The 56,832-nt window shown below is 61.1% G+C and carries 53 protein-coding genes (1 of these 53 only partly in view); 25 read left to right on the forward strand and 28 right to left on the reverse strand.

What is annotated here, in order from left to right; genetic code table 11:
• A protein-coding gene (locus tag AB8841_RS03575) for a calcium-binding protein (RefSeq protein WP_370434486.1) crosses the window boundary here: on the reverse strand, positions 1-1,925 show its 5' portion. It extends 400 nt beyond the left edge of the window; 1,925 of the gene's 2,325 nt are visible here — the first part of the coding sequence; the start codon lies at positions 1,923-1,925; its stop codon lies beyond the left edge, outside the window.
• 498 nt (positions 1,926-2,423) lie between these two features.
• Here AB8841_RS03575 and AB8841_RS03580 point away from each other — a divergent pair, with 498 nt between their 5' ends.
• Both AB8841_RS03580 and AB8841_RS03585 read left to right on the forward strand, forming a co-directional pair.
• Positions 2,424-3,431 carry an AraC family transcriptional regulator gene (locus AB8841_RS03580; RefSeq protein WP_370434487.1) on the forward strand — a complete coding sequence of 336 codons (1,008 nt, stop codon included), beginning with the start codon at positions 2,424-2,426 and terminating at the stop codon, positions 3,429-3,431.
• 426 nt (positions 3,432-3,857) lie between these two features.
• Entirely contained in the window at positions 3,858-4,202 is a 345-nt protein-coding gene (locus AB8841_RS03585) for a hypothetical protein (protein ID WP_370434488.1), read from the forward strand.
• A gap of 612 nt (positions 4,203-4,814) precedes the next feature.
• Here the strand turns inward: AB8841_RS03585 and AB8841_RS03590 are convergent.
• Positions 4,815-5,066, reverse strand: coding sequence for a hypothetical protein (locus AB8841_RS03590; RefSeq protein ID WP_370434489.1), 252 nt, complete (start codon positions 5,064-5,066; stop codon positions 4,815-4,817).
• A gap of 696 nt (positions 5,067-5,762) precedes the next feature.
• On the opposite strand from AB8841_RS03590, the gene AB8841_RS03595 reads away from it, so the two are divergent.
• Positions 5,763-6,626, forward strand: coding sequence for an IS110 family transposase (locus AB8841_RS03595; protein ID WP_370434490.1), 864 nt, complete (start codon positions 5,763-5,765; stop codon positions 6,624-6,626).
• A gap of 899 nt (positions 6,627-7,525) precedes the next feature.
• On the opposite strand, the gene AB8841_RS03600 is transcribed toward AB8841_RS03595, so the two are convergent.
• Positions 7,526-7,984 carry a DDE-type integrase/transposase/recombinase gene (locus AB8841_RS03600; protein ID WP_370434491.1) on the reverse strand — a complete coding sequence of 153 codons (459 nt, stop codon included), beginning with the start codon at positions 7,982-7,984 and terminating at the stop codon, positions 7,526-7,528.
• The gene (locus tag AB8841_RS03605) at positions 7,924-8,133 is read right to left on the reverse strand and encodes a hypothetical protein (protein WP_370435593.1); all 210 of its coding nucleotides are present in this window, start codon (positions 8,131-8,133) and stop codon (positions 7,924-7,926) included. Before AB8841_RS03605 ends, AB8841_RS03600 begins: the two co-directional genes overlap by 61 nt.
• Positions 8,134-8,314: 181 nt before the next feature.
• Between AB8841_RS03605 and AB8841_RS03610 the strand changes: the two genes are divergently transcribed.
• The gene (locus AB8841_RS03610) at positions 8,315-9,064 is read left to right on the forward strand and encodes an SDR family NAD(P)-dependent oxidoreductase (RefSeq protein ID WP_370434492.1); all 750 of its coding nucleotides are present in this window, start codon (positions 8,315-8,317) and stop codon (positions 9,062-9,064) included.
• Here AB8841_RS03610 and AB8841_RS03615 read toward each other — a convergent pair.
• From AB8841_RS03615 to AB8841_RS03635, 5 genes are all read right to left on the reverse strand, one after another.
• Positions 9,014-9,982, reverse strand: coding sequence for a DMT family transporter (locus tag AB8841_RS03615; protein WP_370434493.1), 969 nt, complete (start codon positions 9,980-9,982; stop codon positions 9,014-9,016). The genes AB8841_RS03610 and AB8841_RS03615 overlap by 51 nt on opposite strands.
• Positions 9,983-10,116: 134 nt before the next feature.
• On the reverse strand, positions 10,117-10,836 hold the full coding sequence (locus tag AB8841_RS03620) for an NAD(P)H-dependent oxidoreductase (protein ID WP_370434494.1): 720 nt from the start codon (positions 10,834-10,836) through the stop codon (positions 10,117-10,119).
• A gap of 158 nt (positions 10,837-10,994) precedes the next feature.
• On the reverse strand, positions 10,995-11,927 hold the full coding sequence (locus AB8841_RS03625; RefSeq protein ID WP_370434495.1) for a 3-keto-5-aminohexanoate cleavage protein: 933 nt from the start codon (positions 11,925-11,927) through the stop codon (positions 10,995-10,997).
• 103 nt (positions 11,928-12,030) lie between these two features.
• Complete coding sequence (locus AB8841_RS03630) at positions 12,031-12,975, reverse strand: DUF6282 family protein (RefSeq protein ID WP_370434496.1); 945 nt, start codon at positions 12,973-12,975, stop codon at positions 12,031-12,033.
• Positions 12,976-13,011: 36 nt separating this feature from the next.
• On the reverse strand, positions 13,012-13,800 hold the full coding sequence (locus AB8841_RS03635) for an HpcH/HpaI aldolase/citrate lyase family protein (protein WP_370434497.1): 789 nt from the start codon (positions 13,798-13,800) through the stop codon (positions 13,012-13,014).
• Positions 13,801-13,958: 158 nt separating this feature from the next.
• Between AB8841_RS03635 and AB8841_RS03640 the strand changes: the two genes are divergently transcribed.
• From AB8841_RS03640 to AB8841_RS03685, 10 genes are all read left to right on the forward strand, one after another.
• On the forward strand, positions 13,959-14,771 hold the full coding sequence (locus AB8841_RS03640; RefSeq protein WP_370434498.1) for an IclR family transcriptional regulator: 813 nt from the start codon (positions 13,959-13,961) through the stop codon (positions 14,769-14,771).
• A gap of 58 nt (positions 14,772-14,829) precedes the next feature.
• The gene (locus tag AB8841_RS03645) at positions 14,830-15,963 is read left to right on the forward strand and encodes an ABC transporter substrate-binding protein (RefSeq protein WP_370434499.1); all 1,134 of its coding nucleotides are present in this window, start codon (positions 14,830-14,832) and stop codon (positions 15,961-15,963) included.
• Positions 15,960-16,694, forward strand: a complete 735-nt coding sequence (locus AB8841_RS03650) for an ABC transporter ATP-binding protein (protein WP_370434500.1) — start codon at positions 15,960-15,962, stop codon at positions 16,692-16,694. Before AB8841_RS03645 ends, AB8841_RS03650 begins: the two co-directional genes overlap by 4 nt.
• Positions 16,666-17,658 (forward strand): branched-chain amino acid ABC transporter permease, encoded by a 993-nt coding sequence (locus tag AB8841_RS03655; protein ID WP_370434501.1) that lies wholly within the window; start codon positions 16,666-16,668, stop codon positions 17,656-17,658. The genes AB8841_RS03650 and AB8841_RS03655 overlap by 29 nt, the downstream gene beginning before the upstream one ends.
• A gap of 2 nt (positions 17,659-17,660) precedes the next feature.
• On the forward strand, positions 17,661-18,434 hold the full coding sequence (locus AB8841_RS03660) for an ABC transporter ATP-binding protein (RefSeq protein WP_370434502.1): 774 nt from the start codon (positions 17,661-17,663) through the stop codon (positions 18,432-18,434).
• Positions 18,427-19,323, forward strand: coding sequence for a branched-chain amino acid ABC transporter permease (locus AB8841_RS03665; RefSeq protein ID WP_370434503.1), 897 nt, complete (start codon positions 18,427-18,429; stop codon positions 19,321-19,323). The genes AB8841_RS03660 and AB8841_RS03665 overlap by 8 nt, the downstream gene beginning before the upstream one ends.
• Before the next feature lie 78 nt (positions 19,324-19,401).
• Entirely contained in the window at positions 19,402-20,301 is a 900-nt protein-coding gene (locus AB8841_RS03670) for a hypothetical protein (protein WP_370434504.1), read from the forward strand.
• A gap of 58 nt (positions 20,302-20,359) precedes the next feature.
• Positions 20,360-21,406 (forward strand): hypothetical protein, encoded by a 1,047-nt coding sequence (locus AB8841_RS03675; protein WP_370434505.1) that lies wholly within the window; start codon positions 20,360-20,362, stop codon positions 21,404-21,406.
• Positions 21,407-21,439: 33 nt separating this feature from the next.
• Complete coding sequence (locus tag AB8841_RS03680) at positions 21,440-22,408, forward strand: Bug family tripartite tricarboxylate transporter substrate binding protein (protein WP_370434506.1); 969 nt, start codon at positions 21,440-21,442, stop codon at positions 22,406-22,408.
• Positions 22,409-22,418: 10 nt separating this feature from the next.
• The gene (locus tag AB8841_RS03685) at positions 22,419-22,886 is read left to right on the forward strand and encodes a hypothetical protein (RefSeq protein WP_370434507.1); all 468 of its coding nucleotides are present in this window, start codon (positions 22,419-22,421) and stop codon (positions 22,884-22,886) included.
• A 15-nt stretch (positions 22,887-22,901) separates the two neighbouring features.
• Here the strand turns inward: AB8841_RS03685 and AB8841_RS03690 are convergent, their stop codons facing one another.
• The gene (locus AB8841_RS03690) at positions 22,902-23,774 is read right to left on the reverse strand and encodes an IclR family transcriptional regulator (protein WP_370434508.1); all 873 of its coding nucleotides are present in this window, start codon (positions 23,772-23,774) and stop codon (positions 22,902-22,904) included.
• A gap of 198 nt (positions 23,775-23,972) precedes the next feature.
• Here AB8841_RS03690 and AB8841_RS03695 point away from each other — a divergent pair, with 198 nt between their 5' ends.
• The 8 genes from AB8841_RS03695 to AB8841_RS03730 all read left to right on the forward strand — a co-directional run bounded on the left by AB8841_RS03695 (position 23,973) and on the right by AB8841_RS03730 (position 33,533).
• Complete coding sequence (locus AB8841_RS03695; protein WP_370434509.1) at positions 23,973-24,992, forward strand: TRAP transporter substrate-binding protein; 1,020 nt, start codon at positions 23,973-23,975, stop codon at positions 24,990-24,992.
• A 5-nt stretch (positions 24,993-24,997) separates the two neighbouring features.
• Positions 24,998-26,893, forward strand: coding sequence for a TRAP transporter large permease subunit (locus AB8841_RS03700; RefSeq protein WP_370434510.1), 1,896 nt, complete (start codon positions 24,998-25,000; stop codon positions 26,891-26,893).
• Positions 26,894-26,981: 88 nt separating this feature from the next.
• A complete protein-coding gene (locus tag AB8841_RS03705; protein WP_370434511.1) occupies positions 26,982-28,151 on the forward strand; it encodes an acetyl-CoA acetyltransferase in 1,170 nt (389 codons plus the stop codon).
• Positions 28,148-29,785: an acyl-CoA synthetase gene (locus AB8841_RS03710; protein ID WP_370434512.1), complete on the forward strand. Its 1,638-nt coding sequence runs from the start codon at positions 28,148-28,150 to the stop codon at positions 29,783-29,785. Before AB8841_RS03705 ends, AB8841_RS03710 begins: the two co-directional genes overlap by 4 nt.
• A 74-nt stretch (positions 29,786-29,859) precedes the next feature.
• Entirely contained in the window at positions 29,860-30,657 is a 798-nt protein-coding gene (locus AB8841_RS03715; RefSeq protein ID WP_370434513.1) for an SDR family NAD(P)-dependent oxidoreductase, read from the forward strand.
• Positions 30,658-30,670: 13 nt separating this feature from the next.
• A complete protein-coding gene (locus AB8841_RS03720) occupies positions 30,671-31,474 on the forward strand; it encodes an SDR family NAD(P)-dependent oxidoreductase (protein ID WP_370434514.1) in 804 nt (267 codons plus the stop codon).
• Positions 31,475-31,715: 241 nt separating this feature from the next.
• Entirely contained in the window at positions 31,716-32,597 is an 882-nt protein-coding gene (locus tag AB8841_RS03725) for an alpha/beta fold hydrolase (RefSeq protein WP_370434515.1), read from the forward strand.
• Positions 32,598-32,678: 81 nt separating this feature from the next.
• Entirely contained in the window at positions 32,679-33,533 is an 855-nt protein-coding gene (locus tag AB8841_RS03730) for a PCC domain-containing protein (RefSeq protein ID WP_370434516.1), read from the forward strand.
• Between the two features lie 389 nt (positions 33,534-33,922).
• Here the strand turns inward: AB8841_RS03730 and AB8841_RS03735 are convergent, their stop codons facing one another.
• From AB8841_RS03735 to AB8841_RS03745, 3 genes are all read right to left on the reverse strand, one after another.
• On the reverse strand, positions 33,923-35,155 hold the full coding sequence (locus AB8841_RS03735; protein ID WP_370434517.1) for a CaiB/BaiF CoA transferase family protein: 1,233 nt from the start codon (positions 35,153-35,155) through the stop codon (positions 33,923-33,925).
• Positions 35,156-35,205: 50 nt separating this feature from the next.
• Entirely contained in the window at positions 35,206-36,732 is a 1,527-nt protein-coding gene (locus tag AB8841_RS03740) for a malonyl-CoA synthase (protein WP_370434518.1), read from the reverse strand.
• A gap of 85 nt (positions 36,733-36,817) precedes the next feature.
• Positions 36,818-37,612, reverse strand: coding sequence for an enoyl-CoA hydratase/isomerase family protein (locus AB8841_RS03745; RefSeq protein ID WP_370434519.1), 795 nt, complete (start codon positions 37,610-37,612; stop codon positions 36,818-36,820).
• Between the two features lie 264 nt (positions 37,613-37,876).
• Here AB8841_RS03745 and AB8841_RS03750 point away from each other — a divergent pair, with 264 nt between their 5' ends.
• On the forward strand, positions 37,877-38,563 hold the full coding sequence (locus AB8841_RS03750; RefSeq protein ID WP_370434520.1) for a GntR family transcriptional regulator: 687 nt from the start codon (positions 37,877-37,879) through the stop codon (positions 38,561-38,563).
• A 63-nt stretch (positions 38,564-38,626) separates the two neighbouring features.
• Positions 38,627-39,157 (forward strand): gamma carbonic anhydrase family protein, encoded by a 531-nt coding sequence (locus tag AB8841_RS03755; RefSeq protein ID WP_370434521.1) that lies wholly within the window; start codon positions 38,627-38,629, stop codon positions 39,155-39,157.
• Positions 39,158-39,236: 79 nt separating this feature from the next.
• Here AB8841_RS03755 and AB8841_RS03760 read toward each other — a convergent pair whose 3' ends face one another.
• From AB8841_RS03760 to AB8841_RS03790, 7 genes are all read right to left on the reverse strand, one after another.
• Positions 39,237-40,457 (reverse strand): amidase, encoded by a 1,221-nt coding sequence (locus tag AB8841_RS03760; protein ID WP_370434522.1) that lies wholly within the window; start codon positions 40,455-40,457, stop codon positions 39,237-39,239.
• Between the two features lie 148 nt (positions 40,458-40,605).
• Complete coding sequence (locus tag AB8841_RS03765; protein ID WP_370434523.1) at positions 40,606-42,006, reverse strand: M20 family metallopeptidase; 1,401 nt, start codon at positions 42,004-42,006, stop codon at positions 40,606-40,608.
• 37 nt (positions 42,007-42,043) lie between these two features.
• Entirely contained in the window at positions 42,044-43,021 is a 978-nt protein-coding gene (locus AB8841_RS03770) for an ABC transporter ATP-binding protein (protein ID WP_370434524.1), read from the reverse strand.
• The gene (locus tag AB8841_RS03775) at positions 43,018-43,992 is read right to left on the reverse strand and encodes an ABC transporter ATP-binding protein (RefSeq protein ID WP_370434525.1); all 975 of its coding nucleotides are present in this window, start codon (positions 43,990-43,992) and stop codon (positions 43,018-43,020) included. The genes AB8841_RS03770 and AB8841_RS03775 overlap by 4 nt, the downstream gene beginning before the upstream one ends.
• A gap of 3 nt (positions 43,993-43,995) precedes the next feature.
• A complete protein-coding gene (locus AB8841_RS03780; RefSeq protein ID WP_370434526.1) occupies positions 43,996-44,892 on the reverse strand; it encodes an ABC transporter permease in 897 nt (298 codons plus the stop codon).
• Position 44,893: 1 nt separating this feature from the next.
• A complete protein-coding gene (locus AB8841_RS03785) occupies positions 44,894-45,811 on the reverse strand; it encodes an ABC transporter permease (protein WP_370434527.1) in 918 nt (305 codons plus the stop codon).
• 190 nt (positions 45,812-46,001) lie between these two features.
• Positions 46,002-47,534: an ABC transporter substrate-binding protein gene (locus AB8841_RS03790; RefSeq protein ID WP_370434528.1), complete on the reverse strand. Its 1,533-nt coding sequence runs from the start codon at positions 47,532-47,534 to the stop codon at positions 46,002-46,004.
• A gap of 173 nt (positions 47,535-47,707) precedes the next feature.
• Between AB8841_RS03790 and AB8841_RS03795 the strand changes: the two genes are divergently transcribed.
• Complete coding sequence (locus AB8841_RS03795) at positions 47,708-48,619, forward strand: LysR family transcriptional regulator (RefSeq protein WP_370434529.1); 912 nt, start codon at positions 47,708-47,710, stop codon at positions 48,617-48,619.
• A gap of 246 nt (positions 48,620-48,865) precedes the next feature.
• Here the strand turns inward: AB8841_RS03795 and AB8841_RS03800 are convergent, their stop codons facing one another.
• The 8 genes from AB8841_RS03800 to AB8841_RS03835 all read right to left on the reverse strand — a co-directional run bounded on the left by AB8841_RS03800 (position 48,866) and on the right by AB8841_RS03835 (position 56,559).
• Positions 48,866-49,981, reverse strand: coding sequence for an NADH:flavin oxidoreductase/NADH oxidase (locus tag AB8841_RS03800; RefSeq protein WP_370434530.1), 1,116 nt, complete (start codon positions 49,979-49,981; stop codon positions 48,866-48,868).
• 60 nt (positions 49,982-50,041) lie between these two features.
• Positions 50,042-51,211 carry a M20 family metallopeptidase gene (locus AB8841_RS03805; RefSeq protein WP_370434531.1) on the reverse strand — a complete coding sequence of 390 codons (1,170 nt, stop codon included), beginning with the start codon at positions 51,209-51,211 and terminating at the stop codon, positions 50,042-50,044.
• 62 nt (positions 51,212-51,273) lie between these two features.
• Positions 51,274-52,176, reverse strand: a complete 903-nt coding sequence (locus AB8841_RS03810; protein WP_370434532.1) for a polysaccharide deacetylase — start codon at positions 52,174-52,176, stop codon at positions 51,274-51,276.
• A gap of 32 nt (positions 52,177-52,208) precedes the next feature.
• A complete protein-coding gene (locus tag AB8841_RS03815; protein ID WP_370434533.1) occupies positions 52,209-52,952 on the reverse strand; it encodes an SDR family NAD(P)-dependent oxidoreductase in 744 nt (247 codons plus the stop codon).
• Entirely contained in the window at positions 52,949-53,968 is a 1,020-nt protein-coding gene (locus AB8841_RS03820; protein WP_370434534.1) for a ketopantoate reductase family protein, read from the reverse strand. The genes AB8841_RS03815 and AB8841_RS03820 overlap by 4 nt, the downstream gene beginning before the upstream one ends.
• A gap of 24 nt (positions 53,969-53,992) precedes the next feature.
• Positions 53,993-55,297, reverse strand: a complete 1,305-nt coding sequence (locus AB8841_RS03825) for an MFS transporter (RefSeq protein WP_370434535.1) — start codon at positions 55,295-55,297, stop codon at positions 53,993-53,995.
• A gap of 23 nt (positions 55,298-55,320) precedes the next feature.
• The gene (locus AB8841_RS03830; protein ID WP_370434536.1) at positions 55,321-56,088 is read right to left on the reverse strand and encodes an IclR family transcriptional regulator; all 768 of its coding nucleotides are present in this window, start codon (positions 56,086-56,088) and stop codon (positions 55,321-55,323) included.
• 237 nt (positions 56,089-56,325) lie between these two features.
• Positions 56,326-56,559: a DDE-type integrase/transposase/recombinase gene (locus AB8841_RS03835; protein WP_370434537.1), complete on the reverse strand. Its 234-nt coding sequence runs from the start codon at positions 56,557-56,559 to the stop codon at positions 56,326-56,328.
• Between the last annotated feature and the right edge of the window lie 273 nt (positions 56,560-56,832).

Raw genomic sequence — 56,832 nt, forward strand, 5'->3', positions numbered from 1 at the left:
ATCGTGTTGGCATATTTGTTGCCGGTGAGCGAGATCGAAGACTTGCCCGTGGCGATGATCTTCTCAATCTCGTAACTCGATCCGCTGATGAAGCTCACGCTGGTGTAGACGGTGTCTGTCCCACCTTTGGCGGTCTCCACCACCTTGTCGCCGGTATTGTCGACGTAAAAGGTGTCATTTCCCGCACCTCCGTACATCGTGTCTGCACCGGCCCCACCGTTGATCACGTCGTTCCCGCCTTCACCTTTCAGCGTGTTCCGGCCGGAATTGCCTGTGATCTTGTTGGCTACATTGCTGCCGGTCAGGCTGAGATTTGCCGTGCCTGCCGCTGCCGTGATGTTTTCCACATGCACATACGACATCAGCGAAAAATTCACGCTGGCAACGATGGTATCGGTTCCGTTTCCAGCGGTCTCGACAACTTTGTCGCCGCTCTCGGTAACGTAGTAGGTATCGTTGCCGCCTCCGCCATCCATGGTGTCGGCACCGGCGCCGCCGAAAAGCGCGTCGTCGCCGCTCAGGCCCCAGAGATAGTTGTCGCCAGCGTCGCCAATGAGCGTATCGTTGTGGGCCGAGCCCATGGCATTCTCGATGCTGTCGTAGACGTCGCCGGCCGCATGCCCTCCGGAACCCTGTTTGGTCGCGAGGTTCACGGTAACGGCGGTATTCGATTTCTCGTAGGACACCGTGTCGGTACCGATACCGCCATTCATCTGGTCGGTACCTTTCCCGCCGATGAGTTTGTCGTTGCCCGCAGCGCCGTTCAGGACGTTGCCGTTGTATTCAGTCCCGGCATAGACGTCGCGGCCAGCAGTGCCATTCACAGTGACGGCTGCCGTGCGCGGATCGACAATTGTCATCTTGACGTCGCTTTGACCCACGGTCGAGTCGACCCAGCTTACGGCAAGCCGACCATCGGCCATCTCCATGATCCGCGGCTCGCCCTGCCCACCTTTGCCGCTCAGGTTGAGGGTCTGAACATCGCCGTTCGGGCTGGCGACCTTCAAGACGGTCCAATCATACCACCCATTGCCTGACGTGTTGGGACCGGCGCCGGCATAGGCAACGGCAATCCGGCCGCCGCTCAGCGCCGTGACGCTCATGAAGTCGTCCTCGTTCCAGGCGCCGTCCGTGAGCATGACCGGCTGGGTGCCCGGAATGACATTTCCGTCCTGGTCGTAGAAGCTGGCGAAAAGGAACTTGCTGTTGACGATATGCCGGACGACGGCGAACTGGCCATTGAGATCCCCGCCTGCATTCTTCAGTCCTACCACCTCGGATACCGTGCCAGGCCCAGCCAACTTTGACGCTCCTACGATTGTTGGCTGAGCTTGGGACGTGTCGATGATCTGGTACATGACATTGTCGCCCTTCACATAAGAGACGACATACTTGCTCTGTCCGATCCGGGTGGTCTCCGGAGCTCTGACGTTAGACCCGTTATCAACGCTGTCGATCGTGGCAACCTTTGCGCCATTCGCATCCAATACGGCAAAGACGACATTCGTCCCTTGCATGTAAGTGGCGACGTATCCGTTGTCGTGCGATGTCATCGACGCGTTTGAGGCGCTGCTGGTCGAGAATGCTGATCCGACGGTGTGAACGGCCCCGCCAGTCAAGTTGCCATTGGAATCGGGCGTGAATACCCGCGTCTTGAGATCGTAATTGGGATGTGTGGCCGTGGCATTCCACGTGACGGCGAACCCCCCGTCGTTACCGACCGCCTGGATGTCAAGGTAGTTCTGCGCCGATACCGCGCCAGCCTGGTCAACATAATAGACGGTGCCGGTGGTATCCCCCGAGCCGTCGAAGACCTTGAGCTTGAGGGCACTGCCTTCACGCCATCCGATGACATAGCCCCCGTTCGGCAGCGTGGCCAGGGCAGGGCGGTATACGGAGTTTCCGCTATCCTCACCCAGCCGCACCGGTGTCTCGGTCTTCCAAATCGATAGTGTCACTCTTCTTCCTCCAAATATTCGATACGTTGCTTCGAAGCAAAGTCACGACTAGAGGCTCGGCGATCCGAGGCCTGTCTGTGACGTAAGGTGAAGTTGTAGTATTCCCTAAGGGAAGGCGGTGTGCTTTACCGCACACGGCCAAGCTTATATCCCTGGTCGCTCGCGGAAGTGCCTGCGCCCAAAAGTTGAGTTGGTCCGATGATCGGCATTTCGAGTTATCTCGGGGATGACTATAGAGATGCTAGACTCAACCTTGGCAGGTGGCGTCTAACAGCTTTGACTGTTATTACCTGTCGTTAGGGCAGTCTTGGTGTAGAACGAACTCGATACTGGACGGTGGCGAACTCACGCCTCCGGCAGGTCCAGAGGCAGTTCTGACTGCGACGGTCGGTGCGCTTCGTCACATAGGAAGACAGTCCGGGTAGGTTAAGTATATCTACGTGCACCATTGGGGATTGCAACAGAATGACGATCAGGGTCGAAACCGGCAATCTCCCAACCCCGGCGGAGCAGTTTTCCTATTGGCGAGAAGTCGTTTGCGAGACTTGGTTTGGGCTGTGGGCCGAAAGGCGGGATGTCAGTCCGTTTGATGCTATGGTCACAATGCACGATGTGGGTGGCGTGCAGATGGCATTCGCACAACTCCCGGAGCATCAATTGGGCCGCAGTTCTCTGGAGATCGCTCGCGCGCCGCAAGCTGCCTATTGTCTGCACCAGATTTGCGAAGGCCGGGTGCGTGGCTGCTATCACGGCACCGAGTACGAAGCAGGGCCCGGCGATCTGCTGCTGTTCGACACGACAGAAACATGCGACGGCTTTACGATCGAATCTCGTCTCAAAACGACCATCCTTCACCTCCCGCACGCATTCCTCGTCTCGCATTTGGACGCAGCCGTTCGGCTTCCCGTCCGGCTTGGTGGGAGCGAGGGGGGCGGCGCCCTTCTTGCTGGCTATATGAAGTCATTGTCACATGCGGCTCCTACTCTGCCACCGGGAACAGCCGATAAGGCCAGCAGCGTCTTATGCGATCTCATCGCAGTCGCATTCAAATGCTCCTCTGTCGCGGTAGAGAGCGGCCAAAGCAGTATCCGGCAAGCACGATTGGAGACCGCTCGGGCGTTCATGAGAACCAATCTGGCCGATCCAGTGCTGGGGATCGGCAAGGTTGCTCGACATCTCGGTGTATCGGAACGCTACGTCCAAAAGCTTTTCGAGGGGACAGGACGCACATTCAGCGAGACACTTCTTGATGCCCGTCTGGAGGCCTGCGCACGGGCCCTCCACAGCCGCGAGGAGAATCGCCAACCCATTTCTGATCTCGCCTTCAAGTACGGCTTCAATGATCTATCATGGTTCTACAGGCGCTATCGTGCCCGATGGGGTGAGACACCGGGCGATACGCGTGCCCGCGCTAGGAAGGGCGGGTTCGTGGCCCACCCAAGCCTCCGTGGCGAAACGAACCATAAAGAGTGAGCGGCGACGGAATGGCAAACTTGGCGTCGGGACATCCCAACGCAGGCCCAGCGGTCTGAATCCGCCGCCGATCAGCGACTACAGGATCGGACGCGAGATCGAACCCACTCCGGTGTTGGAAGCCCATGCTTTTGAGCATCTTTCCCCGCGAAACCGGCGTCCACTTTTGCGTTCGATGCTCTAGCATCGTTGCTCCCAATCAGAAATCATGGGCCACGCGATATGGCTGCGTTTCCAATTCCCATTGAGCTTGGACCGGTCGAACGGTGTTCTTGGACGGGGCCGACATTAACACCGGGACGATCCGTCTGTGCGGCCGTGGAATCGTCTTATCGGCGTCGGTGCAGCAATCTATTATTTCCGCGTCAACGAGGTCACATATAACAATGTACAAGCAACCGATCGAATGACCTGGGATGCGCTAAGATGACCGACCTTCATCAGCAGATTGCCGATATCGAGGCTGAGATCGACATCCTGTCTGACGCGGCGCAGCAGTGTCGGAAGAGCATGGTCGTGGCGAAGGCGGCTATCGGATTAGGCATCTTTCTGTTCGTGGCGGCTTCCCTGAGCCTAATCCGGTCGGATGCTATCATTCTCGTGCTCGGAATCGCAGCCACGCTGGCCGGAATAGTTTTCTACGGATCGAGCCGAAGCAGCCTTGAGGAAATCGCCGTGAAAGTGCGAGCCCATGAAGACCGTCGAGCCGCAATGATCGACAGGATGGATCTTCGGACGGTCTCTGACGAAATCCGGCCTCATGCCGACTAACCATGGCCTTGCAAACCGTTAGACGCCCACCCCATTTAAAAGGGTAGGAGATCCGCCATGCTGAAGCGTCTGTCCGCCCTTGCACTCCCGACAATCATGACATGGGACATTATCGGCTCCGCCAGCCTGGGTACCGCTGGCCCAGCGCTTGCGAGCAAGATCATCGGAAACGGTTAAGCTCCAACTGGTGTCGAGTTGGCGGCTTCGTAGGGCAGGGGGCTTGCTGTGCACCCGGGCAAACGCCGGTCAGCGGTGCTCTGATCGTTCTACCAAGACGAGTTACAGAGAGATGGGCTGGAAGAGACTAGTGGGAACCTGGAGAGGCCGCCTTACCGTCCCGGGATAAAGTCCATGACCTGAATACGATGAATCGAAGGACAGCGGGGATATGCGCTGTGTCTTTGGAGAAGTGTTGAAAGGCGCTTCCGCCAGATTCATCAGGGGCGCAAGCTGCCGGTCTCCACTGAGGTCGCCGGGGTCACGCGCATCCAGGTCAGGAGAAGGCAAGACAGATCGCAGTATGCAGTTTGCCGGAATGAATTCCTCCCTCTCCTAAGTCTGCTCGTTGCGCGCATCAGGAGCCCATGGGATCGAATGAATTCCGAGACCCGATTAGGCCCGTGCTCGTGCCGCCAATGTTCTACGCCACTGCAGGGCAGCATTGTTGCGCCAGGCAATGAAGGCCCGGAAAACATAAACTGCCATAGTCAATCCCGCAGCGGCTCGCCACCATCTCATTTCCCAGTACGGGTCAAGCTCCAGCCAGCCCATGAGATCGAGAAACGGCTCTTCAAGGAAAATGAGAAGGAGGTATGACGTGAAAAACACGGCAATCGCAGTCAGTCCTGCTGCAACGTATTTCATTTCGCCCTCATCTCTCTACGCCATGACAACATGTCTTACGTTGAGACGGCTGGGCTATGATCGCCTCTGCATGGTTAATGAACCCTTGCGGGGAGTCCTATTTACTTCATGAAAGGGTAGCCTCGATCACCGACCAGATTCCCGGTGCTCCATGCTGCCAACGAACGACACGATCACTGCCCAGGTAGGTGACCTCTGTCGGAATTGTAAGGCAGGCCATTGTCATGGTCTTTGCGAGTTTTTCACGGCCCAATCTGAGTTTTCCCACCCTGCCTGGTCCGGCAGGGCCGACCCGTGCCGCTGCATACAGGCCTGACGTTGGTCGGTCCGGACGCGGGCTCGTCAGGCAAGGCACTCCCAGCGCCTTACCTGAACATGGGCACTGTGGGGCGGGTTCGTGCAGAAATCGCCTTCCACGACTGAGCCGGCATCGGCCGAGGCCGACAACAGCCTGCTAGAGCAAATTGCATTCTGACGGGATCAGAATGCTTGCTCTTTCTCTTTGGCGAAGCATCGTTTTTCGCGAAGAACCGGTTCCCCCTTTTGGGATTGCATCCGATGCTCCCACGATAGGACGGCCCATCTACACGCCTCGCTCTCATACGCGGGTTAACGTGATGTCGTGGATGGCGCCCTCCACCAGCGTCAGAGGTGCCAAACGAGGCATGTTGAAGAACCGGAAAGGAGTCCCTCATCATGCCAGAGATTGCCACCATCGGCCTTGATATCGCAAAGAACGTTTTCCAGCTGCACGGCGTCGACCGGAGCGGAAAGATCGTCCTGCGCAAGGCACTGCGGCGCGGCCAAGTGCCGGGTTTCTTCAGCACTCTGCCGCCGTGCCTGATCGGGATGGAGGCCTGCGCGACCGCTCACCACTGGGCCCGCACGCTCCTGGCTTTCGGGCATGAGGTCCGCCTGATCCCGCCCGCATATGTGAAGCCGTATCTGCGCCGGCAGAAGAATGATGCCGCGGATGCGGCTGCGATTGGTGAGGCCGTCACGCGGCCATCCATGCGCTTCGTTCCGGTCAAGAGCCCGCGGCAGCAGAGCACCCTCATGCTGCACGGGGCCCGCGACCTTCGGATCGGGCAGCGGACGGCCCTGCTCAAGGCCCTGCGCGGTCACTTTGCAGAGTTGGGCATCGTGGGGGCGCAAGGGGCTCGCAACACGCGCCAACGGATTGCTCCTATCCATGATGACGCCAGTCCCGATCTCCCCGTCACAGCTCGGGTCGCACCCCAGCCTTTGGCCACGATGCTGCTCGGGATGGAGGCACAGATTGCCAAGCTCGACAAAGCCATTCTGGCCGCCCAGCGCAGCGATCCCCTCGGCGTGAGACTGGCTGCCATTCCCGGGATTGGGCCGATTGTCGCTTCCTGTCTCGCGGCCAGCGTCCCGGACGCCAGCCCGTTCCAGGGCAGTCGGGAGTTGGCCGCCTATCTCGGCCTCGTTCCGCGGTCTTGCGTCAGTCAAGCGCGAGAATGTGAGAGGGACCAGCTCCAGCGTAAAACATCAGGGCCTGCGGTCAGGAAGCACCGCGTTCAAAGGACGGAGACATGACCGCACCCGCCCCGCCAGGCACAAGCATCATCAACAATCACGGTGCCAAACGGGCGCCATCCAGACATGACATCCCTCGACCGAGAGCCCGTCGCCCAAGGCGATCAATGGCTATCCCTTCCGGCTATCGAAACAATCCGCATCCGTATCAATGGTCCAGCACAAAACTTCTTTTCGATTAATAGCTCGTATTGGGCAATAAAACGGCCCGCCATCTTCCCAGCTAATATTCGACCAAAGAGCGACGCCAACGTAAAGGCGCATCGTGTTAGATTACTTTGAGCAAAGGAGAGATCATAGCCTTGCGGGCCTATATGGAGAGCGCATCTATATGCCAGCAGTGTCTGAGAGCTACTGACATGTCCAGCCGAGATGATGGTCTTGAATCTCCCAAGAGCTGGGCGCGGCTATTTCCTCGTTGGACCCGTGTGGCATGGTTCGATATAGCCCCGCATGCCAGCGCGGACATGAACAAGGGACATCCTCAAGCGGATGACAAACTTCGACCTATATTTTTGCTTTTGGCAGTGATTGGTATTTGCTTCGTCTACCTTTTTGCTAACAGGTAGAGCTGTATCAAGGAAATTCAGCGCCGTTGCAGCAACTTGATAGGGCAGTGTGAACGCGGTCCACTGGAGCATCGGAGGTGAAAAGTGGAATCCACGTTTGGGATCGGATCCGATGCTTGCTCCCAGCGCATCGAACGCGGGAAGTGGGAACCGATTTTGGGTGAAAAGATGCTCAAAAACAGAGACTTGAGGAGCGCATCGCTTGAGCGGACCCGGAGAGCCACGTCCGTGAAAACCAGGTCCTCTGTTCTCGAGCGCGGCCTGCCGGGTCCGCACGATGCGCGAGCAGGCTGTTGAAAAAGTCCGTAGCGAATCCGGCTCTCATATGATTCACTCGGCGCAGCCAGCCGGAGGAGTCGAATTCCGATCCGCTCGCTGGCAGGGAGTGAGGACCGTACGTCCTCTCGCCAAGCCATGGTGGTCCCCAATCCAGTTCCTGCCGGGCACCACGTGGACAACGCCGGCTTCAGACCAACAAACGAAGGAGTAGACTCCCGCCGATGCGGACAACCGCTTGGCAAATACATCCGCCAAATATGTCAAGGTGTGGTGTTCGGCATCCTTCGACAGCAGGCCCTCTGTCTGCAGGCGCTGGACTGCCTTCGGGTACGAAGCCAGTTTGTCCATTGAGAACGTGGATGGCTGAGGATGCCCGACTGTCTTCAAGGCTTTGCGCGGGAAACGATAAGCCGCCCGGGTATTCCGGCGGTCTGCAAACATGAGGTCGATCAGTTGCCCATGTTTGTCGGCTGCGTGGAGGAGATGTATCCAGCAACCGCCGAGGCGCACATAGGCCTCATGCCCGCGCCACGAACCGGACTGATGCCCTGATACTGGCGCACCCTCTTCTCGATCTCATGGGCATAACGCCGAACCCAGCGCACGCACAGCAGGCTGACCTCAATGAAAAAGCGGCGGCGCTTGAAGAGAGACAACAAGACGGCTCCTCAGGTCGCAAAACCGCTAAGGTTGATGCAACAAAGCCGTCTCCGATGTCTGTCGGCGCTTGAGCGGTGAGATTCATCTTTCGGTCTTATGCTTGCTGCGCTTAGAATGCTGCTCAATCGAATTTGAGCCGATGAAAGGTCGAGTTCATCGTTTTCGATAGGAACTTCGTTCATGAGTGCATCGTCGTCTCTAAGCTCGAAAGTCGCGCTGGTGGTCGGTGGATCACGCGGAATCGGCGCTGCCGCTGCGCGGAAACTTGCCTCCATGGGGGCTCAGGTTGCCGTGACCTACAAAACTCGTCGGGACGCGGCGGATGAGGTCGTGTCAGATATCACGGAAGCTGGAGGAAAAGCTGCCGCGTTCGAGGCTGACATCGTACAGGCCCCTGCGATCGACAGCCTCTTGCAGGCCGTCTCCGCTCGGTTCGGCGGCATCGATATTCTGGTCAACAGCGCGGGCATCGCACCTTACCGGCCGCTTGGCTCGATGGATGCGGCTTTTGTCCGGGAGATCATGGATGCCAATGTGGTCGGGACGGTTCTGCTGACGCAGGCGGCCGTTCCCCTCATGACGTCGCCGGGTGGCCGCATCGTGCACTTCTCGTCACGTCTGGCTACGAGCCCAATCCCGACCAGTTCGGTCTACGCTGCATCAAAAGCGGCGGTATCGGCCTTGGTCCATGCCTTCAGCAAGGAGCTCGGACCAAAAGGAATCACAATTAACGCAGTGGCGCCCGGCGTCATCGAAACCGACATGACCGCTGCGATCATTCAGGAGCGGGGCAGAGCGATCCGTTCCACAACCCCTCTCGGACGAATTGGACAACCGGACGATATCGCCGGCATCGTCGCCTTCCTGGCCTCTCCGGATTCAGACTGGATCACCGGTCGCACGATCCTGGCTGATGGGGGCCTCAGCTGAGGCTCCCGCGCGACTGTGCTCGGCAAGGCCAATGCCTCCGAGCACGAGAGCGAGCGCAACGACATGGTAAGCCGCGAAGGGCTCATCCAGAATGAGAGTTGAGAGGACCGCGCCGAAAATCGGCACGAGGTTGTAGAACGTGCCTGCGCGTGCTGGGCCGATCAGCTCGATGCCGCGGATATAGAAGATCTGACACAGGAGCGAGGGCAGCAGCACAACATAAAGCAGGATCAGCCACCCCCAGGCCGTGGGCCATTTGAGTTGTCCCATCATGCTCTCGACCACCAGCAGAGGCACCGAGGTCAGGCAGGCCGCGGTGGACAGGGCGACGAAAAAGACAAGGGCAGAGGTTCGCGGACGCCTTCTCAAGGCGAGCGTATATCCAGCGTAGAAGATGCTGGCGATCAGAAGCCACGTGTCGCCTCGGTTGAAGGTAAGCTGGGATAATACGTGCCAGTCTCCGTGCGACGCCGTGATGACGACCCCGGCAATCGTTGCCAGCACGCCGAGACCCTGGAGCATGCGAAGGCTCGCACCGAGAAAGAGAGTGCCGATCAGAACCATAATCGGCGTCGAGCCCTGGATGATCGCGATGTTCACCGCGCTGGTGTAGTAAGCGGCGGTGAAGAAAAGCGCGTTGAACCCCGTGAAGCCGATAAATCCGATGATGAGAATGTAACGCCAGGCCGGAACGAGCTGGCGCCACTCGGCGGCGATGGCCGGACGGGCAAAAACACCTAGGATCGTAGCGGAAAGCAGCCAGCGCAGGAAGGTGACGGCCATGGGGGAGACCTCCCCGATGGCGAGCTTGCCGGCAACCACGTTCCCGCCCCAGAAGAGGGTTGTCACAACGAGCAGGAGATAGGGCTGTCCGTAGAGCCAGCGGCCTGCGGCCTGCATTTTGGAGTGGACAACCATGATCGGGAGGTTCCATCAGAGAGACCAGACATTTCACATCCCCACTCCGGCGGGCGAAGCGGGCACCTGGAGCGGTTGTAACGCTCAGACCTGCCATTGCAATGAGCAGGCCAGGGTGTTGCCGGTCTCCGGTTCTATCTCTGCGTCCCCCAAGCTCCGGACCCGACAGCAGCCAAAGCAGCCGAAAAATCGGGCTTTTCACGATTTGCCGGCATGGCCATGGCCTTGAGGACCGTGGCCTCCCAGTTGTCAAGATAGGCCTGACGCTCGGCGTCGCCGACACGCGGAGCCGCATAGGCGACGAACGGCGGCAGAACCTCGAAGCCCATATATTGCAGCAGCAATCTTTCGACCGGGTAGAGAACGGTTTCGATCTCGCCATACACGCCCTCTTTCGTGAAGCGCTGGGGTGTACCGCCAGTCGTCACAGAGAACAGGGCCCGGCGGCCTGTAAAGAGGCCGGTACCGAAACGCCGGCCATCCACATAGGCGAAACCATAGGCGAGAACCCGGTCAATCCATCCTTTCAGGATTGCGGGTGTACTGCCCCACCAGAGGGGAAATTGCAGGATCAGCACATCGGCGTCGCTCACGCGCTCCTGTTCGCGTTTGATGTCCGGGGCAAATGTGCCGCAGCGCGCCGCATGCTCCTGCTCGGACTGATAATGGAAGCGCTCCGGGTCGGCGACGGACGTGAAATCATGCCGGCCGGCCACGGGATTGAAGCATTCCGCATGAAGATCCGACACTTTGACCGTGTGGCCCGACCGAATGAGCGCCTCGACGGCCCTATCCTTCAAGGCTCCCGTGAAGGAGGTGGGCTCGGGATGGGCGTAGACGATCAGGGCATGCATGACATCGGGCTTTCTGCGCCGGCAGGCTGCGGGGAGGAAGGTAATCTGAGGGCCCTACAGCGTCGGACGTGAAATCGAACTCACGTCCGGTGCTTTAAGTTTATGTTTTCGAGAATCTTTTTACGCAAAACCGGTTCCCACTTTTCACGTCCGATGCTCTAGAAGGCGACGCGGTCACCGCCCTTGAGTTCGAGGATCTCGCGGGCTTCATCGGGGGTTGCGACCTCGAGGCCCAAGCCCTCGATGATGGTACGGGCCATGCGAACCTGCTGAGCATTGGATTCGGCGAGTTGGCCAGGTCCGGCCCAAAGGGAATCCTCCAGCCCCACGCGCACATTGCCGCCCATGGTGGCAGCCATGGTGATGAGCGGGATCTGGTTGCGTCCGGCAGCCAGGACCGACCAGCGATAGGCGTCTCCGAACAGGCGGTCCGCCGTGCGCTTCATGTGCATGACATCCTCGGGATGGGCTCCGATGCCGCCGAGGATGCCGAAGACGCTTTGGACGAAGAAGGGCGGCCGCACCAATCCCCGATCCACGAAGTGCGCGAGTGTATAGAGATGGCCGATATCGTAGCACTCAACCTCGAAGCGCGTGCCGTTCTCGGACCCTGTGGTCAGGATATGCTCGATATCAAAAAAGGTGTTCTTGAAGACCCGATCCTTGGAGCCTTCGAGGTAGGGACGCTCCCAATCGTGCTTGAACTCCTTGAAGCGGTTCAGCATCGGGTAGAGCCCGAAATTCATCGAGCCCATGTTGAGCGAGGCGACCTCCGGCATGAACGTGGCAGCCGGACGAAGCCTCTCCTCCACACTCATGGTCGGGGCGCCACCCGTGGTGATGTTGATGACGCAATTCGAGCGCTGCTTGATGACCTTGAGGAAAGGTTCGAACCCTTCCGGTGACTGATCGGGCTTTCCTGTCATCGGATCTCGGGCATGGAGATGTACGATGGCTGCGCCCGCCTCTGCTGCTTCAATGGCCGCTTCCGCAATTTGTTCTGGCGTCACCGGAAGGTGCGGCGACATGGATGGGGTGTGGATGGAGCCGGTGACGGCGCAGGTAATGATGACCTTGCGAGGCTTTGCCATGACGTGGATGTCTTTCTTCCCCGGAGCGAAGGCGGATTGACCGATTTCCCATGTCGGCGGGAGGTAGCGGGTATCTCCGCAGAGTGAGCGCGTGTTGCGGCCGTCAGCGGCTGGCGGATGCGGGAAGGCTGGCTTCGATGCCGAGCGTACGGGCCGCGTTGAGTGACACCATCTTGCGGATGTCGTCATCCGAGTATCCCAGGTCCATGCAGAGCTTGATACCCCGACGGATGCCCTCGATGGGATGGATGTTGCCGATCTGGCCGAGATCGGAGCACAGGATTGTGCTGTCGATGCCCGCCGCATCGATATGCTTCCTCAGATCCTCCGGCGCGCATGTCTGGAACTTGTTGCCTTCCAGGAACATGCAGAGAGAGTGCTCGACGGCAGCACCCATAGCGGCAATGCCGCGCACATCCTCAAGTGAGGCGCCGACGATATCCTCGGGATGGGTGAAGATCATGCGCTTCACGCCGCGCTTCTTCGCTTCCTCGAAGATGATCCATGTTTCGCTGGCATGGACATGGCCGCTTGCGAGCGTGAGATCGGTCCTGGCAATCACATCGAGGATTTCCTTCACGTCGTCGCGCACGGCCTTGTTCGCGTCCAACACGGGAATGGCGCTTGCCGGACGGATCTTCTGTGTCGATGCCGGGTGCACCCAGCCTGAGGTCTTCTCCCACTCGAAGTGGTTTTCCGCTGCAAGCGTTGGCAGCCAGACGATCTTGCCGCCCATGGCGGCCGTGTGCTCGACGGCATAGGGATTGAGGCCGCCCACCACGTTGTTGAGCGCGATGCCGGAATAGATCTTAGTGGTGAGTTCCGGATGATGTCTGCTGATCAGAGCTGCCGTCATCACGCCGGAATAGTCGTGATCCTTCGTGACGATCGCGGCAAAGCCCGCAGCCGAAGCATCGCGCGCGAGTTCGAGATGATCGACGCTGCGGGCCGCAATGGAGGGCCCGCTGTGAACGTGAGGGTCGATGGCGCCAACGAGCAGGTCGTCGATCCTTTGTTCAACCGTCTTCTGAGTTGTTGCCGAATCCATGATGAAAATCCTTTGCTTATTCCGGGCGGCTCCGGTTCAAGCCTTGGTGGCGGCGAACTCGGCCAGAACTTTGCTGGCAGCCTGGCGCATCAAGCCTTGATCCGATGAGATGATGAAGCTCGTGGCTCCATATTCCGCGAACGTGGCGGCTTCCGACGCATTGGCGGCCATCATGCAGATGGGCTTTCCCGCCTTCCTGCCGGCGGCGCAGATGCGCTTGACCACATCGAGAATCTCGGGGGAATCCATCGCTGGCGCGCCGAGGGCTACCGTCAGGTCCCCGCGCCCGATGAAGAGTCCGTGAATCCCGTCGACGGAAGCGATCGCCTCGATGTCGTCGAGGGCTTCCGGATCCTCGATCATGGCGATCACCGTGACCTCGGCATCCGCCGCGTCCACATGCTGCCAGATACCCCTGCCGCCGTAGCGGCCGGCGCGGGGTGAATTGGAGAAGCCCCGTTTGCCGCCGCGATACCGGCATGCGGCTGCGATCTCCTGGGCCTTCCGAACCGACGACACATGGGGAACGAGCACACCGGCAGCCCCATCGTCGAGCACGGAGAGAAGGCGCGAGGGGGTAGGTTCCGCAACCCGGACGATTCCGGCCGTGCCGCTGGCGCGGGCGGCAAGGAGCAGCATGTCGATGGTGACGCGATCGAACGGTGCATGCTCCTCGTCGATGACCACAAAGTCAAAGCCGAGATCGCCGAGGATTTCGGTCGTGTGCGTGGTCGGGGTCTTCACGAAGGTGCCGATGAGGCGTTCGCCCGATGAGAGACGCTGCCGGAAGGCAGCGGCGGCAGGGCGATCCTGTGGCGTTGACATGGGGGCGGCGTCTCCCTATGGTGTTTCGGTAGACAGAACGTGGTTTCAATAAACGTTCGCACCGTTGGGCTTGCCAGTCAAGCGCCAGCCGATCTGTTGGCTTGCCGCCTTTCGTGACAGCGTGGGCGGATCACGTAGAACCTCTTGGGAATAAGACGATGCCACGAATTGCGGGTGAGGCGGGTGACGGGGTTCAGGCCGTTGTCCTGACATTGCGGATCCTGGAGCGGTTGGCCGAGGAGGGGAGGCCCATGGGCGTCACCGCCCTTGCTCAGGCTCTCGGAACCACGAAGAGCCGGATCTACCGCCATTTGAGGACCCTGACGCAGGAGGGGTATATCCTGCAATCCTCCGATACGGAGCGTTATCAGGTTGGAGCAAGGCTCGCAGCGCTTGGGCGACTGGCCGGAGACACATTCGACCTCACGAGCGTGGCGGCGAGCACCCTCCGCGAATTGCGGGACACGCTCGGAAATTTCTCGGTCGTATCCCAGGTGGAACCGGAGGGGGTTCGCGTATTGGCGACCCTGCCGGGAAAATCCCCGATTGAGATCGGCGTGAAGCGTGGATCCGTGCTTTCATTCCATGGCTCGGCTCAAGGCAAGGTCGCTCTTGCTTTCGGGGACGAGAGCCTGCGTGCATCCGTGTTTCGGTCGCGCCTCGAGCTTCTGACGCCCAAGACCATCGTCAGTCACGCCGTCCTGCGCAAGGAAATCGAGAAGGTGCGGCGGCAGGGGTGGGCGGTCGCGGCCAACGAGGTGGTCATCGGCCTCAACGCCTTGGCGGCACCCATCTTCAGCGCAGGCGGGGTGCTTGTCGGCACTGTCAGCATCGTCGACTCCATTCAGTTCATCGAAGAGGAGCCGACCCGTGAGCAGACGGAACGTATCGTCGAGGCAGGGCGAAAGATCTCAGCGGCCCTTGGTTTCGTCGAAGGCGATATTCTGCCGGTTGACATGCCCCAGCGGTAACGGCATCGTAGAAAAAATAGAACGTTGTTTTGAACAACGAAACAGGGAGGAAACGCCTATGAACCGTCTCGGCCTTTTCACGGCCTCACTCCTGCTCTCGGCCCTGCCATTGACAGCGTCGGCGCAAGATACGTTCAAGATTGGCTCGTCCGTAGGGCTGACGGGCTACGCGGCGGTGAATGACCGCGCGTGGCGCGACAGCCTTCTGCTGGCCGCCGAGACGCTCAACGCTAAAGGGGGGCTTCTCGGCAAGAAGGTCGAAGTGGTCGTCGAGGACAATCGCTCGGAGCCCCAGGAGGCGGTGGTCGGATATCGCAAGATGATGTCCAACGACGAGGTGCATGTCTTCGACAGCGGCTGCGTCTCCGCAGGCAATTCCGCGGCGGCGGGCTCCGTGGTCCGCGCCAAGGTCCCGATGGTGCTGTGCTCGATCCTGCCCAACCGTCCCGAAGAGCAGAAATGGGCCTTCAGCGTGCTGCCGCCGCCCCGGTTCGAGGTGGAATCGCGCTATCAGTACCTCAAGGACAAGACCGACATCCGCAAGGTCGGCATCCTGCACGATCCCACGCCTTACGCTCTTCTTACGAAGGACCTCGGCGTGAAGATGGCGAAAGACTTCGGCCTCGAGGTGGTCGCCGTCGAGACCTACAACACCAACGATGCGGATCTCAGCGTTCAGATCGGCAAGATCAACGGTGCAGGCGCCGGTGCGATCATCAAGATGGGGCAGGGCGGCTCGACCGTCACCGTAGCCAAGAACATCAGGCAGCTCGGCCTCGACAAGATGCTTCTGATGGCGAGCCTGGATGACGGGGAGACCTTCACGCAGGCCGGTGACATCCTGGGTGAGCGCTTCATGTTCGTTGCGCCCGGCGTGCAGGTGCCGGAATCCATTCCGGAGGGCCCCGCTCGTCAGGCGGCGGAGAACTTCCTCAAGATTTGGCGGGAGAAGCACGGCAATCGCGACGCCAATGCCGCGGGCCGCGCCTGGGATTCGATGATGCTGATCGCGAAGGCGGTCGAGACGGCCAAGTCGACCGATGGCACTGCGATCCGCGGCGCCCTTGAGAAGATCTCCGGCTTCCAGGGAGCATTCGCGTCATTCAACTTCTCGCCCGAGCAGCATAACGGCATCACCGAGAATCCCTTCCGCATCGGTGTGGTGCGCGACAAGAAGCTGGTGGCCAGGTGAGCGGTCTCGCCATGATGCCGGATCGGCCACTGCTCGACGTGCATGACATCTCCGCTCATTACGGCCGTGTTCACGCGCTCAAACCCACCAATCTTCACGTCAAAGAGGGCGAACTCGTCACAATCCTCGGGCCTAACGGCGCAGGGAAATCAACCCTGCTCCGGGCTCTCACCAAGCTGACCGCATCCAAGGGACAGGTTCTGTTCAAGGGTCAGGATATCAGCTCTCTGCCCACTCATGCTCTGGCCCGACTCGGCATCATTATGGTGCAGGAAGGGCGCGGTCTCTTCGGGCAGATGTCCGTCATGGAGAACCTGATCCTGGGCGGCTATACCCTGACCGGGTCCGCGCGTGACGCGGAGCAGCGTCTGGATACGGTGTTCGGGCTTTTCCCGCGACTGCGGGAGCGAACCAGTCAAGTGGCGTCCTCCCTTTCCGGCGGCGAGCAGCAGATGCTCGCCATCGGGCGGGCCCTGATGGCAAACCCGAAGCTCCTCATGCTCGACGAGCCATCGCTCGGCCTTGCGCCCCGTGTCGCCGCCGAGATCATCGAAACCCTCGGGGAGCTCAACCGGCGCGGGCTCGGCATTCTGCTTGTCGAGCAGAAAGCGCCTCTCGCGCTCAAACTGGCCAAGCGCGTCTACGTGATCTCGCTCGGTGAGATCGTTGCGGAACTTTCAGCTCACGAGATTCAATCGCATCATGACCTCGCCCGCTATTACCTCCACTGAGCAAGCGCCTCCGCGCATTCGCGGCAGCTTCGGATTGGCGATGCCCGTCATCGTCGCGGTCGCTGCCATCCTCATTGCCTTCGGGTCCAGCGGCTATCTCGTCACGGTTTTCGGCTTCGCGGCCATTTACGGGATCTTCGTGACCGGCCTGAACTTCTTCATGGGCTACACGGGCCAGGCTTCCTTCGGTCAGAACGCCTTCGCGGCTCTGGGCGGATATACCTCCGCCGTTCTCACCGCCACGCATGGTTTCGAACCCATCGTCGCTCTCTTCCTGGCGATGATCCTGTCCGGCGTCGTGGCACTGGTCGTGGGTTATCCCACGCTGCGACTGCGTGGGCACTATCTCGCCATGGCGACCTTTGCCCTCGGCCTGATCGTGTACGAAATCGCCGTGGAATGGACGAGCCTGACGCAGGGCTATATGGGCTATTCGGGCATCCCGCCCATCGGCATCTTCGGCTACGAACTCACGACAGAGAAGACGCAGCTCATTGCTCTTGTGGCCATTCTTCTCCTGGGTGTGTGGATCTCAAGCCGCCTGCGCCATTCCCGTTTCGGCCGTGCCTTGAGGGCCATTGCGGGCAGCGAGCAAGCGGCAAGCGCTCTCGGAATCAAGGTATCGCGCTACAAGCTCGCGGCCTTCATGGTCGCGGCCCTTTACGCTTCGGTTGCGGGATCCCTGTTCGCCCATTTCGTCGGCTTCATCAGCCCCGAGGTGTTCGGCACGAACATGGTCGTGTTGAGCTTTACGATGCTCTATCTCGGCGGCATTGGAAGCACCTGGGGACCGGTGATTGGCGCCGTGATCGTCTCTCTGCTTCCGGAGGCCCTGCGCGGCCTGAAAGAGCTCCAGGACGTCTTCTACTGCGCCATCCTGATCGCCATCCTCATCTTCCTGCCCAAAGGCCTGACAGGCCTTGTCGGCCTCGTGCAGGATCGTACCGGATGGGGGAGGAAATAGGCATGTCCCTTCTCTCCATCCGCAATGTCACCAAGCGCTTCGGCGGCTTGGTGGCCAACGACTCGATCAGCATCGAGGTACCCGAAGGCATGCTGTTCGCGGTGATCGGCCCGAACGGCGCTGGAAAGACCACGTTGTTCAATATGGTTTCCGGGACCTTCCAACCGACCTCGGGCTCCATCCACTTCGACGGGGAGGAGATCAGCGGCCTTCCTCAGGATCAGGTCGCAGGGCGCGGCCTTATCCGCACCTATCAGCTCGTGCAGCTGTTCAAGGATCTGACAGTAGCCGAAAACGTGCACGTGGGTTCCCACAGGGTTACGAAGGGCGGGATCGTGTCCGCCCTGTTTCATCCAAGATGGATGCGAGAACAGGAGCGCGAGATCGCGCAGGAAGCGCGCAACATCCTCGCATTCGTCGGGCTCGGCGATCGTCATGACGTTCCCGCCGATCAGCTGCCATATGGCCAGCAGCGGCTTCTCGAGGTGGCGCGTGCGCTTGCCGCAAAGCCTCGCATGATCCTGCTCGACGAGCCCGCGGCGGGCCTTAACGTCCATGAGACCGAAGCGCTCGCTGAGGTGATCCGCGCCGTGCATGCTCGCGGCATCACGGTCGTGCTGATCGAGCACGATATGGGCCTCATCATGAAGGTCGCCCAGCGCATTGCCGTTCTCGACTTCGGCAGGAAGATCGCCGAAGGCACGCCGGAGGAGATCCGGTCCCATCCCGATGTGATCGCCGCCTATCTTGGTGGAACGGAGTACGCCAATGTCTGATGCCACCCAACTCATCCAAAGCCTCGTCAACGGCATTGGCGTCGGCCTGATCTACGGCCTCATCGGCATCGGATTCTGCGTCATCTACAACGCAAGCGGCATCGTGAACTTCGCGCAGGGCGTGTTCGTAATGTTGGGCGGCATGATCTGCCACACCCTGCTGACGCGCCTGGGCCTGCCGATTTACCTTGCTGCGTTACTGGCCATCCCGATCACGGCCGGCATCGGCATTCTGATCGAGATCCTCGTCGTGCGCCCCATGTGGAACCGGGGAGCGGCCTTGTTCGCCATCGTGCTTGCGACGCTAGCAACGCAGATCATGATCGAGCGCATCACCATTCTGACGCTCGGGGACCAGCCGCGCAGTTACGATGAGTTCACCTCCGGCGGGCCGCTGAAAATCGGTGACGTCGCAGTCGGATACCAGCTGTTCTGGATCCTGGGCGGCGGCGCCCTCATGGTGACGCTGCTCTGGCTGTTCTTTACCCGCACCCGTACCGGACGCGCCCTGCGGGCCTGTTCGCAAAACCGCGAAGCGGCCGCTCTCCTCGGCATTCCCGTGTCGCGCATGCTGCTGGTTTCCTTCGCCCTGAGCGCCGCGCTGGGTGCCGTGGCCGGCATTCTGGTGACGCCCACGCAGGTGACCGCCTTCAATGTTGGCACACCGTTCGGCGTGAGCGGCTTCATCGCCGCCATCATCGGGGGCTTCGGCAGTGCAACGGGCGCTCTCGCGGGGGGCATCCTGCTGGGTGTGCTCCAAGCAGTCGCCATCGTGCTGTTCGGGGCCGGCCTGAAGAACGTTGCCGCCCTCTCGACCCTGCTGGTGGTCCTGCTTTTCTTCCCGAGCGGAATTTTTGCCGGCCTGAAAAGTCTCAGGAAAGCTGCCTGATCCTATCGCCCACATCATAATCGGGCAGGCCGCGATGGCGTCGGCCCGCCCGCAGTTTCTTCCATGGAGAAGGAAACCATGTACGATAAATCCGACCCTCGCGCCGCGCTCGCGCCTGCACCTGCAGCCGGACCCGTATGGACCGAGTATTCGCCGGCCGATTACAGCCGGTTCTATGAAGTAGAGCCCCAGGAGAGCGGCTCCTGGGGGCGGACCTGGCTGATCCGTGGTCAGAACGGCATCGTGGCCTATTCCGAGGTCGAAGCGGGCGCCCGCTTCGAGCGCAAGGATCAGGCCGACGAGTGGGTGCTGATCCTGCCGGATGCCGGCGTCACGGCCACGATCACGGCCGGCGGCAGCACGAGGACGGTCGACGGCTTTTCGGTCACCTTCATTCCGCCGGGCGACAGCAGCATCGTCGTCAACGACAAGGGCCGCATCGTCCGTCTCTTCACCACGCAATCCCAGGATCTCGTGGCGAAGTGCCCCAACGCTTCGGCTCACAAGACCCGGCATGAGAATATGCCGCCCTTCCAGGCATGGCCCGTGCCACCGGACGGATACCGTATCAGGACCTACAGCCTCGACGTACCCGATGAGCCTGGACGCTTCGGTCGGATCTGGCGCTGCACCACATTCATGGTGAACTATCTCGCGCCTCAGAACGGGCCACGGGACGTCACCAAGCTCTCGCCTCACCACCATGACGAGTTCGAGCAATACTCTCTGGCCATGCAGGGTTCGTTCATTCACCACATGCGGTGGCCCTGGACTTCCAACATGAAGATGTGGCGCCAGGATGAGCATGAGTTCTGCGGAACGCCCTCCGTTGCGGTCATCCCGCCGCCGGCAATCCATACGACGCGCGGCATGGATCCGGGCATCAACCAGCTCGTCGACATCTTCTCGCCACCCCGCATGGATTTCTCCCTGAAGCCGGGTTGGGTGCTGAATGCAGACGATTATCCCATGCCGTAAGCAGTCCCCGCGGGGCGGATTGTCCTATCCGCCGTGCCCCCATTATCGAGGCCTTCGAATGTCTGAACTTCTTGCCACCCGCGTGGGATCCCTTACTCTGAAGAACCCCCTGATCGCGGCACCCGGCGAGCATCTCATTGAGAGCGAAGGTGTCAGGCGAGCCCTGCGTGCCGGCGCAGGTGCCGTCGTCGTCAAATCGACGAACGAGTCGCAAGCGGCCCGTGACCAGCTTCAGCGCGCCGAGTACATGGCTTTCGATGAGCAATGGCGCCCCACCCCATGGGGCCCCTCCGCCTCACCCTCCGCCACCATTGCCTGTCGCTCCGGCTTGTCGCCCAAGTCGTTCGAGCAGTGGCTCGAGGATGCGGCTGTACTCGATCGGGAGGCGAAGGAATACGACGCCTATGCCATTGCGAGCCTGGTGCTCGCCGGTCTCGAGCCTGCGGTCGCGATGGCGCGGCAGATCGAAGAGGCGGGACTTCGCGTGCTCGAATTGAACATCGGTACCCCCTATGCAAGCCAGGCTGCCCGCGGTGCCGTCTCGACCGAGCTCGATCCCGAGCGCGTGCGCATCATCGTGACTGGCGTGCGCGCGGCCGTTCGCATTCCGCTCTTTGTCAAGATTACCGGTCAGAGCGAGCGCGTGCCCGACCTTGCCCGCGCGGCTTTCGAGGCGGGAGCGGACTCCGTCGTCATGGCGGGGCGACTGCTCGGTTTCATCCCCGATCTCGACACCTTCGAGCCCATGCTTGGCACAAGCCTCGGCATAGGCGGATTTTGGAACCTGCCGCTGACCTGCCACTGGTTGGCCGTGTCGCGTGCCGCTCTCGGCGGGGACAAGCCTTTGATCGGAACGAACGGCGCGCAATCCGGTCTCGACATCGCGCGCATGATGCTTGCGGGCGCATCGGCAGTTTCCATGTCATCGCCTGTCATGCTGCGCGGTTTCGAAGTTCTCTCGGATGCTCTGCGGGAATTCGAGCGGTTCTTATCGCATAAGAACGTGAGGGCCGCTGACCTGGTCGGCGTTGCGGCAGACCGTCGTAAGACGTTCGCCGACATGATCCCTCGTCCTGACAGCTGGCGAAACTACGTTCCCGCTTAGGACCACGTATCCATTCTTCTGAGGAGCTATGTCATGAAACACGCCTTACGCGGAGTTGCCCTAGCAGCGGGACTTGTCCTCGGCACGGCTGCGGCACATGCAGAGGCATGGCCGACGCGCCCGGTGACAATGGTGGTGCCGTTCACGGCCGGAACCACGTCGGATGTGCTCGGAAGGGCTCTGGCCGAGCATCTTGGCCGGAAGCTGGGCCAACCGGTGGTGATCGAGAACCGCGGCGGTGCCGGCGGCAACATTGCAGCGGGTGCCGTCGCCAAGGCTCAGCCCGATGGCTACACGATCCTGCTCGCCACGACCGGTCAGGCGGCCACCAACAAGCTGATGTACCGGCAAATCTCATTCGACCCGCAGCAGGACTTCGCACCTGTCGCATTGGTCGGTAAATCTCCCGTCGTCGTGGTGGCGGGCCTTGAGAGCCCCGCCAAGAGCCTGAAGGAAGCGATCGACTACGCCAAGGACAATCCTGAAAAACTCACTGTCGGCTATCCTGGAAACGGCACCCTTGGCCATATCACCGGCGTCCTCTTGCTCCAGCGTACCGGGATCAAAATGAAGCAGGTGCAGTATCGCGGCACGACACAGATCATCACGGACATCATGGGTGGTCATATCGATATCGCCATGGATTCCATGGGCGGCTATGTGCCGAACATCCTCGAGGGCAACATCAAGGCTTTGGCTGTGGCAGGCCACACCCGTTGGCCAAGCCTCCCCGACGTTCCGACCGTCGCGGAGGTAGGTTTGCCTGGCTTCGAGGCCAGCGTCTGGTATGCGCTACTTGCGCCGGCGGGTACGCCCCCGGATATCATTGCCAGGCTCAACGCCGGAACGAACGAGTTTCTCGACACGCCCGAGGGCAAGGCCATGTTCGCCAAGCTCAATATCGAGGGAGCTGGTGGAACCCCGGAGGATCTGAAGGCCTTCATCGATGCGGAAATTCAGAAATGGGCTCCCATCATTAAGAGCGCCGACATCAAGTTCTAGAGCATCGGACGTGAAAAGTGGATTCCACTTTTGGGATCAATTCGATGCTCCGACGATAGAACAGCGTATCGTTCTTGCGAAAAACCGGGGCCACTCTTTCGCACGATGCTCCCTTCTTAAAGAGCGCATCGTCCGGGTGAAAAACCGGATCCACTTTTTCGCACGATGCGCCAGGGGCGCGACGGCGTTCCTTCTTCAAGGCTCAATCCCGGGCGCCGGTGCGATAACTTCGGCAGTGCAACTCGGAGCGGCCATTCGAGGAGCCGTCTTGGTATCTTTCTTCAAGCGCTGCCGCTTTCCGGCCAAGATCATCCTGCTATGCGAGCGCTGGTGCTGCAAGTATCGGATCAGCTATCGCGATCTCGCCGAGATAATGCAGGAAGCCTGGATGACCCGTTCGACGGGCTTCGTTACCCTTTTCTCAAGCGACTGCAACGGTGCCCCCGAAAACCGACGGGAAAGCCACTCCGGGTGCTGAAGTGTGACGGACCCGTCAACGATGAGCGTGTCTGGCGTTTCCTTTCGGCGGCTTGCCGGTCCCGTCCGCTTCCCGCAGACGAGCCTCGATCCAGGCTGCCTCCCGCTTGAGCAGCGGAACCAGTTCGCGCTGGCGCGCTTCGGTCAGACGGGTTTCGGTCGCTGCGATGGAAATCGCCCCGACCGGACGGCCGTCCGACCCGGGAATGGCGACCCCGATCGCCCATGAGTCGGGCAGGACCATGCCGGGATTGAGCGCATAGCCCCTTGCCCTCGTGTCCCGAACAAACCTGCGGAGAGCCGCAGGCGGACAAGCTGGGTACTTCTCGGCGAGCACATCGGCATTGGCTGCCAGGATCTCGTCAATCTCCTTATCCGGAAGGGCGGCGAGCAGCGCCAGGCTTCCGGCTCCAATGCCGAGAGGGTGGCGGTCTCCCGCATGGAGGGCATGAACCCGGATCGGATAGGGACCCTCTTCGCGGTGGACGCAAATGGAATAGACGTCCCGCGGAACCGACAGGAAGGCCGTGTCGCCTGTCTCCTGGCTCAGGCGGATCAGGGACCGGAGCGAGACAGAGTGGATGCCGAAACGGGCGCTCGCCAGGGTTCCAAGAACATAGATCTCGGGGCCCAGGTAATAGCGGCGGCTCTCCAGATCCTGATCGAGGAGCCCCGCCCGCACGAGCGCGAGCAGCATCCGGCGGACGGTCGGTTTCGAGAGACTGCATTGCGCCACGACGTCCGACAGCCTGGCGCCCGAGGCTCCTGCCCGCCCCACCAGGAGAAGCAGCGTCGCGGCCCGGTCAATCGCCTGCGCTCCGCTGGATGCCGCTTCGTCGATTCCCTGCACGGCGATCTTGGCTGAAACAGTCTTGGGGTGTTCCAGCATGTGGACCTCCTAAGGTCGCCAAGATCTCTATTCCTCTAGGGGCGGAATTTTCATTTGACAAGCATCCTGTCAGGGGTCCTCCTTTGAGTGCCAAAGCAAGCGTCCGGTAGTGGCGTGCAAGAAAATACCAAGCGGGTCCGACATATGGACCCGCATCGAGGAAACGTCAGGTCCTGCGGGACCGACCAGGAGGGTTACATGATTCTGTCTCGTCGCCGGCTGCTGACTGTCGGCTCCACTGCTCTCGCCGGCGCCGTTGTCGGAGCGCCGTTCATCGCACGCGCGCAGCAGGCGGAATTCACGTACAAATATGCGAACAATCTGCCCGATACGCACCCGATGAACGCCCGCGCGCGCGAGATGTCCGAGGCGATCAAGAAGGACACGAACGGCCGCGTCGATATCCAGATTTTCCCGAACAGCCAGCTCGGTTCGGATACCGATACCTTGAGCCAGGTGCGCTCGGGCGGCGTCGAGTTCTTCACGCTCTCCGGCCTGATCCTGTCCACGCTCGTACCGGCCGCATCCATCAACGGTGTCGGGTTTGCCTTCCCGGATTACGATACGGTCTGGAAGGCCATGGACGGCGACCTTGGCGCTTATGTCCGGGCCCAGATCGCGAAGGCCAATCTCGTTGCCATGGACAAGATCTGGGACAACGGCTTCCGGCAGACGACTTCGTCGACGAAGCCGATCAACACGCCCGAGGATCTGAAAAGCTTCAAGATCCGCGTGCCTGTGTCTCCGCTCTGGACCTCGATGTACAAGGCCTTCGAGGCGGCTCCCGCGTCGATCAACTTCAATGAGGTCTATTCGTCGCTCCAGACCAAGGTCGTGGAGGGACAAGAGAACCCACTGGCGATCGTCGCGACGGCGAAGCTCTACGAAGTGCAAAAGTACTGCTCGCTCACCAATCATATGTGGGACGGCTTCTGGTTTCTTGCCAATCGCCGTGCATGGGAGCGGCTGCCCGAGGATCTGCGCACCATCGTCGCCAAGCACATCAATGCCGCAGCCGAGAAAGAGCGCGTAGACGTCGCCAAGCTCAATGCGAGCCTGCAGCAGGACATCGCCGGCAAGGGGATGATCTTCAATCAGCCCGATCCCACACCATTCCGAGACAAGCTGCGTCAGGCCGGATTCTATTCCGAATGGAAGGGCAAATACGGCGACGAGGCCTGGGCCATTCTCGAAAAGTCTGTTGGCAAACTGGTGTAGCCGCCATGGCCCGCATCGAGTCTCATCCTGGCGGGGCAAGCCTCGTTGCGGAACGCTCGGCTGTGTCCAACGGACGTTCCTGGCTGGCACTGATCGATGCCGTCCTCGGCGCAGCCGTCGAAATTCCGGTCGCGATCCTTGTCGCGGCCGAGATCGTGATCCTGTTTGCGGGCGTGATCGCGCGCTTTGTCCTGCACCAGCCCCTGGTCTGGTCGGACGAACTCGCGTCTATCCTGTTTCTTTGGCTCGCCATGCTGGGAGCCGTCGTCGCATTCCGACGCAACGAGCATATGCGAATGACGGCGATCGTCAGCCGCACATCACCTGAGACCCGGGCGTTTCTCGATCTGTTCGCGACCGGAGCCGCGCTGGCCTTTCTCCTGCTTATCGCATGGCCGGCATTCGAATACGCCCAGGAAGAAACCTTCATCACGACCCCGGCGCTGGAGATCACCAATGCCTGGCGCGCGGCCGCCCTTCCGGTCGGCATCGGCCTTATGGCGATCTTTGCCCTGCTTAGGTTGTCTCGGGTCGGGTCGATCAGGACGGTTGCGACCGCTATCGCGGCCGTCGCGGCAATCATCGCAGCATTCTGGCTCGCCGAGTCTCTGTTCCGCCAGCTCGGCAATCTGAATCTGGTCGTCTTTTTCGTCGGCGTCGTCGCCATGTCGGTGCTGGCAGGGGTTCCCATCGCCTTCGCGTTCGGGCTCGCGATCTTCGGCTACCTGACGCTGACCACACACACGCCACTCATGGTCCTCGTCGGGCGCATGGACGAAGGCATGTCGCATCTCATCCTGCTCGCCGTGCCGCTCTTCGTCTTTCTCGGCCTTCTGATCGAGATGACCGGAATGGCGCGTGCCATGGTGGCCTTCCTCGCAAGCCTTCTAGGGCATGTCCGGGGCGGGCTCCACTACGTGCTGGTCGGGGCGATGTATCTGGTGTCGGGCATCTCGGGCGCTAAGGCGGCCGACATGGCGGCCGTTGCGCCTGTTCTGTTCCCCGAGATGAAGGCACGCGGCGCCAAGCCTGGCGATCTCGTGGCTCTGCTCTCGGCTACGGGGGCGCAGACGGAGACCATTCCGCCGAGCCTTGTCCTGATCACGATCGGCTCAGTGACGGGCGTCTCGATCGCGGCTCTGTTCACGGGCGGCCTTCTGCCCGGCGTGGTGCTTGCCATCACCCTCTGCCTCGTCGTCTGGTGGCGCTATCGGAACGAGGATCTCAGCCACGTCAAGCGTGCGAGCCGGCGCGAAATCGGACGCGCCTTCGTCGTTGCAGTGCCCGCCATCGCGCTGCCCTTCGTGATCCGCGCCGCTGTAGTGGAGGGGGTCGCGACGGCGACCGAAGTCTCCACGATCGGTATCGTCTATGCCATCGTCATCGGGCTCATCGTGTACCGGCAGTTCGACTGGACGAAGCTGAAACCGATGCTCGTCGATACGGCCTGTCTCTCGGGCGCGATCCTGCTCATTATCGGGACCGCCACAGGAATGGCCTGGGGCCTGACGCAGTCCGGCTTCTCACGCTCGCTCGCAGCATCCATGAGCGGCCTGCCGGGCGGAGCCATCACGTTCATGGCTGTGTCGATTGTCGCCTTTGTCATCCTGGGATCCGTTCTGGAAGGCATTCCAGCCATTGTGCTCTTCGGGCCGCTGCTGTTCCCGATCGCGCGGGCCGTCGGCATCCACGAGGTGCACTACGCGATGGTGGTCATTCTGGCGATGGGCATCGGCTTGTTCGCACCGCCTTTCGGAGTGGGCTATTACGCCGCCTGCGCGATCGGCCGGGTCGAGCCGGCAGAGGGCATGAAGCCGATCCTCGGCTATATGTTCGCGCTCCTAATCGGCACGATCATCGTCGCGGCCGTGCCGTGGATCTCGATCGGCTTCCTCTCGTGAGCCCGTCCTCGGCCACGAGGCCGAGGACATCGCCTGCCGCAATGAGGCCGGACCGCTGGGCGCTCCTGCCAAACTTGGAGACGATGACATGCCACGCGCATCGATCGTGGGTTGGGCCCACACCCCCTTCGGCAGGCTCGAGGCCCCCGATGTCGAAAGCCTGATGGCGGGCGTCTCCGGCGAGGCTCTCGCTCACGCGGGCGTTGGCCCCGAGGACGTGGACGGCATCTATGTCGGGGTCATGAACAACGGCTTCTCGAAGCAGGGCTTCGAAGCGGCCCAGGTTGCGCTGAGCCTGCCCGAACTCGCCCATGTGCCAGCGACGCGGCTGGAGAATGCCTGCGCGACCGGCTCCGCGGCTCTCTATACGGCGCTCGATTTCGTCGAGAGCGGTCGCGGCCGCGTGGCCCTCGTTGTCGGCGCCGAAAAGATGACCGCAAAACCGGTGATCGAGACGAGCGACATCCTTCTGAACGCCTCCTACCGCAAGGAGGAGGGCGACACCGAAGGCGGCTTCGCGGGCGTGTTTGGCCGGATCGCCCAGACCTATTTCCAGCGCTACGGCGACCGCAGCGAGGAACTGGCCCGCATCGCCGCGAAGAACCACAGGAACGGAGTCTCGAATCCGTATGCCCAGATGCGCCGCGATTTCGGCTTCGAGTTCTGCAACGCCGTCTCGGACAAAAACCCCTATGTGGCGGCGCCGCTGCGGCGAACCGACTGCTCGCTTATCTCAGACGGGGCGGCTGCCATTGTGGTGGCGGACGAGGAAACGGCCCAGAAGCTTCAACGCTCGATCGCGTTTCGCACCCGTCAGCACGTCAACGACATCCTTCCCCTGTCGCGGCGCGACCCGACGGCCTTCGCGGGCGCCCGAATGGCCTGGGAGAAGGCGCGGGCGAATGCCGGTGTCACGCTCGACGATCTCGACCTCGTCGAGACGCATGACTGCTTCACCATCGCCGAGCTCATAGAATACGAGGCGATGGGCCTCGTGGCTCCTGGCGAGGGCTACCGCGTGGTGCGGGAAGGCATCGCCGAGAAAGGCGGTCGTCTCCCGGTCAATCCATCCGGAGGATTGAAGTCGAAGGGGCACCCGGTCGGTGCGACCGGCGTGTCGATGCATGTCATGGCCTGCCTTCAGCTCATGAACGAAGCGGGCGATATGCAGATTCCGGCTGCTGCGCTCGCGGGCGTCTTCAACATGGGCGGTGCGGCCGTCGCAAACTACGTTTCCATCCTGGAGCGTCTCAAATGACCGCGACCGTACAGGCCACTCCCGGCGGCGTGACGCCCGTCTCCAAGCGGGTCATGAACCTGGCCAATTTCCTCCATCAGGCAGCACGGCGCCATGGGGAGGAGATTGGCTTCGTCTGGGGCGACATGAATCTGACCTGGGCCGAGCTGGACGGTCGTGTCAATGCCATGGCGGCGGCCCTGGCCGAAGGAGGTGTCAGGAAGGGTGACCGCGTTCTGGTGCAGTCCAAGAACTGCAACCAGATGTTCGAGTCAATGTTCGCCTGCTTCCATCTCGGTGCCGTCTGGGTTCCGACAAATTTTCGCCAGACCCCAGCGGAGGTGGCTTTTCTCGCCCAGTCGAGCGGCGCCTCCGCCATGATCTGCCACTGCGACTTTCCGGAGCACGTTGCGGTCGTGCGTGAGGCCGCTCCCGGCATTCGGCTCGTCATGTCCATCGGCGCCTCCGACTTCGGCCAGGATTACGATGCGCTCGTCGCGCAGCATTCCGGCGAGAGCGTGCCGATGGCAGACGTCCAGCACGATGATCCATGCTGGTTCTTCTTCACCTCGGGCACGACCGGACGGCCCAAGGCCGCTGTTCTCACCCATGGCCAGATGGCCTTCGTGGTGACGAACCACCTCTGCGATCTGATGCCGGGCACCACGCATAAGGATGCCTCCCTGGTGGTGGCCCCCCTGTCTCACGGCGCGGGCGTTCATCAGCTCACGCAGGTCGCACGCGGGGTCAAGACGGTGCTGCTCCCGGGCGACCGGTTCGACGTGGACGAGGCCTGGGCGCTCGTCGAGAAATGGCGGATCACGAACCTGTTCACCGTGCCGACCATCGTCAAGATGCTGACCGAGCATCCCGCGGTGCATGCGCACGACCACTCGTCCCTGCGCTACGTGATCTATGCCGGCGCTCCCATGTACCGGGAGGACCAGAAGCACGCGCTGAAGACGCTGGGAAAGGTGCTCGTCCAGTATTTCGGGCTCGGCGAGGTCACCGGCAATATTACCGTGCTTCCGCCTGCGCTCCATGAGCCGGAGGATGGGCCGGGCGTGAAGGTCGGAACCTGCGGCTACGAGCGCACCGGGATGCAGATCTCGATACAGGATGCAACGGGACGCGTGATGGAGGCAGGGGAGACCGGCGAGATCTGCGTCTGCGGCCCGGCGGTATTCGCGGGCTACTACGACAACCCGGAGGCCAATGCCAAAGCCTTCCGCGACGGCTGGTTCCGGACGGGCGACCTCGGTCACGTGGACCAGGCCGGCTATCTCTACATCACCGGACGCGCTTCTGACATGTACATCTCGGGCGGCTCCAACGTCTATCCGCGGGAGATCGAAGAGAAGATCCTGACGCATGAGGCGGTTGCCGAGGTCGCGATCGTGGGAGTGCCCGATAGGACCTGGGGCGAGGTGGGCGTGGCGGTCTGCATCCTCCGGCCGAAGGCCAGCCTCAGCGAGCGGGAGCTCTTGACGTGGATGGACGGAAAAGTCGCCCGCTACAAGCTTCCGAAGCGCGTGTTCTTCTGGGAGGCGCTTCCCAAATCCGCCTACGGCAAAATCACCAAGAAGGATATCCGGACGGAACTCGAGGCCAGGGGTTGCCTGCCCCTGGACCAACCGACCCAGGTCCTAGCCTAAGCATCGGGATGCATTCTCCAAACTGACACTAGGCCCTTTGCCGAACGCTGCTACTCATCGGAACGGAGAAAGTCATGGCTCAGGAACAGACGGTGCTGGTGACAGGAGGGGCTTCGGGAATTGGTCTTGCGGTCGTCGAGGCCGTTCTGGCCGAGGGCTGGCGCGTCGTCGTGGCGGATCTGGATCCAAAAAACCTCGACCGATGCAGGGAGGCTCTCGGGCCCTTCGGCGACCGTGTGCGGTTCGAGTCGATGAACGTTGCGGACGAGGATACGGTTGTCCGGGTCATTGCTGCGTGCGAGGCTGAGCTGGGCCCGCTGACAGGCGTCGTCAATTCGGCCGGCACTGGGCGTGACGTGGCGGCACTCGACACGAGCGTTGAACTCTTCCGGATGATGCTGGAGGTCAACCTGATCGGCAGCTTCGTCGTTTCCCGCGAGGCCGCCCGGAGAATGCGGGAGCGAGGAGGCGGATCCATCGTCAACATCGCGTCTGTTTCGGGCGTCACGGGAAACAAGGGTCGCGTCGCCTACGGGGCTTCCAAGGGTGGCGTGATCACCATGACCAAGGTGATGGCGGTCGAACTGGCGTCGCTCGGGATTCGGGTGAACGCTATCGCGCCCGGCCCAATCGAGACGCCTCTGGTCCGGGAGGTTCACACGCCCGAGGTGCGCTCCGCTTGGATAGCGGCTGTGCCGCAGCGCCGATACGGCCTGCCGGACGAAATCGCCGGAACCGCAGTCTTCCTGCTCGATGGCCGCAAGTCCAGCTACATCACCGGGCAGACGATCTGCGTCGATGGCGGCTTCTCGACTTCGGGAATTCTGGATGCCGCGGCTGCTATGCCGGCCGAGGCCTCCGGCATGCGATAGGGGTGACCAGGACATGGGCAATCGTTTGAAAGGCAAGACGGCTATCGTGTTCGGGGCAGGATCCTCTGGGGACGGCTGGGGCAACGGCAAAGCCGCAGCCGTAGCCTATGCACGCGAGGGCGCGCGGGTCGCCTGTGTCGACCTGATGCAGGATGCGGCGGAGGAAACGGCCGCCATCATCGAGTCCGAGGGTGGATCAGTTCTGTCGATCGCCGCCGATGTCACTGACGCGGACTCGATCGAAGGCGCCGTGGACCGAACAATTTCCGAATTCGGGCGGATCGACGTTCTGCACAACAATGTCGGCGTGACCCACATGGGCGGTCCCGTCGATCTGAGCGAGGAGCAGTTCAAGGCCGCTCTCGATCTGAATATCGGTCCGGTCTATCGGTCCGCCAAGGCCGTCATCCCCCATATGCTGAGGCAGGGTGGGGGCGCGATCATCAACATCTCGTCGCTTGCGGCCATCCGATGGACTGGCTATCCGTACTTTGCTTATTATGCGAGCAAGGCGGCCGTGAACCAGGCCACCATGGCGCTCGCCATGCAATATGCCCGCAGCGGCATCCGTGCCAACTGCATCATGCCCGGCCTGATCGACACGCCGCTGATCTACAGGCAGATCTCCGCTCAATATTCGTCCGTGGAAGAGATGGTGGCGGCGCGCAATGCCGCCGTTCCACTCGGAAAAATGGGAACAGCGTGGGACATCGCCAATGCCGCGGTGTTCCTCGCGTCCGATGAAGCCCGCTTCATCACAGGAGTCTGCCTTCCGGTGGATGGCGGGCAGAGCTGCGCCGTGTCGGAATTCCACTAGCGCATCGCGCGGCCCGCTGGGTCCGCTCGAACGATGCGCTGATCTAAGAAGGGAGAATGGGATCGATCCCAAAAGTGCAAGTCCGCTTCCCGCGTCCGATGCTCTTGAGTACCGTCAGCGCACAGCGGAATTGTGCTCTTCTATGAACGACATTCAAAATCGAAAACCCGAAGAATGGGGCGTGAGTTCAAATCCGCGCCCGGCGCGAGAAAACACTTAAAGCAAACGGAAGGGAACGGGGATGGCATATGCAACGATGGGCGATGGCGTGCGCCTCTTCTATGAAGTGGCCGGGACAGGTTCGCCCATCGTATTCGTACACGAATTCGGCGGGAACCACTGGAGCTGGGAGCCGCAGGTCGGCTATTTCTCCCGCCGGCATCGATGCGTCACCTATGCGGCGCGCGGCTATCCACCGTCGGATATTCCTGAGACGGTAGACCAGTACTCGCAGGAGCGCGCCGCGGCCGATGTCGTCGATGTGATGAGTGCGGCGGGGATCGAGAAGGCCCACATCGTAGGGCTTTCCATGGGAGCCTTCGCGTGCGTGCATGCTGCGCTGCGCTATCCGGATCGCGTGCTGTCCGCCGTTGTCGCCGGTGCCGGCTACGGCTCCGAGAGGGAACGCCAGGCGACCTTCCGCGAGAATTCGGAACAGGTGGCGAGAGGTTTCGAGGAGCGGGGCTCGGAAGGCTTCGCTCCCATTTACGCAGAGAGCGCATCCCGCGTTCAGTTCCAGGAGAAGGATCCGCGCGGCTGGCAGCTTTTCGCCGAGAGGCTCGCGAAGCATTCGGTGCGCGGGGCTGCGAACACGATGCGCGGCGTCCAGATGCGCCGGCCGTCCCTCTATGATCTCGAGACCGAACTCGCCACGATGCAGGTGCCGTTGCTGGTTGTCGTGGGCGACGAGGATGATCATTCCATCCAACCGGGCATTTTCCTGAAACGGACCGTGCCGCGCTCCGGCCTCGTGATGTTTCCCAAATCCGGCCACACCCTGAACCTGGAGGAGCCTGCGCTATTCAACCGAGTGGTAGCCGAGTTCGTCGCCCAGGTCGAAGCCGGGCGCTGGGGGCCACGCGATCCTCGGGCCGACCCCCGGCAGATCATGCGGGCGGATTGAGAGATGCCGGTTCCGAGCCAAGAAACCCGAGAGGGCGCACATGACTCGAACCAGAGCCTGAACAGGACGTGGGACAGCACAATGAGACACATTCTTCACCCGGGCCCGGCAGCCCTGGAGCGCACGACTGCCGTTGCCGGTACACCAGTTCCACTGCGCTTCGTGCTCGAGCCGGGCGATGCCGTGGATGCGGCCATCGCCAAAGGGTTCGCGACTTCCGGCTGCATCGGCGGCATCGTGGCGTTCCGGGGCGGCCGCTTCGAGCCGTTCCAGTTCGTCATGCCGGCAGCGTCCCCGGACGCGTCTCACGCGGCTTGGTACAGCGACACCTTTGCGCCGGCGGGCCCGGTTGAAATCAGGCGTGGCTGCGCCATCGTCGGAGAGCGTGACGGAAAGCTCTTCATTCACTGCCATGGGATCTGGGCGAGCGCCGAGGGGGTCCAGATGGGCCATTTGCTGGCCCCGAACACGATCGTGGCGGAGCCGATCGAGGTGACAGGAATTGGCACGAGAACTGCGACCTTCAGGGCTGTGCCCGATTCCGAGACAAATTTTACCCTCTTCGAACCAGTTCCGGCAGGCGAATCTGGGCAGGAGGGGGCGGGTCCCCGGGTGATGCTGGCCAAGGTCCGTCCGAACGAGGACATCAGCCTTGCTATCGAGGAGATCTGTTCACGGCACGGAATCACGAAGGCCAGAGTCCATGGAATCGGCAGCCTGAATGGGGTACGCTTTACCGATGGAAGCCGCGTGGAATCCCATGCGACGGAGGTGTTGATCCGCGAGGGCAGGGTGGAACCATCCGGCAGCGATCCCAGAGCCTTTCTCCGAATCGACGTCGTGGATACGGACGGGCGCATCTTTTCCGGGGATCTCGTCCGTGCGGACAATCCCGTTTGTGTGACCTTCGAACTGATGATCGAGGGTATGGCGTGAGCAAGTCCTATCGCAGCCTGATCCTTGCTCGTACGGAAAGATCCGCCAAATATAATCGGCACCAAGGCATCGAGATGGATCATGCCAAGATTAGATCCCCGTTCCCGTCGAAAACGATGGGACGGCTGATGTGAACGCCTGAAGGCTGCGGAGCAGGCATTCACGGGATCTTGCCTGCTTTTCACGCAAGTTACGGCACCGGTGTCGCGGCGAACTTTGCGATGTCGCCATCTCGGCTTCGCGCTGGACAGCGACGAAGGTCGCGCTGATATCGGGGCTGCCTTTTTCCACACTGACATTCCGGCCCTATGTGCCGGAGTGTCGATTGGCAGGGGAAGCCGCTTAGAGCATCGGACCCGAAAGTGGATTCCGCTTTCGGGTCCGATACTCTAGCCCACTTTCCGCGTTTTTGCCTGAGTTACGGGATCGGCGCAAACTATGGCACCCTCCTTCTGGAAGGCTTCGATCTCCTGGTCCGAGAACCCAGCTTCTGTAAGAATCTCCCGCGTATCCTCGCCAAAGACGGGAGAGCCCTTGAGGACGTCACCTGGCGTGCTGGAGAACTTCACCGGAAGGCCCAATGTCTTGACGGGACCGAGTGTCGAATGTTCAACCTCAACCAACATCTTGCGAGCGGCCGTCTGAGGATCGTTGAGGGCCTGCAGCATGTCGTAGACGGGTCCGCAGGGCACGCCCTTCTCGTCGAGAATCCCGAGCCAGTACGCTGCTGGCTTGGTGCGGAAGCGCTCTGCGAGTTTCGCCTCGAGTTCGGGCAGATGCCCCATACGGTCAGCGCCGGTCCGGAACCGGGGATCATCGGCCAGCTCGGGCGCGTCGATAGCGTCGAGCGTACGCAGCCAGTTCTTTTGGTTCGCGCCACCGACAACGATCCAGCCATCCGACGTCTGGAAGGCTTGGTACGGAGCGTTGAGTGGATGCGCCGAGCCCATGGCTTTGGGGACGGAACCGGTTGCAAGTGCAATCGCCGATTGCCAGTAGGTTTGAACGAGAGCCGCTTCGAAAAGGGAGGTCTCGACCCACTGACCCTCGCCAGTCTTGAGACGATGGGCGTAAGCGGCCAGGATGCCCATGGCAGCAAGAATGCCAGCCGTGATGTCCGAGAGTGGCGGACCGCATTTGGCGGGCGCTCCACGTGGCTCTCCTGTGAAACTCATGATGCCGCTCATGGCCTGAGCCACAAGGTCGAAACCGCGTCGATCCTTGTAGGGACCGGTCCGGCCGAATCCCGAGAGCGAGCAATAGATGAGACCGGGATTCTCCTTCCTGAGATCCTCGTATCCGAACCCAAGGCGTTCCATCACGCCCGGACCAAAGTTCTCGACGAGAACGTCGGCTGTCTGCACGAGCCGGCGCAGGACCTTCTTGCCGCCCCCGGTCTTGAGATCGAGCACGATGCCTCGCTTGTTGCGGTTCATCATCATATACGCGGCCGCCTCGTCTCCAATCTTGGGAGGCAGCATGCGCCGTGTGTCGTCACCATCGGGAGATTTCTCGATCTTGATGACGTCTGCGCCCATATCGGCGAGCATGAGCGTGCAGGTCGGCCCCGCCATGACGTGCGTCAGATCGATGACCTTCATTCCATTGAGCGGACCCATCATATCCTCGTCTGTTGTCGCAACACAGGCTTCAGGACACGGATACGTCCCTGTCAGCCGGCCGGGCGGCGCTCGTAAAGGGTGCTGTACTGCTCGCGCAGCACGTTCTTCTGGACTTTGCCCATGGTGTTGCGCGGCAGCTCGTTGACGAAGAGCACGCGCTTGGGCTGCTTGAATTTGGCGAGCTTGTCACGCACGCTCGCCATGATCGTTTCCTCGGTTAGATCGGTATCCTTCACAGGGACCACGATGGCTGTCACGCCCTCGCCGAAATCCGGGTGTGGCACACCAATGACCGCCGATTCCTGCACGCCTTCGACGGCGTCGATGGCGAGCTCAATCTCCTTTGGGTAGACATTGAAGCCGCCCGTGATGATGAGATCCTTACCTCGCCCGACAATGTGGACGTAGCCGCGCTCGTCGATTTTCCCGATGTCGCCGGTGATGAAGAAGCCGTCCGGCCGGAATTCGGACGCTGTCTTCTCTGGCATGCGCCAGTAGCCCTTGAACACGTTCGGGCCCTTCACCTCGATCATGCCGATCTCGCTGGTGCCGAGCTGACGGCCCGTTTCGGGATCGGCAATGCGCAATTCGACACCGGGCAGGGGGAAGCCAACGGTTCCGGCGATTCTGTCACCATCGTAGGGATTGGAGGTGTTCATATTCGTTTCGGTCATACCGTAGCGTTCAAGGATCGCATGGCCAGTGCGCTCCGAGAACTCGTCATGGGTCGATGCAAGAAGCGGCGCCGATCCCGAGATGAAAAGGCGCATGTGCGCGGTGCGTTCGCGCGTAAAATCCGGGTGCTCCAGCAACCGCGTATAGAAGGTGGGAACGCCCATCATGGCAGTGGCGCGTGGCAGAAGCCGGATTACCTCGTCGGCGTCGAACTTCGTCAGGAACAGCATGGAGGCATGAGCGGCGAGCACCACGTTGGTCGCCACGAACAATCCATGGGTGTGATAGATCGGCAGAGCGTGGAGAAGCACGTCGTCCGCCGTGAAGCGCCAGTAATTAACCAGCGTCAGAGCATTCGAAGCCAGATTGCAGTGGGTCAACATGGCACCCTTGGAGCGCCCTGTTGTACCGGAGGTGTAGAGGATCGCCGCAAGATCGTCCGGGCCGGCCGGGTAATCCTCGAAGGTCTCGGGCTGATTGGCCGCAAGCGCGATAAGGCTTCCGTCGCCAGCCGTGCCTAAGGTTTCGGCCCGGCCGCCGACCTTGGCGGCAATGGCGCCAATCTCCGTTTGGGCGGAAGGGCGGCAGACAACGAGGCGAGGTTCCGCGTCTCCAACAAAATAATCGACTTCGCTTGCGGTATAGGCGGTGTTCAGCGGCAGGTAGACGGCTCCGGCTCGTACGCAGGCGACATAAAGGGCGAGCGCTTCAGGAGACTTGTCGACCTGAACGGCGACCCGGTCGCCGGGCCTCACCCCGCAGCCTCTCAAGGCGTGGGCAAGGCGAGCCGTGATCGCAAAGAAGCGCCGATACGTGAGTGTGCCGCCGTCTGCCGTCTCCAGGAAAATCTTGTCCGCTATATCGGGTTGTACATGGAAAAGCGGAAGCAGCGTCGTTGTCATGTCAGGATCAATCTGTCGTTCGTTGGGTGGAATGAGAAAACGAAGAGCCGTTCCCATGCTTTTGAAGTCCCCTTGCTTTCGAAGTTCACTTGCCTTCGAAATTCGGAGGGCGCTTGTTGAGGAACGCGTCGATGCCCTCACGAAAATCCTGGCTCATGTAACACATGAGGATCAGGTCCTCGCCTTGGCCCGGAGGAATCGTCGGGCGCAGCCGGCGCAACGCCTCCTTGCAGGCCTGGAGGGTGAGCGGAGCATGGCCAGCGACGGTGCGGGCGAGCTCCTCAGCACGTGACATCAGTGCGGCCGGATCGGCAACGACTTCGCTGACCAAGCCGATCTCGAGCGCTTCAGGAGCCTCCACCAAGCGGGCCGTGAAGATCATTTCCTTGAGGCGGGCAGGGCCGATCAGGGCAGCGAACCGGCTATAGTTCGACATGGACAGGCAGTTGCCGAGTGTCCGAGCAATCGGCAGGCCGAAGCGCGCGTTATCGGCGGCAATCCGTAAGTCGCAGCAGCCTGCAATTCCAGCACCGCCGCCTGTGCAGGCGCCGGCGATGGCGGCAATCGTCGGAACGCGACAGGTCTCAAGGGCGTTCAACACGCGGTCGATGCGGCCCTCATAGCCGAGGGCGTCCTCTGGGCTGTCGAACGCGCGGAACTGGGAAATGTCCGTACCGGCCGCAAAGGCCTTGCCCCCCGCTCCGGTGAGCACCATGGCCCGGATCGAGCGATCCTCGTGGACCTCGGCGCAGATCTCCGCAAGGCGCTCGTACATGGCGAAGGTGAAGGCGTTGCGGGCCTGCGGCCTGTTGAAGGTGACGAACGCCACCCCATTGCGTCGCTCATAGAGAATTTCATCGCTCGGCGTGGTGATTGGCATCGTTGTCGTATCCATTGGCAGTTTCGATCCTGTCATCTCCACTCTCTCAATCCCTGGATGCCAGCATCGTCAGAATGCAGGGCTTTCCGAGAACTCGATAGCGATCAGGTTCAGTTTGAATTCACAACGTCCATAATGCAAGGTTACAATTGCGAAGTTCGAGATCTGCGCGGCATAATTGTATTCAAATTGAACGAACCTTGACGTTATCCAATACCGTCGGCAACACCGTGCGAGGCTGGTGACGCATAAGGATTAGGCGCGATGTTGCATGATGAGGTGGTGTCCCGGGTTAGGCACATGCTGATGGAGGGTGAGATTCCTCCCGGCGCGCGCGTCCCCGAGCGGGACCTATGCCTGACGCTGGGAATTTCCCGGACGCCTCTGCGCGAGGCGTTGAAGGTCCTCGCTGCCGAAGGTTATGTGGTCCTGTTGCCCAATCGGGGCGCACGAGCGGCCAAGCTGACACAGAAGGACGTGCAGGATCTCTTCGAGGTCTGCGAAAGCCTGGAGGCTGCAGCCGGGGAACTCGCCTGTCAGCGCATCACCGACGACCAGGTCCGGCGAATTGCGTGTCTGCACGACGAAATGGTCTCGCACTACCGCAACGGGGACCTGTTGCAATATTACCGCTGCAATCGATCGATCCATGAAGCGATCGTGGATGCGGCCGACAACGCGGCGCTGGCCTCGCTCTACGAGTCGGTGACAGCGCGCATTCGGCGCGCGCGGTTCGTGGTCCCCATGCCTCCCAGCCACTGGGAGTTGGCGGTGCAGGAGCACGAGGCAATCCTGAACGCCCTGCAGCGGCGGGATGGTTGCGGTCTCTCCCACATTCTTCGCCGGCATCTGCGGCACAAACGTCAAGAGGTGGAGCGCGCCGGCTTCGCAGAGAGTGCAGAAGGTGCACAGCTGCAGACCAGGAGGATGCCACGGACCGCTTCGGCCTAGGGACGCGGATTGTTCAAGATCAGCAGGCTGGCCTAGTCAACGAGAGGAACGAGGAGAATTGAGATGCCGATCTACGAGTTGAATGGCGAGAGGCCCACATTACCACCAGTCGGCCAGCATTGGATTGCACCTGACGCCCATGTCATTGGGCGCGTTCGTCTGGGACATGAGGTCGGAGTCTGGTTCGGCGCCGTCATCCGGGCGGACAATGACACGATCATCATCGGCGATCGAACCAACATTCAGGAAGGAGCGATGCTGCATGTCGACGAGGGATTTCCTCTGACCATCGGCGAGGGCGTCACAATCGGGCATCATGCCATCGTGCATGGCTGTACGATCGGTGACAATTCCCTGATCGGTATGGGGGCAACCGTTTTGAACGGCGCGCGCATCGGCAGGAATTGCCTTGTGGGAGCCAATGCGCTTGTGACCGAGGGCAAGGAGTTCCCTGACAACTCCCTCATTGTCGGCGCGCCTGCGAAAGCCGTGCGGACACTGGATCTGGAGACCGCCGAGAGGCTGCGTGCATCCGCGATGGGTTATGTCGCGAACTGGCAGCGGTTCGCTAAGGGTTTGAAGGTGATCGGATAGCGACCTTCGATCCACATTGGCTCGATCTGTTGAGAGAGCATCGGACGCGGCTTGCTCGATCCGCAGGATGCGCTAAGCCCTATTGGACAGACAGAACCCGTGCGATTGCGGCCGCCGCCGCCAACGTGCGCTGATCATCGCCGATGCGACCGACAATTTGGACGCCGATCGGCATTCCAGATGGCCCGGTCAGGCCCGGCACATTGACGCAGGGCCCTCCCAGCAACGTCCAGACGCGGTTGAAGACCGGATCGCCGGTTGCCTCCAGTCCCCGGGGAGCTTCACCTGGCGCACTGGGGGTCAACAATACGTCCAGGCCATCCAGCGCGTCTGCCATGCCGGCCCGTGCCTCTGCCGCAAGAGATTGAGCGCTGTCGTAATCTTCGGGCGCGATGGCTGCCCCAATCTGAAGGATCTCACGCAGCTTGGCGCTGAGACGATCCGGGTGAGTCAGCATCTCGGACGCACAGGCTCGAGCCCCCTCATACGCCATAATGGTCTTCTGCACCTCGCACAGACCTCGCCAGGATTCCGGGAGCACCACCTCGCGTATATCCAGTCCAGAAGCTTGCAGGCGCTTGACCGCTTCTTCCAAAACTGCCGCCGTCGCAGGTTCAGCTGCATCCCACTCATGGGTTCGAGACAGGCCGATACGTGGGCGGACAGACCGGTTCTCGATACGCAGTCCTGGCCGCCCTGCGAGGACGGAGGCAAAAAGGGCCGCATCCTCAACTGTCCTGGCAAAGACGCCGACCGTATCGAGGCTATCGGCAAACGGCCGCACACCCGTACGGTCGATCAGGCCTTGTGTCGGCTTATAGCCGACGCAGCCGCAATAGCTCGCGGGCCTGATGACAGAGCCGGCCGTCTGGGTGCCGAGAGCCAGCAACACCATGCCATCGGCGACGGCGGCGGCCGAACCAGATGATGAGCCGCCAGGGGTCCGGCCGTAGTCATGCGGATTGTGCGTCTTGCCGGGTTGGAAATAGGCAAATTCAGTCGTTACGGTCTTGCCGAGGATCAATGCACCAGCGTGTCGTGCCAGTGCCACACAGGCGGCATCCCGCGCGGGCTGGTGTTCCTCGTAAATGGGCGAGCCGAAACGCGTCGGCATGTCCGCCGTATCGATGATGTCTTTGACGCCGATCGGCAGTCCCTTCAGCGGCCCCGTGCCGGCGCGGTCGATGCGGCGCGCTGCGTCGAGCACCGCATCCGGCTCCAGGTGCTGCCATGCTTGCACTGCCGGTTCCCGCTCGACGATCCGCTCCAGACAGGCGCGGGCCAGGGCTTCGCAGGTCAAGCTGCCATCGGCGATACGCCGCAGGGCCTCGAGAGCGGTAGGAATCCTGGTCATTCGAACCCATCCTCAACGATATCCATGTATCTCTACCGCTGGATTGCGCCGCAAGGCAAAAGAGGGGCAGGTCACTCCTGCCCCTTCCTGGCTCCTATGCCTCTCGATCAAGAGGAGGCGTGTCGCCGGTGCCGAGATCCCAATACAACCCCGCCATCATGGACAGACCCTCGCGGGCGATTGCGACGGGGAGATGCTCGTTGGGGGCATGCTGGGAACAGCCGGGGTAGGAATGCGGTACCCAAATGGTGCGCAGGTTCAGGATCTCCGAGAAGATGTCGTTCGGGAGCGATCCGCCGAGATTGGGCAGAAGCGCAGGCTTCTTGCCGGTCGTCCTGGCAAGAGAATTGAGGGCCCAGGTTACCCAGGGGTCCTCGGGGTCGAGGCGCGTTGCGTGGAAGATCTCTTCGCGGCTCTTTGCAATCTGAACCATCGTGAAGCCGTGACGATCGAGGTGACGGCGCAGAGCCGGTAGAACCTCGTCCGGGTCAATGCCAACCACGAAACGCAGTTGGCAGCGGGCCCAGGCACTCGGCGGCACGGCGTTGACCGGAGTTTCAGGAACGCCGGATTTCATGGCGAGCACATCGAAGGAACACCAGCCGAAGACCTGCTCGGCCGGTGTCAGCCCCGGCTCACCCCATTCCGGGTCGATGGTCGGGCCATCGGGGCCGCCATCGACCTCGCAATCCGCGAGCGCTCGGCGCACTGCCGCGGGGAGTTCCTTCGGAACCCATTCGTGGATGCGAATCTGGCCTGTCGGCGAGGCGATGCTGGCAATAGCATGGGCGAGCTGGATCGCCGGGTCTGAGAGAATGCCTCCCCAATTGCCTGAATGATGTCCTCCGTCGCGTGCGTTGATCGAGAGATCGAAGGTGACGCCGCCGCGCGAGCCAAGAAAGATCGTCGGCCGCTCGGCATTGAGGCGCGGCCCATCAGACGCGATGAGAACGTCGGCCTTCAGCAGGTCTTTCTGCTCCGCGCACAACTCGCGCAGGCCGGGAGAGCCCATCTCCTCGCCCATCTCGATCAGATATTTGGCGTTGAATCCGAGCTTGCCGCGGGTCTCCAGGACAGCTTTCAGGCCGGCGATATTGATGACGTGCTGACCCTTGTTGTCGACGACGCCGCGGCCATACCAGCGGTCTCCGACTTCCGTGAGCGTCCAGGGGGAAAGGCCCTGGTTCCAGTCCTTATCGAGACCGCGGATCACATCGCCATGGCCGTAGCCGAGGATCGTCGGGACATCAGGGCTCTCGATGCGCTCGGCATAGAGGAACGGGCCCTTCGCCTTTTGATGGTAGAGCGTCCTGCAGGTGAAGCCGAGACTCTCGAGCAGGGGGCGCATCTCCGTTTCGATATAGGCCGTGAGCGTTTCAGCCCGCTCTGGATTCTGGCTCTCGGTCGGCATCGCGACGAGGCGGGCCAGGTCTGTCTTGAGAGCGCCCGAGTCGAAATAGTTCTCAGCCTTTGCAATGGCTGTCTCGCGAGTCATGGGGCTATTCCTTCCGTTGAAAATCCGATTGGCAAGGTCACAGATTGGCGCGTGTGTCCTGTCCGGGATCATGGAGATGGCAGGCAACCATATCCCGCTCGAACCGGACGAGGCGCGGTTCAGACGTGCTGCACTGAGGCATCCGCGCCGGACAGCGCGGATGGAAGGGGCATCCCGGGGGCGGGTTGAGGGGATCTGGAAAGGCGAGGCCGAGTCCAGTTTCCGGAATGCCTCGTCCAGGCTCAGGTGTCAGGACGGACGCCAAGAGCGCCTTGGTGTAAGGGTGCCGGGGCGCCCTGAAGAGGGTTTCCGTTTCGGCCAATTCAACGACGCGGCCGAGATACATCACCGCCACGCGTGTCGCGATGTGCTCGACCACAGCGAGGTTGTGGCTGATGAACACGTAGGTCAGGCCGAGTTCACGGCGCAGATCCATGAGCAGGTTCAGAATTTGCGACTGAACCGAGACGTCCAGCGCGGAGGTCGGCTCGTCGCAGACCACGAGTTCCGGATTCATGACAAGCGCCCGAGCAATGGCGACGCGCTGACGCTGGCCACCTGAAAGTTCGCGGGGATAGCGGTCGGCGAAACGCTGTGGCAGACCCACCTTGTCGAGGGTCTCAAGCGTGCGCTTGCGCCGCTCCGCCGCCGTGCCGATGCCGTGCACTTCCAGCGGCAGGGCCACGATGGACGCGATGGTGCGGCGCGGGTTGAGCGAGGAATAGGGATCCTGAAAAACAGGCTGCACGCGCCGGGCCATGCCTTTGCGGCTGAGCGAGCGGATATCCGTTCCATCCAGCGTGATGCCGCCGCCTGTGGGCGGCAGGAGGCCGAGCAGCATGCGGGCAAGCGTGGACTTGCCGCAGCCGGATTCGCCCACAATTCCCAACACTTCCCCTTTGCGGATATCGAGGCTGATGCCGTTGACCGCATGCAGGGTTCGCCGGGACTTGAACATGCCCTGACTGACCTCGAAGGAGCGGGTGAGATCTCGGGTTTCGAGGATCGCCGTCATGCTGCGTTCTCCAGAATGCAACGCCATTGATGGCCCTCCGCAGCTTCGTTCAAGGGCGGCGCCATAGCGCAGATGTCGCGGGCGTGGCTGCAGCGGTCGCGGAAGCTGCAGCCGCGAATCTCACCCACCAGAGAGGGTACGACCCCGGGAATGACGCCGAGCTTTCCGCCTCGAACCGTGCGGCCCGGCACGGGTATGCAGTCGATCAGCCCCTTCGTGTAGGGATGCTGCGGATTGGCGAAGAGCGATGCGGTCGGCCCTTGTTCAACGATCTGCCCGGCATACATGACGGCCACCCGATCGGCGATGCGTGCCACGATGCCGAGATCGTGGGTGATCAGGACCATGGCAATGCCCAGCTCGCGCTGCAGGTCGGCCAGAAGGTGCAGGATCTGCGCCTGGATCGTCACATCAAGGGCCGTTGTCGGCTCGTCCGCGATCAGCAGGTCGGGGCCGCACATCAGAGCCATGGCGATCATGATGCGCTGACGCAGGCCGCCCGAGAGCTGGTGGGGGAATTGTCCGAGACGCTGGGCCGCCGAAGCGATGCCGACCTTGCCGAGCAGATGGACGGCCCGTTCCCGCGCCTCCGCCTCGCTCGCATTGCGGTGCTGGCGGTAGGCTTCCACGAGTTGATTGCCGATCGTATAGGCCGGGTTCAGCGCCGTCATGGGCTCCTGAAAGATCATCGCCATGCGGTCGCCGCGCAGGGCATTGATGCGCTTCCGGCTCGCCTTGCCGAGATCCTCGCCCGCAAAGGCGATGCGCCGGGCTTTCCGGGTGGCTGCCTTGGGCAAAAGGTCCATGATCGCGAGGGAGGTCATGGACTTGCCGCAGCCGGACTCGCCTACGAGACAGAGCGTCTCGCCGCGCCTTACGGAAAAGGAGATGTCGCGCACGGCGTGGAGGGCGCCACGGGGAGTGTCGATGTCGACGTTCAGACCGTCGACTTCAAGAATAACGTCGCTCATGGCTCAGGCCCGTCCTTCCGGTGAAATCACGTCACGCAGGCCGTCCCCCGCCAGGTTGATCGCGAAAATCAGCAGCGCCAGAGCCGATCCCGGGATCGCAATGAGCCAGAACGAAAAGAACATGTAGGCTTTTGCCTCCGCAATCATGAGGCCCCAGGAGGGCAGGGGAGGCTGCACGCCAAGGCCCAGGAAGGAGAGGGCTGCCTCGAGCAGGATCGCACTCGCAGCCTCGAGAGTCGCAATGACGATCAGATGAGGAGCGATGTTCGGCAGGACCTCCTGGAGAATGATACGTGTGGTCGACGCTCCGGCCGCCTGTGCGGCCGCCACGTAGTCGAGTGAGCGGACCTGCTGGGTCGCACTGCGCATCACCACGGCGAAGCGGTCCCACTTGAGGAATCCGAGCACCAAAATGACGACCCAAAGGGAGCCGCCGACCATCGCCACCACGGCAAGTGCCACAAGGATGACCGGCATCGAGAGACGGGTCGTCACGATGAAGGTCATCAGAAGGTCGACCTTGCCGCCGAAATAGCCGGCCGCCAAGCCCATCGCCGTTCCGATGATGCCAGAAATCAGTACCACGCTGACGCCGATCAGCAGAGAGATTCGCGCGCCGTAGAGCATGCGGGACAGGTAGTCGCGCCCGAGCTGGTCGGTGCCGAGCGGATGCAGCCACGATCCCTTGGCGTACCAGACGGGTGGTACATTGCGGAGCGAGAGGTTCTGCACATAGGGATCGTGTGGCGCAATCAGGGGCGCGAGCAGAGCCAGCGCGACGATGACCGCCAAGATCCCGGTGCCGATCACGAAGGCCTTCTGGCCGAGGAAGCGGCGCACGAGGCGCATGCCGGGCGAGGGTTCCGCGATGGCGGGGATGGAAAGCGGAGTGTCGGTCATGTCAGGCCACCCGGATGCGCGGATCGAGCCACGCGTTGGCAATGTCGGAGGCAAGCGTCAGAAGGACATAGACCACCGAGAGCAGCAGGACGACGACCTGCATGACAGGGAAGTCCTTGTAGGTGATGCTCTGGTAGGCCAGATAGCCGAGACCATCGAGGGCAAAGATCGTCTCGATGACGACGGACCCGCCAAGCAGGAAGCCGAGCTGCACGGCGGTGAGCGCCACGACCGGGACGACGGCGTTACGCAGGGCATGCTTGAAGATGACCTTGTAGGCCGGCAGGCCCTTGGCCCGGGCGGTCCTGATGTAGTCGGAGGATAGAACCTCGATCATTCCGGCGCGGATGAGCCGCATGAAGGCCGGAGCGACGTAATAGCCAAGAGCAATTGTCGGCATGATGAAGTGCAGCCACGTGCCGGAACCCGAGACAGGCAGCCAGCGCAGCGTGATGGAGAAGATCATCACGAGGATCAGGGCGAAGAAGAAGTTCGGAAGCGCCTGACCGACCACGGCAATAGCCAGCGCCACCCGGTCGATCCAGCTGTTCGCGTACACGGCGGCCAGCACGCCCAGGGGAATGGATATGAGGAGCGCGAATCCGAGCGACGTGAAGCCGAGAATGAGGGTCGTCGGCAGCTTGTCGAGAACGAGCTTGCTCACCTCGGTCTTGAAATACAGGGACGTTCCAAAATCGCCCCTGAGGGTCTGCCAGAGCCAATCGATGTATTGCACGATGAGCGGCCGGTCGAGGCCGTAGGTCTTGCGGATGATCTCGAGATCCGCCTTCTGCGCACCTTCGCCCGCGATGGCCACCGCAATATCGCCCGACAAGCGCAGGAGAAAGAAAGCGATCGCTGAGACCGCCAACGCGACCAGGAGCGCCAAACCCAAGCGTTTGAGGATGTAGCCGAGCACGGCATTCTCCATAGAGGCCTAAAGAATCGGCCAAATTGCCTGTATGACCGCAACAGCGGCGCATGGAGCCGGAATACAATCCGCTCAAGCCGAGGATTTCGGGCACGCCGCCACAACAGGGACGCGTGCCCGCGTTTTCGCCAGCGGATTGCCGTGAGCGATCCTTGGGGACCGCCCCGGCTTCTTCGGCTTACTTCCAGTTCATTTCCCAGAAGCGGGGCATCTCGTCCGGATAGGCCTTGAAGTTCAGGTCCGACGTGGCGACGTAGTAGACCGGAAGCGAGTAGAGCGGCACAGCATACGCCTTGTCGGCGATGATCTTCAGGGCTTCCCGGTAGGATGTTTTGCGGATCTGCGGATCGACCGATGTGTCACCCTTGGTCAGCAGATCGCGTACCTGCGGGTCGCGGGTGATGTCCTCGGTCCGGAAAGCGAAATAATTCGACGTTGCCGCGGACACGTCGTTGACCGAGAACGAGCCCCAGGTCTGATGGGTGAGCATCGCCTTGTTGCCGGCAACCTGCTCGCGCATGGCGGCATATTGCAGGAAGCGCAGGTTCGTCTTAATGCCGACCGCCTGAAGATAGCCGATCAGGGCTTCGGTCTGGTTGCGCTCGCGGTAGGCCACGATATCGAGATCGAGGCCATTCGGATAGCCAGCCTCGGCAAGGAGCTGTTTCGCCTTGGCAGGATCGTACGGATAGCGCGTGGCGCCGTCGTCGGTGCATCCGAACTGGCTTGGGAAGCAGATGGTGTGGATAACGCGCGAGCCCGCGCCAACAATCTGCTTCACCATGCTTTCACGATCGATGGCGTGGATAATGGCCTTGCGCACGCGCTCGTCCTTCAGGGCCGGAGCCGGTGTGCCCTCAAGCGTGTTCATCTGCATAAACACGATGCGCATGGTTTCGCCGGAGACAACCTGGAGGGTGGGAACGGTTTCCAGCTGTTCCGCCTGGTCCTTCGGCACGCTCATGATGAAGTCGAGGCCGTTGGACAGAGCTTCCGCCATCTGGGTCTGACGGTCCGGAATGAAGCGGATCTCGATTTTGGCAATCTTAGGCTGCGGCTTCGGCGAGTCCTTGAAATAATCGGCGTTCTTTTCGAGCGTGATCGATTTGCCCGGAACGTAGTTCGTCACCTTGTAGGGTCCGGAGCCGACGGGCTTGTCGTTCTGCCCCTTTGGGCCAACCTTCTCGTAATACTCGTTCGGGTGGATGACGACCGGCCCGGCGAGATACTCGATGGCCGCCGGGAAGACCTGCTTGGTCGTGATGCGGACCTTGTACTTGTCGATCTTCTCGGCCTTCTCGATCCAGCTGACGTTGGCCTGGGTGACGACCTTGTTCTCAGGCTTGGAGATGAAGTTCATCGTGTAGACGACATCGTCCGCATCGAACTCCTCGCCGTTGTGGAACTTCACACCCTGTCTCAGGTCGAACTCGAGCGTACGGTCATCGATCTGACGCCAGGCGGTCGCGAGCTGGCCTTTGTACTCGTTGGTGTTCGGATCGCGGTAGACGAGCGTGTCCCAGACGTGCTGGCCGATGATGACGCCGATGCGGACGTTGTTGAAGAACGGATCCACGCTCTCTGGCGCCTGATCATAGGCAAACCGGATTGTATTGTCGGCTTTGCCCGCGAGGGCAGGGGCTGCGAAGACGCTGGTCAGGAGCGCGGTGGAAGCGAGGCTGAGCAGCGCCGCCTTACGTATCAAACTCATTTTAATCCTCTGGAATTGTGCTTGTTATTGTGTTTCTCGTTTTGCGCGCCAGTGATCGTTCTCGATCAGAAGGCGACGCGGAACCATTCCAAGCCTGCCAAGAATAGGGGCTTGCTTCAATTAGAATGATTAGAAAGGATCGTTGCTGAAGCGGCAATACGGTGAGTCCTCCAATGCAGCAGTCAGCCTTGCGCTATTTCCTGGAAGTCGCTCGGACCGGGTCCATCAGTGCGGCGGCCGAACGGCTGCGAGTCGCTGCATCGGCCATCAGTCGGCAGGTGGCGAAGCTCGAGGAGGAATACGAAACGCCCCTCTTCGAGCGGCGCTCACGAGGTATGGTCCTGACCCATGCAGGACGTCTTCTGGCATCCTATGCGCAACGTGCCGCGCTCGAGAGCGATCAGATCCAAAAGGAGATCAGGGAACTCAAGAGCGCCACGCGCGGCCTTATCCGCCTCGGCGTGACCGAGGGGCTTGCGGTGAGCTTCGTTCCGGAAGTGATCCACACCTTTCGCAAGGAGCGCCCGCATGTCCTGTTCGACATCAAGGTTCTAGGTCCAGCGAACGTGGTGGCCAGCGTTCAGGAGGGAGAGGTGGATATCGGCATCACGTTCTCATTGTCTCCCGAGGGTGGGGTGCGCATTCAGTGGCAGCGGGCCATGCCGGCCTATGCGTTGGCAAGCACGGATCACCCCCTGATCGGGCGTGGGCGTGTCTCGATTGCCGAACTGTTCGAATATCCCATCGCGATACTGGACGATGCTGCAACCATCAGGAGGGTGTTCGATATCTTCTGTGCGACCAAGGGCATCTCTCTCGAACCTGTCGTCAGTTCCACAAACGTCGCCAGCCTTTTTACCCTCTGCCAACTTGGCGGCGCCATAACCTTCTCAACCTATGTTTCGGCGCGCAGGGCGGTACGCGATGGCCATCTGTCGATCGTTCCCTTCGAAGAGGCGAGCTTTCTCGAGCGTAACATGCAGATCCAGACCATGCTGGGGCGCACCCTGCCGCAGACGACGCAAGACTTCATCGGTTTTCTCATTGCGGAGTTGGAGACGCTTGGCGCAACACAGCCTTCGTAAGGCAAAGGAGGGGAACGAAATTGAGCCTGCGCCGCTCGTTGCCGCATCAAGTGGGGCGCTTCGATCAGAACAACGCCGACAGGAGACGACCCTCTAGAGCATCGGACGTGAAAAGTGGATTTGCACTTCCTGCGCCCGATGCTCCCTTCTTAGATGAGCGCATCGTTTGAGCGGACCCGGAGGGCCGCGTCAGCGAATACCGGAGCCACTTTTCGCTTGCGCGGCCCGCTGGGTCCGCACGATGCGCTAGGCTGCTCGGTTTCTCTGTTGTGCGCCCGGCCATATCGCAGGCCGAGCGCGGTCGTACTGCGGAGGTCGCGGCAGTTGTATGCCGAGTTGCTCGGCCGCATGCCATGCCCAGCGCGGATTATCGAGGAGCCCACGGCCGATTGCGACCTGGTCGGCCTGATTGCTCGTGATGATCTCATTCGCATGGTCCGGGCTAACGATCAGCCCAACAGCGCGGACAATGGTCCGGCTCTGCGACTTGACGGCCTCGGCCAGCGGCACTTGGTACCCGGGATGCACCGCGATCGGTGCTTTGGTCGGCATACCACCCGACGTTACATCAAGGTAGGCGAGACCTGCGGCCTCAAGAGCCCTGGCTAGATCAACTGCGTCCCCGACCCCTAGGCCGCCGGTTTCCCAATCGGTCCCGGTAATCCGCGCACCGACGGCAATATCGGATGAAACGGCCTCACGCACGGCATGGGCGACCGCTAACGGTAGTGCCATGCGTCCACGTGAGCTATCCCCCCAGCGATCATGACGCCGGTTTGATAATGGAGAGTGGAACTGATGCAGCAGGTAGCCATGAGCCATGTGCAGTTCCACGACGTCGAAGCCCAACCGCTCAGCGCGACGTGCAGCCTGTACGAAGGACTGGATAATTCCTTCGATTTGGACTTCTTCAAGGTCCCGTGGCACGTGCCATCCGGCATCATGAGGGAGAGGCGACGGCGCGACTGTCATCCAGGGATCTTCATGAGCGGCAAGGGGCCCACCGCCCTCCCAGGGGCGCTGGGCCGACCCCTTCCGCCCGGCATGGGAGATTTGAACTCCGAACCTGGTGCCTGGCAGTGCTACAGACCGAGCCGCCTTGAGAACCCGATCAAGAGCCCGCTCGTTCTCGTCGGAATAAAGCCCAAGGCAGCCGTGCGTGATGCGGCCGGCCCTCTCAACAGCGGTCGCCTCGAGCATCACCAGGCCGGCGCCTGACATTGCCAGCGTCATCAGATGCTGCAGATGCCAGTCGGAAGCGCAGCCGTCATGTGCTGAGTACTGGCACATGGGGGCCACAGCAATCCGGTTCGGAACGCGAACCGGGCCAAGGTCGAGTGGACTGAACAACGTCTGCGTCATTCGAAATTCCTATGGTTCAAGGGACAGCGGCCATCGATTTTGATGTGAGAACGAGGCATCTCAGCCGGCGGCAACGACCTTACCGATTGTCGAGGCCAGGATCTGGGCACGCTGGAGGAGTGTCGGCAACTCTATATACTCCTCAGCCGTATGCGCTTTGCCGCCAACCGGTCCTACGCCACAGATCGTCGGCGCCCCGACGCTCGCGGTAAAGCCGGAGTCAGCGCATCCGCCTGTAAATTCACCCTTTATGGAAACGCCATGCTCTTCGGCGGTCCCGAGATATTGGGATGCCAGCATGTCACTTTCCGCGGTTGGCACGAGAGCGAGAAAGTTGCTTTTGCCAGTCAAGGTCGATGTCGTGCCTGGAACGACCGACCGAGCGACCAGAGCCTCAACCGCCTTGCTGACGGCATCACGCTGATCATTCGTTATGAACCGTAGTTCAAACTCGGCACTCGCATGAGGGGCGGTCGTGTTCACCGACTGACCGCCCGACACGATCCCGACATTGACCGTGATGCCATCGTCGACCCGAGACAGGTCATGTAAGGCAACGATCTTGTGTCCAAGCTCTGCAATGGCGTTCACGCCCTCAGTGAAGTTCACCCCGGAATGAGCGGCCTTTCCGGTGATGTCCAGGCGAGAGTACAGCATGCCCTTGCGGCTGGTCACGATGTTGCCTGACGCTCGCCCTGGCTCCGCATTGAACACGGCAAGGGCACTCCTTGCTTCCGCCATGATGGCTTCACGCGATGCGTTGGAGCCGATCTCCTCATCGCCAGTCATCAGCATGACAAGCGGCGTTTCAGGAGAAAAGCGCTTGAATGCGGCCAGCACAAAGGCATTCATCACGAGCCCTGCCTTCATGTCCGCCACACCGGGGCCGTATGCCCTGCCATTCTCAATCTTGAATGGCCGGCGTGAGGCTTCTCCTTTCGGGAAAACCGTGTCACGATGACCCAACAAGAGGATATTGTGGCGCTGCCCATTTCGACGGACGCCCCCGAGGTCCGCACGGAGAATGTCGCCAAACTCAGCATTCGGCGTCACCGACGTCTCGATACCGTGCTCAGAGAGGAAGCTCGTAAGCCGGGCCCCGACATCATCGACTCCGGCCTTGTCATAGGAACCGGAGTCGATGTTGACCAAGTCTGATAGAAGCCTGACCATGGCCTCCTGCTGCTCTTCAAGCCAGCGGGAAATCGGCTCCGAATTATGCATACGCATGGCAGTTTGCGCCTTCCAGTCTTAGTTATCCGTCCGTTGCGATCGCTTCAGGAGAGTGCCTCCTATTCGGAGGCGTTTTCCTTCACGAAGGCGGCAATCTCGGCATGCGTTGCAAACCACACATCGCCTTTGGCCTTTGCGTGCCTGATGACCTCCTCGAGGATCCAGATACGCGAGCGGGGCGTAATGATGTGCGGGTGCATTGTCAGCTGGAACAAGCCACCAGCTTCATAGGCGGCGTCGAGTTCTCGCAAGAAGATGTCGAGCACATCCTTCGGCGGCGTATAGGGCCTTAATGACTGGAACCGGTGCATCATGAAGTAGACAGCATCGTCCCGGATCCATTCGACAGGCAATTCGACGATGCCGGTGGGCTCTCCATCAAGGAGGAGTTCATAGCAGTCTTCGTCGGCCATCAGTGACGAGTCGTAGAGAAGCCCGAGCTCTGCCTCAATGCGCAACGTGTTTGGGCTGAAATCCCACGATGGGGTGCGAAGGCCAACCGGTCGGATGCCGGTAATTTTCTCCAGCGTGTCAGCCGAGCGGAACATCAAATCACGCTCTGCCTCGTACGGAAGCACAGAGTTCAGCTCATGGATCCAACCGTGGATGCCGATCTCGTGTCCTTCAGACACGACCTGCCGCTGCTCATCCTCGTGCAGCAGGGCGGCCACGGCTGGAACATAGAAGCTCGCCTTGATGTCGTGACGGCGCAGAATATCCAGGATGCGGGGCATGCCGACCCGGTTCCCATATTGCCCCCAGGCCATGCGACCGATCGATTTCCCGCCTTCGCGGAGTTCATTTGTTTCGTGATCCGAGTCGAATGACAGTGCTACCGCCCATCTGGCACCATTCTTCCACTTCGCCGGTGCAAGCCGCCGTCCGGCCCGTACCTGATTGACCAGCCCGCGCCAGTGCTTCTCCTCCCACTGCCACGGCTCTTGCGCTTGATTGGTTGTCATCGATATTCTCCGCTCTTCCAACTCAGTCAGGCTTACCGCCCGCCGTCGACAGACAAGATCTGACCATTGACGAAGCTGGCCAGGTCAGACGCAAGAAACATAGTTACTTTTGCGATTTCCTCGGGAGTGCCGAGGCGCTTGAGCGCAACACTGTCAACGATCTGGCGTTGCTTCTCAGGGCTGTAGGAAGCCCACTGCCGCGCAGTCGCCGGATTGGTCTGGACAAAACCCGGGGCCACGCTGTTGACCCGGATTCCGTGCGGGCCAAGCTCGTGCGCCAACTGCCTGGTCAGGCCGAGCACAGCGTGTTTGGCAGAGCAATAGGCCTGCACGCCCGTGAGTGACGCCTGCAGGGCCGCACCTGACGAGATCGTCACGATGGCACCCTTGCCGGCGCGTTTCATGGCGGGAGCCGCCGCTCTGCACAGAGTAAAAGTCGACCCGAGATTGATTTCGATCACTCGGTTCCAGTCCTCGTCGTTCACGTCCTCGAGTGGGCGATGCGCCTGTCCGGCGACGCCGCCCGCATTGCAAACGAGGATGTCGATGGGACTGCCGGTTTCATTCTCGATCGATGCGATCCACTGCGCGCCAGCCGGTCTGTTCAGCAGATCGACCTTCGCCATTGTGATGGGAGCGCCATTGTCTGGGGCATCGAGGATATCGCAACCGTACACGCGAGCGCCTGCAGCCGCAAAACTGGCACCGATTGCCCGACCGAATCCGAGGGCGGCACCACTGACGGCAACTGTCTTCCCTGTAAAATCCAAGGTCATTTCTTCAGAAGCTCCGTGAGATTGGTGTCGGAGAGGTCGCGCTGGTTCTGCTCAATCTCGTGGATCATCGCAATCAGGCGTTCCAATGTCGGGCAGGAGAGCCCATGTTTGCGACCGATCTCGACGATGGGAAGCAACTGCATGTCGACCTCGGTCCGACGCTTGCGGATCGCGAGGTCGCGCCAAACACCGGAATGGGTCTTTGCGTTGGGGCGGTTGAATGCCACCATTGCGGCGACGCTCGCCTTGGCTGCCTCCTCAGTGCCGCCCTTTCCGAAGGCATTGGGATCGAAGCCGTTAAAGCCGCGGGGCTCGACCCGTTCAGCCCGAGCAACATTGACGATCTCGCCCGCCAACTCGCGCCAGAGAGGCAGCAGTTCCGGCCGTTCCAGGCAATCAGCAATCCCGAGGTTTCCAACTGCCTGCGCAAACAGCAGCGACCCATAGGCAAGCTTACCCCACAGATACGACCAGATGTTATCGGTTTGAATGGCATCCGGCTCGAAGGTGCGCAGATCCTCGAGGACATCGTTCAGGCGCGGTGTCATCCGGCCATCAATCTCTCCCGTGACAACTGCGGCCCTATTCCCGAAGTGGACCTCGCCTGGACCGATCCAGTCCGCTCCGAAATTGATGAATGCGCCTACGGTGCGGTTGGTCCCAACGACCTCGGCAATCGTCTTCTCGCACAGGCCGTTCTGCAACGAGACGACAAACCCATCCTCGGCCAGATGCGGCAGCAGAGCACGGCAGGCCTGCTCCGTGTGCTGGGCTTTAACAGCGAGATAGATCCGTTTCCAGATCCCCTTGAGCTCCTCCGGAAGGAAAGCCGGGGCTTTTACCACCATCGGATCGACTGGGCCGGTGATCCGAAGCCCGCGCTCCGGATCACGAATAGCCTCCACATGTTCCGGCACCACATCGACGAATGTAACGTCCCGGCCGGCCCGGACGAGGGCTGCTCCGAAGGTTCCTCCGATCGCGCCGGCACCCCAGACCAGAATAGGTTCTGACATTATCAAATCCTTTAAAAATCGTGATTAGCGCAGTTTCTCGTGCGCGGTTTCACGGAAGTTCCAGATCACCGCGCCCGACACGATGCCGGCGATGATCAGGTAATAGGTGGGCGAGATCGGAGAGTTCGTCGCACTGATCAGCCAGGTGGAGATGAACGGCGCAAATCCGCCGAAGATCGCAGTCGAGAGACTGTATCCGGTCGACATCAGAGTTGTTCTCGAATGGGTCGGGAACAGCTCAGAGAGGGCGGAGGGACCTGCGCCCGAGAAGGCCGCAATGAAGAGGTTGAACAAGATCTGGATCGAAACGATGGTCGCAAGCGACGCGTTCGCCAGGATCACGGAGAAGAGCGGGTAGGGCAGGACAATGAATGCCGCACAGCAAGCAAGAAGCAGAGGCTTACGGCCGATCCTGTCTGACAAGTGTCCAAAGAAGGGAGTGGCAATGACGAGAACCGTCAGAGCGATCGCATTTCCCCACAATGCTTGCGTCTGCGTAATTCCAGCATGCTTGGTCAGGAAGGTCGGCATATAGCTCAGCATGATGTAATAGGACACTGTCCAGATGATCGTGAATCCGAACGCTTTTGCCATCATGCCGACGGCGGATCCGTGTTCGGCAGATGACTCCTTAGGCTTCTTTTGAGCAGCTTCGTACGCTGGCGTCTCCTCAAGATTCCTCCGCATATAGAAACCGATAGGAAGAAGAACGCCACCCAGCAGGAACGGGACTCGCCATGCCCATTCGCTCATCTGCTCGGTTGTGAATGCCGCCGTCACGAGAGCGACGACTATGCTACCCAGAAGGTTCGAAGCGGCAATAGAAGCCTGTCCAATGCCGCCGAACAGACCACGTCGTCCTTCAGGGGCGGATTCGACAATGAACGCTGTTGCGCCACCCCATTCGCCACCCGCAGCAAGGCCCTGGATCAGGCGCATGCCGACAAGGAGAATGGGTGCCAAGATACCGATCGTTGCGAATGTCGGCAGAAGGCCGATGCCGACCGTGCCCAACGCCATCCCGAAGATAGTGATCAGGAGAGCGACCTTACGACCCTTGACGTCGCCGATGCGGCCGATGATGGCACCACCCAACGGGCGCGCAAGGAACCCGATGCCAAAGGCGGCAAATGACGCGAGAAGGGCTGCGACCTCACTCTCGTTGGGGAAGAATTTCGTTGCGATCGTCCCTGCAAGGAACGCGTAAACGACAAAGTCATAGTATTCCAGGACGTTGCCGATTGAGGCCGCCATCAACTGACGACGGCGTGTAGCAAATGACATTTGCGGAACAGCGTCAGCCGCCCCGACAGTGGCTTGATTGAGCACTCGTTCTCTCTCCTCAGGAAATGCTAGCTTGCGGATTTGTGATTGATCGCGTTCGTCACCTGTTCGGCAGACTGACACAGGCGCTGAATGACCATGTCGCGTTTGTCGTGGAACCGACTGGTGACGGCGCCGACATCGAGCATTGCCAGGATCTGCCGGTTCTGATCGAAGATGGGTGCCGCGATGCCGGTACCGCCGGAGGCAAATTCCTCTTCGACGATCGCGTACCCCTGATCATGGGTCCGCTTGATGATTTGCCGCAGCTCGTCGATGTTCGTCACGGTCTTCGGTGTGCGCTTTACGAGCGGCCATGCCGACAGCATGGAATCGACCTGCTGCACCGGTGAGTAGGCCATCAGGACACGGCCCATGGCCGTGCAGTAGGGCGCGATTTCAACCGATATATCATGGTCGTAGTGAACGATCTGATCTGACACGACCTTGGCGATCGTCTTGATGCCCATAGCTCCACTGACCCCAAGCAGGACAGTCTCTCCAACTGCACGGCATAGGTCGCCCATGATCGGCTCGGCGATCGCCATCAGTCTCGTCAAACGGTGGCCGCCCCATCCGAAGCCGTACTTGGCAAACGCATTGTTCAAGCGGTAGCGGTCGTCGCTGTCCTTAATTGCGTAGCCACGACTCGCGACAGTGCGCAACAGCATGAGCGTGCTGCTCTTGGGCATACCAAGCGAACTCACACATTCGCTCAATGTGGCCCCGTCAGGAGTCCCCGCGAGATATTCGAGAATGTCGAGGACGCGAGCCGCGGACCGGACAGTGTCGGACATATATATGAACCCTGGTCACGATGCTGAACAACCTGCCCCGATATGCTGAGTTGTCCAATTCGACTTTAGTTGATCCCTCGGGCGATCGACTTGGACGGCGTGAGGTTTTGTGGGGCAACAATGTCGCCCTTCGTATCGCGTTATGCTGTTCGGTCACTGGTTGGGCTTGATCACAGCCCTGTGGACTTTGTTGCTTTAACTTGGGCCGGGCAAAGGGAGATCTTGCGACCGGGTCACTCAGGCTGCCAGGCCGAAGAACGGGTTGATGAAGTGGATCTCGCCTATCGTGCCGGACTGTGTCAGGACGCGCTGGCCGTGATGGATCATCCGCATCACCTCGACGCCTGGGATCGTCGCGTTGGCTGTTTTCAGCTTCTGAAATCCATGTGTTGGTCGGATCACGCCCTTGAGCGCGCGGTGATCCGCCTTGATGATATTGTCATCGGGCATGAATAGGCGCGACACCTCCATTCAGGTGTCTGAAGGCTGACGGATCAAGTATCCTCGGCGCGCCGGGACAGGGATGTCAGGGGATGTGTCGCAAACCCAAAGCAGGGTGAGAAAGTAGCAGATGTGGGTGATCCGCTCATGCGGTGTGTAGGTCAAACTGCTCGGCTAGTGACGGCTGCCGATTGTAGGCGTAATTCAAACTCTGGTCGCAGGGCAGGGTCCTCGAAAGGCCGCAGGACTTCTGCCCCGTAGCCAAGGAGTCGATCGCGCGGTGAACAGGCGCGGGATCTCCTA

This window comes from Microvirga sp. TS319, assembly GCF_041276405.1.
In the GTDB taxonomy this organism is placed as follows: Bacteria; Pseudomonadota; Alphaproteobacteria; order Rhizobiales; family Beijerinckiaceae; genus Microvirga.

Bases quoted from the DNA above. Each gene is read 5' to 3' on its own strand.
- AB8841_RS03655 (WP_370434501.1), top strand. From the start codon at position 16,666: ATGACCTCGCCCGCTATTACCTCCACTGAGCAAGCGCCTCCGCGCATT.
- AB8841_RS03765 (WP_370434523.1), bottom strand. From the start codon at position 42,006: ATGACTCGCGAGACAGCCATTGCAAAGGCTGAGAACTATTTCGACTCG.
- AB8841_RS03730 (WP_370434516.1), top strand. From the start codon at position 32,679: ATGAGACACATTCTTCACCCGGGCCCGGCAGCCCTGGAGCGCACGACT.
- AB8841_RS03690 (WP_370434508.1), bottom strand. From the start codon at position 23,774: ATGCTGGAACACCCCAAGACTGTTTCAGCCAAGATCGCCGTGCAGGGA.
- AB8841_RS03620 (WP_370434494.1), bottom strand. From the start codon at position 10,836: ATGCATGCCCTGATCGTCTACGCCCATCCCGAGCCCACCTCCTTCACG.
- AB8841_RS03805 (WP_370434531.1), bottom strand. From the start codon at position 51,211: ATGCGTATGCATAATTCGGAGCCGATTTCCCGCTGGCTTGAAGAGCAG.
- AB8841_RS03775 (WP_370434525.1), bottom strand. From the start codon at position 43,992: ATGAGCGACGTTATTCTTGAAGTCGACGGTCTGAACGTCGACATCGAC.
- AB8841_RS03835 (WP_370434537.1), bottom strand. From the start codon at position 56,559: ATGGAGGTGTCGCGCCTATTCATGCCCGATGACAATATCATCAAGGCG.
- AB8841_RS03745 (WP_370434519.1), bottom strand. From the start codon at position 37,612: ATGCCAATCACCACGCCGAGCGATGAAATTCTCTATGAGCGACGCAAT.
- AB8841_RS03595 (WP_370434490.1), top strand. From the start codon at position 5,763: ATGCCAGAGATTGCCACCATCGGCCTTGATATCGCAAAGAACGTTTTC.
- AB8841_RS03715 (WP_370434513.1), top strand. From the start codon at position 29,860: ATGGCTCAGGAACAGACGGTGCTGGTGACAGGAGGGGCTTCGGGAATT.
- AB8841_RS03815 (WP_370434533.1), bottom strand. From the start codon at position 52,952: ATGACCTTGGATTTTACAGGGAAGACAGTTGCCGTCAGTGGTGCCGCC.
- AB8841_RS03710 (WP_370434512.1), top strand. From the start codon at position 28,148: ATGACCGCGACCGTACAGGCCACTCCCGGCGGCGTGACGCCCGTCTCC.
- AB8841_RS03680 (WP_370434506.1), top strand. From the start codon at position 21,440: ATGAAACACGCCTTACGCGGAGTTGCCCTAGCAGCGGGACTTGTCCTC.
- AB8841_RS03645 (WP_370434499.1), top strand. From the start codon at position 14,830: ATGAACCGTCTCGGCCTTTTCACGGCCTCACTCCTGCTCTCGGCCCTG.
- AB8841_RS03610 (WP_370434492.1), top strand. From the start codon at position 8,315: ATGAGTGCATCGTCGTCTCTAAGCTCGAAAGTCGCGCTGGTGGTCGGT.
- AB8841_RS03750 (WP_370434520.1), top strand. From the start codon at position 37,877: ATGTTGCATGATGAGGTGGTGTCCCGGGTTAGGCACATGCTGATGGAG.
- AB8841_RS03670 (WP_370434504.1), top strand. From the start codon at position 19,402: ATGTACGATAAATCCGACCCTCGCGCCGCGCTCGCGCCTGCACCTGCA.
- AB8841_RS03630 (WP_370434496.1), bottom strand. From the start codon at position 12,975: ATGGATTCGGCAACAACTCAGAAGACGGTTGAACAAAGGATCGACGAC.
- AB8841_RS03795 (WP_370434529.1), top strand. From the start codon at position 47,708: ATGCAGCAGTCAGCCTTGCGCTATTTCCTGGAAGTCGCTCGGACCGGG.
- AB8841_RS03590 (WP_370434489.1), bottom strand. From the start codon at position 5,066: ATGAAATACGTTGCAGCAGGACTGACTGCGATTGCCGTGTTTTTCACG.
- AB8841_RS03800 (WP_370434530.1), bottom strand. From the start codon at position 49,981: ATGACGCAGACGTTGTTCAGTCCACTCGACCTTGGCCCGGTTCGCGTT.
- AB8841_RS03675 (WP_370434505.1), top strand. From the start codon at position 20,360: ATGTCTGAACTTCTTGCCACCCGCGTGGGATCCCTTACTCTGAAGAAC.
- AB8841_RS03720 (WP_370434514.1), top strand. From the start codon at position 30,671: ATGGGCAATCGTTTGAAAGGCAAGACGGCTATCGTGTTCGGGGCAGGA.
- AB8841_RS03660 (WP_370434502.1), top strand. From the start codon at position 17,661: ATGTCCCTTCTCTCCATCCGCAATGTCACCAAGCGCTTCGGCGGCTTG.
- AB8841_RS03625 (WP_370434495.1), bottom strand. From the start codon at position 11,927: ATGGCAAAGCCTCGCAAGGTCATCATTACCTGCGCCGTCACCGGCTCC.
- AB8841_RS03665 (WP_370434503.1), top strand. From the start codon at position 18,427: ATGTCTGATGCCACCCAACTCATCCAAAGCCTCGTCAACGGCATTGGC.
- AB8841_RS03700 (WP_370434510.1), top strand. From the start codon at position 24,998: ATGGCCCGCATCGAGTCTCATCCTGGCGGGGCAAGCCTCGTTGCGGAA.
- AB8841_RS03755 (WP_370434521.1), top strand. From the start codon at position 38,627: ATGCCGATCTACGAGTTGAATGGCGAGAGGCCCACATTACCACCAGTC.
- AB8841_RS03635 (WP_370434497.1), bottom strand. From the start codon at position 13,800: ATGTCAACGCCACAGGATCGCCCTGCCGCCGCTGCCTTCCGGCAGCGT.
- AB8841_RS03810 (WP_370434532.1), bottom strand. From the start codon at position 52,176: ATGACAACCAATCAAGCGCAAGAGCCGTGGCAGTGGGAGGAGAAGCAC.
- AB8841_RS03585 (WP_370434488.1), top strand. From the start codon at position 3,858: ATGACCGACCTTCATCAGCAGATTGCCGATATCGAGGCTGAGATCGAC.
- AB8841_RS03780 (WP_370434526.1), bottom strand. From the start codon at position 44,892: ATGACCGACACTCCGCTTTCCATCCCCGCCATCGCGGAACCCTCGCCC.
- AB8841_RS03820 (WP_370434534.1), bottom strand. From the start codon at position 53,968: ATGTCAGAACCTATTCTGGTCTGGGGTGCCGGCGCGATCGGAGGAACC.
- AB8841_RS03770 (WP_370434524.1), bottom strand. From the start codon at position 43,021: ATGACGGCGATCCTCGAAACCCGAGATCTCACCCGCTCCTTCGAGGTC.
- AB8841_RS03830 (WP_370434536.1), bottom strand. From the start codon at position 56,088: ATGTCCGACACTGTCCGGTCCGCGGCTCGCGTCCTCGACATTCTCGAA.
- AB8841_RS03640 (WP_370434498.1), top strand. From the start codon at position 13,959: ATGCCACGAATTGCGGGTGAGGCGGGTGACGGGGTTCAGGCCGTTGTC.
- AB8841_RS03705 (WP_370434511.1), top strand. From the start codon at position 26,982: ATGCCACGCGCATCGATCGTGGGTTGGGCCCACACCCCCTTCGGCAGG.
- AB8841_RS03725 (WP_370434515.1), top strand. From the start codon at position 31,716: ATGGCATATGCAACGATGGGCGATGGCGTGCGCCTCTTCTATGAAGTG.
- AB8841_RS03735 (WP_370434517.1), bottom strand. From the start codon at position 35,155: ATGATGGGTCCGCTCAATGGAATGAAGGTCATCGATCTGACGCACGTC.
- AB8841_RS03740 (WP_370434518.1), bottom strand. From the start codon at position 36,732: ATGACAACGACGCTGCTTCCGCTTTTCCATGTACAACCCGATATAGCG.
- AB8841_RS03695 (WP_370434509.1), top strand. From the start codon at position 23,973: ATGATTCTGTCTCGTCGCCGGCTGCTGACTGTCGGCTCCACTGCTCTC.
- AB8841_RS03790 (WP_370434528.1), bottom strand. From the start codon at position 47,534: ATGAGTTTGATACGTAAGGCGGCGCTGCTCAGCCTCGCTTCCACCGCG.
- AB8841_RS03580 (WP_370434487.1), top strand. From the start codon at position 2,424: ATGACGATCAGGGTCGAAACCGGCAATCTCCCAACCCCGGCGGAGCAG.
- AB8841_RS03615 (WP_370434493.1), bottom strand. From the start codon at position 9,982: ATGGTTGTCCACTCCAAAATGCAGGCCGCAGGCCGCTGGCTCTACGGA.